General features: G+C 71.1%; 55 protein-coding genes, 3 tRNA genes and 1 pseudogene (2 of these 59 running past the window's edge). 25 read left to right on the top strand and 34 right to left on the bottom strand.

Annotation, left to right across the window (positions count from 1 at the left end):
* Positions 1-546, bottom strand: partial view of an alpha-ketoacid dehydrogenase subunit beta gene (locus tag AMK16_RS18660; RefSeq protein ID WP_443333586.1) — the 5' portion only. It extends 423 nt beyond the left edge of the window; the window shows 546 of its 969 coding nt (coding positions 1-546); it begins with the start codon at positions 544-546; its stop codon lies beyond the left edge, outside the window.
* A gap of 44 nt (positions 547-590) precedes the next feature.
* The gene (gene pdhA, locus AMK16_RS18655; RefSeq protein WP_073917752.1) at positions 591-1,727 is read right to left on the bottom strand and encodes a pyruvate dehydrogenase (acetyl-transferring) E1 component subunit alpha; all 1,137 of its coding nucleotides are present in this window, start codon (positions 1,725-1,727) and stop codon (positions 591-593) included.
* Positions 1,728-1,905: 178 nt separating this feature from the next.
* Here pdhA and AMK16_RS18650 point away from each other — a divergent pair, with 178 nt between their 5' ends.
* The gene (locus AMK16_RS18650) at positions 1,906-2,466 is read left to right on the top strand and encodes an Lrp/AsnC family transcriptional regulator (RefSeq protein WP_443333578.1); all 561 of its coding nucleotides are present in this window, start codon (positions 1,906-1,908) and stop codon (positions 2,464-2,466) included.
* Between the two features lie 30 nt (positions 2,467-2,496).
* On the opposite strand, the gene AMK16_RS18645 is transcribed toward AMK16_RS18650, so the two are convergent.
* Positions 2,497-3,087, bottom strand: a complete 591-nt coding sequence (locus AMK16_RS18645) for a TetR/AcrR family transcriptional regulator (protein ID WP_073917025.1) — start codon at positions 3,085-3,087, stop codon at positions 2,497-2,499.
* Positions 3,084-4,661: a 3-hydroxyacyl-CoA dehydrogenase gene (locus tag AMK16_RS18640; RefSeq protein ID WP_073917022.1), complete on the bottom strand. Its 1,578-nt coding sequence runs from the start codon at positions 4,659-4,661 to the stop codon at positions 3,084-3,086. Before AMK16_RS18640 ends, AMK16_RS18645 begins: the two co-directional genes overlap by 4 nt.
* A 124-nt stretch (positions 4,662-4,785) precedes the next feature.
* Between AMK16_RS18640 and paaN the strand changes: the two genes are divergently transcribed.
* Positions 4,786-6,468 carry a phenylacetic acid degradation protein PaaN gene (gene paaN, locus AMK16_RS18635; RefSeq protein ID WP_073917020.1) on the top strand — a complete coding sequence of 561 codons (1,683 nt, stop codon included), beginning with the start codon at positions 4,786-4,788 and terminating at the stop codon, positions 6,466-6,468.
* On the opposite strand, the gene AMK16_RS18630 is transcribed toward paaN, so the two are convergent.
* The 3 genes from AMK16_RS18630 to AMK16_RS18620 form a co-directional block, all read right to left on the bottom strand.
* On the bottom strand, positions 6,469-7,224 hold the full coding sequence (locus tag AMK16_RS18630) for a TrmH family RNA methyltransferase (RefSeq protein ID WP_073917017.1): 756 nt from the start codon (positions 7,222-7,224) through the stop codon (positions 6,469-6,471).
* Between the two features lie 145 nt (positions 7,225-7,369).
* Positions 7,370-8,521: an HTTM domain-containing protein gene (locus tag AMK16_RS18625; protein ID WP_242438812.1), complete on the bottom strand. Its 1,152-nt coding sequence runs from the start codon at positions 8,519-8,521 to the stop codon at positions 7,370-7,372.
* 50 nt (positions 8,522-8,571) lie between these two features.
* Positions 8,572-9,234, bottom strand: a complete 663-nt coding sequence (locus AMK16_RS18620) for a DUF5819 family protein (protein ID WP_242438787.1) — start codon at positions 9,232-9,234, stop codon at positions 8,572-8,574.
* Between the two features lie 135 nt (positions 9,235-9,369).
* Here AMK16_RS18620 and paaA point away from each other — a divergent pair, with 135 nt between their 5' ends.
* The 6 genes from paaA (at position 9,370) to AMK16_RS18590 (ending at position 14,375) form a co-directional block, all read left to right on the top strand.
* On the top strand, positions 9,370-10,440 hold the full coding sequence (gene paaA / locus AMK16_RS18615; protein ID WP_073917014.1) for a 1,2-phenylacetyl-CoA epoxidase subunit PaaA: 1,071 nt from the start codon (positions 9,370-9,372) through the stop codon (positions 10,438-10,440).
* On the top strand, positions 10,437-10,721 hold the full coding sequence (paaB, locus tag AMK16_RS18610; RefSeq protein ID WP_030707584.1) for a 1,2-phenylacetyl-CoA epoxidase subunit PaaB: 285 nt from the start codon (positions 10,437-10,439) through the stop codon (positions 10,719-10,721). Before paaA ends, paaB begins: the two co-directional genes overlap by 4 nt.
* Positions 10,718-11,476 (top strand): 1,2-phenylacetyl-CoA epoxidase subunit PaaC, encoded by a 759-nt coding sequence (gene paaC, locus AMK16_RS18605; protein WP_073917011.1) that lies wholly within the window; start codon positions 10,718-10,720, stop codon positions 11,474-11,476. Before paaB ends, paaC begins: the two co-directional genes overlap by 4 nt.
* Positions 11,470-11,976, top strand: a complete 507-nt coding sequence (gene paaD, locus AMK16_RS18600) for a 1,2-phenylacetyl-CoA epoxidase subunit PaaD (RefSeq protein WP_079191573.1) — start codon at positions 11,470-11,472, stop codon at positions 11,974-11,976. The genes paaC and paaD overlap by 7 nt, the downstream gene beginning before the upstream one ends.
* Positions 11,977-13,074 (top strand): 1,2-phenylacetyl-CoA epoxidase subunit PaaE, encoded by a 1,098-nt coding sequence (gene paaE, locus AMK16_RS18595; protein WP_073917009.1) that lies wholly within the window; start codon positions 11,977-11,979, stop codon positions 13,072-13,074.
* A 152-nt stretch (positions 13,075-13,226) separates the two neighbouring features.
* On the top strand, positions 13,227-14,375 hold the full coding sequence (locus tag AMK16_RS18590) for an acyl-CoA dehydrogenase family protein (RefSeq protein ID WP_073917006.1): 1,149 nt from the start codon (positions 13,227-13,229) through the stop codon (positions 14,373-14,375).
* A gap of 4 nt (positions 14,376-14,379) precedes the next feature.
* Here AMK16_RS18590 and AMK16_RS18585 read toward each other — a convergent pair whose 3' ends face one another.
* From AMK16_RS18585 to AMK16_RS18560, 6 genes are all read right to left on the bottom strand, one after another.
* A complete protein-coding gene (locus AMK16_RS18585) occupies positions 14,380-14,724 on the bottom strand; it encodes a rhodanese-like domain-containing protein (RefSeq protein ID WP_073917003.1) in 345 nt (114 codons plus the stop codon).
* 53 nt (positions 14,725-14,777) lie between these two features.
* Positions 14,778-15,653, bottom strand: a complete 876-nt coding sequence (locus AMK16_RS18580; protein WP_073916999.1) for a J domain-containing protein — start codon at positions 15,651-15,653, stop codon at positions 14,778-14,780.
* Positions 15,654-15,811: 158 nt separating this feature from the next.
* Positions 15,812-17,239, bottom strand: coding sequence for a DUF2252 domain-containing protein (locus AMK16_RS18575; RefSeq protein ID WP_073916997.1), 1,428 nt, complete (start codon positions 17,237-17,239; stop codon positions 15,812-15,814).
* A gap of 24 nt (positions 17,240-17,263) precedes the next feature.
* Entirely contained in the window at positions 17,264-17,911 is a 648-nt protein-coding gene (locus AMK16_RS18570; protein WP_073917746.1) for a response regulator transcription factor, read from the bottom strand.
* Positions 17,912-17,931: 20 nt separating this feature from the next.
* Entirely contained in the window at positions 17,932-19,602 is a 1,671-nt protein-coding gene (locus AMK16_RS18565; RefSeq protein WP_073917744.1) for a sensor histidine kinase, read from the bottom strand.
* Between the two features lie 228 nt (positions 19,603-19,830).
* Positions 19,831-19,913, bottom strand: a tRNA-Leu gene (locus AMK16_RS18560).
* Between the two features lie 295 nt (positions 19,914-20,208).
* Here AMK16_RS18560 and AMK16_RS18555 point away from each other — a divergent pair.
* The 6 genes from AMK16_RS18555 (at position 20,209) to pknB (ending at position 28,304) form a co-directional block, all read left to right on the top strand.
* Positions 20,209-21,045, top strand: a complete 837-nt coding sequence (locus AMK16_RS18555) for an FhaA domain-containing protein (RefSeq protein ID WP_073916994.1) — start codon at positions 20,209-20,211, stop codon at positions 21,043-21,045.
* A gap of 10 nt (positions 21,046-21,055) precedes the next feature.
* Positions 21,056-21,556 (top strand): FHA domain-containing protein FhaB/FipA, encoded by a 501-nt coding sequence (locus AMK16_RS18550; RefSeq protein ID WP_073916990.1) that lies wholly within the window; start codon positions 21,056-21,058, stop codon positions 21,554-21,556.
* Between the two features lie 144 nt (positions 21,557-21,700).
* Positions 21,701-23,158, top strand: a complete 1,458-nt coding sequence (locus AMK16_RS18545) for a PP2C family protein-serine/threonine phosphatase (protein WP_199885472.1) — start codon at positions 21,701-21,703, stop codon at positions 23,156-23,158.
* A gap of 31 nt (positions 23,159-23,189) precedes the next feature.
* Positions 23,190-24,614, top strand: coding sequence for an FtsW/RodA/SpoVE family cell cycle protein (locus tag AMK16_RS18540; protein WP_073916984.1), 1,425 nt, complete (start codon positions 23,190-23,192; stop codon positions 24,612-24,614).
* On the top strand, positions 24,611-26,074 hold the full coding sequence (locus tag AMK16_RS18535) for a peptidoglycan D,D-transpeptidase FtsI family protein (protein WP_073916981.1): 1,464 nt from the start codon (positions 24,611-24,613) through the stop codon (positions 26,072-26,074). Before AMK16_RS18540 ends, AMK16_RS18535 begins: the two co-directional genes overlap by 4 nt.
* A 196-nt stretch (positions 26,075-26,270) precedes the next feature.
* The gene (gene pknB / locus AMK16_RS18525; protein WP_073916978.1) at positions 26,271-28,304 is read left to right on the top strand and encodes a Stk1 family PASTA domain-containing Ser/Thr kinase; all 2,034 of its coding nucleotides are present in this window, start codon (positions 26,271-26,273) and stop codon (positions 28,302-28,304) included.
* Positions 28,305-28,514: 210 nt separating this feature from the next.
* Here the strand turns inward: pknB and AMK16_RS18520 are convergent, their stop codons facing one another.
* The 6 genes and pseudogenes from AMK16_RS18520 to AMK16_RS18500 form a co-directional block, all read right to left on the bottom strand.
* Positions 28,515-29,246, bottom strand: a complete 732-nt coding sequence (locus AMK16_RS18520) for a class E sortase (protein ID WP_073916975.1) — start codon at positions 29,244-29,246, stop codon at positions 28,515-28,517.
* Between the two features lie 23 nt (positions 29,247-29,269).
* Positions 29,270-29,953 (bottom strand): annotated as a pseudogene (locus AMK16_RS18515) (class E sortase); the annotation flags it as partial.
* Between the two features lie 140 nt (positions 29,954-30,093).
* Entirely contained in the window at positions 30,094-30,732 is a 639-nt protein-coding gene (locus AMK16_RS18510; RefSeq protein WP_073916972.1) for an aminodeoxychorismate/anthranilate synthase component II, read from the bottom strand.
* Entirely contained in the window at positions 30,729-30,944 is a 216-nt protein-coding gene (locus AMK16_RS35820) for a hypothetical protein (protein ID WP_143196830.1), read from the bottom strand. Before AMK16_RS35820 ends, AMK16_RS18510 begins: the two co-directional genes overlap by 4 nt.
* Before the next feature lie 50 nt (positions 30,945-30,994).
* Positions 30,995-31,792 (bottom strand): class E sortase, encoded by a 798-nt coding sequence (locus tag AMK16_RS18505; protein ID WP_079191571.1) that lies wholly within the window; start codon positions 31,790-31,792, stop codon positions 30,995-30,997.
* Complete coding sequence (locus AMK16_RS18500; RefSeq protein WP_073916969.1) at positions 31,764-32,537, bottom strand: DUF881 domain-containing protein; 774 nt, start codon at positions 32,535-32,537, stop codon at positions 31,764-31,766. Before AMK16_RS18500 ends, AMK16_RS18505 begins: the two co-directional genes overlap by 29 nt.
* 91 nt (positions 32,538-32,628) lie before the next feature.
* Here AMK16_RS18500 and crgA point away from each other — a divergent pair, with 91 nt between their 5' ends.
* Complete coding sequence (gene crgA, locus AMK16_RS18495) at positions 32,629-32,883, top strand: cell division protein CrgA (RefSeq protein ID WP_069921049.1); 255 nt, start codon at positions 32,629-32,631, stop codon at positions 32,881-32,883.
* A gap of 116 nt (positions 32,884-32,999) precedes the next feature.
* Here the strand turns inward: crgA and AMK16_RS18490 are convergent, their stop codons facing one another.
* Both AMK16_RS18490 and AMK16_RS18485 read right to left on the bottom strand, forming a co-directional pair.
* The gene (locus AMK16_RS18490; protein WP_073916966.1) at positions 33,000-33,875 is read right to left on the bottom strand and encodes a rhomboid family intramembrane serine protease; all 876 of its coding nucleotides are present in this window, start codon (positions 33,873-33,875) and stop codon (positions 33,000-33,002) included.
* Between the two features lie 106 nt (positions 33,876-33,981).
* Positions 33,982-34,509 (bottom strand): peptidylprolyl isomerase, encoded by a 528-nt coding sequence (locus tag AMK16_RS18485; RefSeq protein ID WP_073916963.1) that lies wholly within the window; start codon positions 34,507-34,509, stop codon positions 33,982-33,984.
* 173 nt (positions 34,510-34,682) lie between these two features.
* Here AMK16_RS18485 and AMK16_RS18480 point away from each other — a divergent pair, with 173 nt between their 5' ends.
* On the top strand, positions 34,683-35,384 hold the full coding sequence (locus AMK16_RS18480; RefSeq protein ID WP_079191599.1) for a DUF5324 family protein: 702 nt from the start codon (positions 34,683-34,685) through the stop codon (positions 35,382-35,384).
* A 138-nt stretch (positions 35,385-35,522) separates the two neighbouring features.
* On the opposite strand, the gene AMK16_RS36660 is transcribed toward AMK16_RS18480, so the two are convergent.
* The gene (locus AMK16_RS36660) at positions 35,523-36,011 is read right to left on the bottom strand and encodes a LysM peptidoglycan-binding domain-containing protein (RefSeq protein WP_073916957.1); all 489 of its coding nucleotides are present in this window, start codon (positions 36,009-36,011) and stop codon (positions 35,523-35,525) included.
* Positions 36,012-36,224: 213 nt separating this feature from the next.
* Here AMK16_RS36660 and AMK16_RS18470 point away from each other — a divergent pair, with 213 nt between their 5' ends.
* Positions 36,225-36,749 (top strand): GNAT family N-acetyltransferase, encoded by a 525-nt coding sequence (locus AMK16_RS18470; RefSeq protein ID WP_073916954.1) that lies wholly within the window; start codon positions 36,225-36,227, stop codon positions 36,747-36,749.
* Positions 36,750-36,872: 123 nt separating this feature from the next.
* Here the strand turns inward: AMK16_RS18470 and AMK16_RS18465 are convergent.
* Positions 36,873-36,945 (bottom strand) — tRNA-Ala (locus tag AMK16_RS18465).
* 162 nt (positions 36,946-37,107) lie between these two features.
* Between AMK16_RS18465 and AMK16_RS18460 the strand changes: the two genes are divergently transcribed.
* Positions 37,108-37,656 carry a helix-turn-helix domain-containing protein gene (locus AMK16_RS18460; RefSeq protein WP_073916951.1) on the top strand — a complete coding sequence of 183 codons (549 nt, stop codon included), beginning with the start codon at positions 37,108-37,110 and terminating at the stop codon, positions 37,654-37,656.
* Between the two features lie 67 nt (positions 37,657-37,723).
* Complete coding sequence (locus tag AMK16_RS18455) at positions 37,724-39,097, top strand: serine/threonine-protein kinase (protein WP_073916948.1); 1,374 nt, start codon at positions 37,724-37,726, stop codon at positions 39,095-39,097.
* Here AMK16_RS18455 and AMK16_RS18450 read toward each other — a convergent pair.
* The 11 genes from AMK16_RS18450 to dnaA all read right to left on the bottom strand — a co-directional run bounded on the left by AMK16_RS18450 (position 39,084) and on the right by dnaA (position 53,129).
* Positions 39,084-40,418, bottom strand: coding sequence for a hypothetical protein (locus AMK16_RS18450; RefSeq protein WP_242438785.1), 1,335 nt, complete (start codon positions 40,416-40,418; stop codon positions 39,084-39,086). The two genes, AMK16_RS18455 and AMK16_RS18450, sit on opposite strands and share 14 nt — an antisense overlap.
* Positions 40,419-40,538: 120 nt before the next feature.
* Positions 40,539-40,673 (bottom strand): DLW-39 family protein, encoded by a 135-nt coding sequence (locus tag AMK16_RS37280; RefSeq protein ID WP_208809277.1) that lies wholly within the window; start codon positions 40,671-40,673, stop codon positions 40,539-40,541.
* Between the two features lie 145 nt (positions 40,674-40,818).
* Positions 40,819-40,892 (bottom strand) — tRNA-Ile (locus AMK16_RS18440).
* An 83-nt stretch (positions 40,893-40,975) separates the two neighbouring features.
* Entirely contained in the window at positions 40,976-41,614 is a 639-nt protein-coding gene (locus tag AMK16_RS18435; protein WP_073916942.1) for a DUF3566 domain-containing protein, read from the bottom strand.
* Positions 41,615-41,617: 3 nt separating this feature from the next.
* A complete protein-coding gene (gene gyrA, locus AMK16_RS18430; protein WP_073916939.1) occupies positions 41,618-44,248 on the bottom strand; it encodes a DNA gyrase subunit A in 2,631 nt (876 codons plus the stop codon).
* Positions 44,249-44,289: 41 nt separating this feature from the next.
* Complete coding sequence (gene gyrB / locus AMK16_RS18425; protein WP_073917736.1) at positions 44,290-46,311, bottom strand: DNA topoisomerase (ATP-hydrolyzing) subunit B; 2,022 nt, start codon at positions 46,309-46,311, stop codon at positions 44,290-44,292.
* 468 nt (positions 46,312-46,779) lie between these two features.
* A complete protein-coding gene (locus AMK16_RS18420; RefSeq protein ID WP_073916937.1) occupies positions 46,780-47,307 on the bottom strand; it encodes a DUF721 domain-containing protein in 528 nt (175 codons plus the stop codon).
* The gene (gene recF / locus AMK16_RS18415) at positions 47,304-48,440 is read right to left on the bottom strand and encodes a DNA replication/repair protein RecF (RefSeq protein ID WP_073916934.1); all 1,137 of its coding nucleotides are present in this window, start codon (positions 48,438-48,440) and stop codon (positions 47,304-47,306) included. Before recF ends, AMK16_RS18420 begins: the two co-directional genes overlap by 4 nt.
* A 76-nt stretch (positions 48,441-48,516) precedes the next feature.
* Positions 48,517-49,392 carry a phosphogluconate dehydrogenase (NAD(+)-dependent, decarboxylating) gene (gene gnd, locus AMK16_RS18410; protein WP_073916931.1) on the bottom strand — a complete coding sequence of 292 codons (876 nt, stop codon included), beginning with the start codon at positions 49,390-49,392 and terminating at the stop codon, positions 48,517-48,519.
* Positions 49,393-49,580: 188 nt separating this feature from the next.
* Complete coding sequence (gene dnaN / locus AMK16_RS18405) at positions 49,581-50,711, bottom strand: DNA polymerase III subunit beta (protein ID WP_030153167.1); 1,131 nt, start codon at positions 50,709-50,711, stop codon at positions 49,581-49,583.
* 876 nt (positions 50,712-51,587) lie between these two features.
* Positions 51,588-53,129, bottom strand: coding sequence for a chromosomal replication initiator protein DnaA (gene dnaA / locus AMK16_RS18395; RefSeq protein ID WP_443333585.1), 1,542 nt, complete (start codon positions 53,127-53,129; stop codon positions 51,588-51,590).
* Positions 53,130-53,744: 615 nt separating this feature from the next.
* On the opposite strand from dnaA, the gene rpmH reads away from it, so the two are divergent.
* The 6 genes from rpmH to rsmG form a co-directional block, all read left to right on the top strand.
* Positions 53,745-53,882: a 50S ribosomal protein L34 gene (rpmH, locus tag AMK16_RS18390; RefSeq protein WP_008741645.1), complete on the top strand. Its 138-nt coding sequence runs from the start codon at positions 53,745-53,747 to the stop codon at positions 53,880-53,882.
* A gap of 21 nt (positions 53,883-53,903) precedes the next feature.
* Positions 53,904-54,278, top strand: coding sequence for a ribonuclease P protein component (gene rnpA / locus AMK16_RS18385; RefSeq protein ID WP_073916925.1), 375 nt, complete (start codon positions 53,904-53,906; stop codon positions 54,276-54,278).
* Complete coding sequence (gene yidD, locus AMK16_RS18380; RefSeq protein ID WP_073916922.1) at positions 54,275-54,556, top strand: membrane protein insertion efficiency factor YidD; 282 nt, start codon at positions 54,275-54,277, stop codon at positions 54,554-54,556. Before rnpA ends, yidD begins: the two co-directional genes overlap by 4 nt.
* Before the next feature lie 3 nt (positions 54,557-54,559).
* Entirely contained in the window at positions 54,560-55,666 is a 1,107-nt protein-coding gene (yidC, locus tag AMK16_RS18375) for a membrane protein insertase YidC (RefSeq protein WP_073916919.1), read from the top strand.
* Between the two features lie 15 nt (positions 55,667-55,681).
* A complete protein-coding gene (locus AMK16_RS18370) occupies positions 55,682-56,194 on the top strand; it encodes a Jag family protein (protein WP_073916916.1) in 513 nt (170 codons plus the stop codon).
* 176 nt (positions 56,195-56,370) lie between these two features.
* A protein-coding gene (gene rsmG, locus AMK16_RS18365) for a 16S rRNA (guanine(527)-N(7))-methyltransferase RsmG (protein ID WP_073916913.1) crosses the window boundary here: on the top strand, positions 56,371-56,447 show its 5' end (the start). It continues 640 nt past the right edge of the window; 77 of the gene's 717 nt are visible here — the first part of the coding sequence; the start codon lies at positions 56,371-56,373; its stop codon lies off the right edge, out of view.

Here is a 56,447-nt window from a genome sequence, read left to right as displayed (position 1 = left end):
AGCCTGCGGCGACCAGTCGGACTTCGACCAGTAGAGCCGCTTGGGCTCCAGGAAGACCACCGGGTCGTCACTGGCGATCGAGGCGCGCAGCAGACCGTACGCGTCCTCGACCGTCGCCGGGGTGACGACCGTGAGGCCCGGAGTGGCCACGTAGTACGCCTCCGAGGAGTCGCAGTGGTGCTCCACCCCGCCGATCCCGCCGCCGTACGGCACCCGGATGGTGATCGGCAGCGGCATCGCGCCCCGCGTGCGGTTGCGCATCTTCGCCACGTGCGAGATCAGCTGCTCGAAGGCCGGGTACGCGAACGCGTCGAACTGCATCTCCACCACCGGCCGAAGCCCGTACATGGCCATGCCGACCGCCGCGCCCAGGATCCCCGCCTCCGCGAGGGGAGTGTCCGTGCACCGGTCCTCGCCGAACTCCTTCGCGAGCCCGTCCGTGATCCGGAAGACGCCGCCCAGCGTGCCGACGTCCTCGCCCATGACGTGGACCGTCGGGTCCTCGGCCATCGCGTCGCGCATGGCCCGGGTCAGGGCCTGGGCCATCGTCGCGGGCTTGACACCCGCCGCCGACTTCGCCGCCACCGTGGTCACGCGTCTTCCTCCGCTTCCAGCTCTGCGCGCAGCAGGGCCGCCTGCTCGCGCAGTCGTCCCGTCTGCTCCGCGTACACGTGCGCGAAGAGGTCCATCGGGTCCAGGACCGGCTCCGCGTTCATCCCCTCGCGCAGCGCCGCCGCCATCTCCTCGGCCGCGTCGCGCGCCTCCTGGATGCCCGCCTCGTCGAGGATCCCGCGCGCCGTCAGCTCGCGCTCCAGCAGCTCGACCGGGTCGTGCGCCTTCCAGGCCTCGACCTCCGCGTCGCCGCGGTAGCGGGTGGCGTCGTCCGCGTTCGTGTGGGCCTCCATGCGGTAGGTGACGGCCTCGATGAGGGTCGGGCCGCCTCCGGCCCGGGCCCGCCGGACCGCCTCGGACAGCACCTCGTGCACCGCGGCGATGTCGTTGCCGTCGACCAGCCGGCCGGGCATGCCGTACCCCACGGCCTTGTGGGCCAGGGTCGGCGCCGCGGTCTGTTTGGCGAGCGGGACGGATATCGCGAAGCCGTTGTTCTGCACGAGGAAGACCACCGGCGCCTGCCAGACGGCGGCGAAGTTCAGGGCCTCGTGGAAGTCGCCCTCGCTGGTGCCGCCGTCGCCGACCATGGCCAGGGCCACGACGTCGTCGCCGCGCAGCCGGGCGGCGTGCGCCAGGCCCACCGCGTGCGGGAGCTGGGTGGCGAGCGGGGTGCACAGCGGGGCTATGCGGTGCTCGCGCGGGTCGTACCCGGTGTGCCAGTCGCCGCGCAGCAGGGTCAGGGCCTGTACGGGATCCAGCCCGCGGGCCACGGCCGCCAGGGTGTCGCGATAGCTCGGGAAGAGCCAGTCCTGCTCCTCCAGGACCAGGGCGGCCGCGATCTCGCAGGCTTCCTGGCCGACGGTGGACGGGTAGACGGCGAGCCGCCCCTGCCGGGTGAGGGCGGTGGCCTGGGCGTTGTAGCGGCGGCCGCGCACCAGCTCGGCGTAGAAGCGGCGCATCAGCGCCGGGTCGAGCCGGTCGGCGCCCGGCGTGCCCAGCACCCGGTGGGGCTCGGGGTCCGGGAGCAGCGGGGCGGCGTCCGTACGGGGCCTCCAGGCGGGCGGCGGGGTGGGTCGGTGGGACGCACCGGCACCGGGCAGCTCTTGGACCGTCATGGCGGCGTACACCTCCTCGTGGGAAGCGGGCGGGAAGGACCCCGGGTGTGAGGCGCCTCACCTACCGATTGTTCGGTTGTCCGCGCAATTTGGCTACAGGCGGCTCAAGGCTGTGGACAAACTGGCGCCGGGGCCCTGGGATGGATGCAGGACGTCCAGGAGAGGGAGGCATCGGGCAATGCCGGATGAACAAATGGCCGGAGCGGGCTCCGCGCCGGCCCCGCCGGGTGGCACCCCGGGAGTCCCACCGGTCCCGCCCCGTCCCCTGGACCCGATCGACCGGTCGATCATGCGGCTGCTGCAGGCGGACGGCCGCGCGTCGATACGGTCGGTGGCGGAACAGGTGCACGTCTCCCGGGCCAACGCCTACGCCCGCATCAACCGGCTCATCGACGACGGGGTGATCCGCGGCTTCACCGCCCGGGTGAACCACGAGCGCGCGGGGCAGGGAGCCTCCGCCTACATCACCCTCAAGATCGTCCAGAATTCCTGGCGCACGGTCCGCGAGCAGCTCCGCGAACTCCCGGGAGCGGCGCACATCGCGCTGGTCAGCGGCGACTTCGACGTTCTGCTGCTGGTCCACACCCCGGACAACCGCACCCTGCGCGAGCTGGTCCTGACCCGCCTGCAGGCCATCCCGGAGGTCCTCTCGACGCGCACCCTGCTGGTCTTCGAGGAAACGGATCTGCTGGCCCCCGGCCCGGGCCCGGCCGCGCCCCCGGCGATCACGGAGGACTAGGCCGTCCGGGGGCGGGGTGGACGCGGCCGGTCAGTCGCGGACGGTCCGCAGCCCGCCGAAGGCCATGTGGACCACCGCGTCCGCAAGCTGGTCGTGGCCCGTGCCCGGATGCGGGCGATACCACTCGACCAGCGAGTTCACCATGCCGAAGAGCAGGCGGGTGGCGAGCCGGATGTCGACGTCCGCGCGGAGGTCGCCGTCGTCGGCGGCGGCCTTGAGGAGGTCCGCGACCTGGTGGTCGAACTCGCGGCGGCGCTCCAGGGCCCACCGCTCGGTCCGCGTGTTGCCGCGCACGCGCAGCAGCAGCGTCACGTAAGGGAGTTCGCAGACGAGCACCTCGACCGTGCGGCGCGTGACGTACTCGACGCGCTCGACCGGCCGGCCCCGTACCGCGCCCGGCTCCTCCAGGACGGCGAAGAGGCCGTCGAGGGCGCGGCTCACGGCCCGGCGCAGCAGCTCCTCCTTGCCCGCGACATGGTGGTAGATCGAGGACTTCGAGATGCCCGCGGCCTTGGAGAGGTGCTCCATCGAGGTGCCGTCGTAGCCGCGCTCGTTGAAGACCTGGACGGCCACGGACAGCAGCGTCTCCGGGGTGTAGGTGTCCCGTCTGGCCGTCGTCATGCGGTCTCCTCCGACCCGTCCGGCGTCCCGTCCGCCGCGTCGTCCGCCGTCCCGTCCGCCGCGTCGTCCTCGTCACCCGCCGCGTAGCCCAGCTTGAACAGTGCCAGCGACGGCGCGTACCGCCCGCCGGGACAGCGCTCGTCGAGGTGGTGCAGCAGGTCGTAGGCCCAGTCCCGGCCGAGCCGGTCGTGCCATTCGGCGGGCCCCAGCGGGTAGTTGACGCCGAGCCGCATGGCCGTGTCGATGTCCTCCGCGCAGGCCACGCCGCGTGCGACCGCGTCGGCCGTGAGGTCGATCAGCATCGCGACGGTGCGGGCGACGATCATGCCCGGGACGTCCCCGATGACCGAGACGCGCTTGCCGAGCTTCTGGAACAGCCCGACGGCCTCGGCCAGGGTCCGCTCACTGGTGTCCTCGCTGGCGGAGAGCGCGATCCGGGTGGCGCCCCGGTAGTCGAGCGCGAGGTCGAAGTAGACGACGTCCGAGAACTCGACGGAGGTCTTCCCGTCGGCGAGGACCAGCTGGCCCTCGCCGGGCAGCTGGATGTACGGCCCTCCGTGACCGGTCGCGGTGACGGCGATCCCGGCCTCTTCCATCAGGTCGGCCAGCTCTGCCGCCGGCCCGAGGTCGCCGACGACGGTGACCTTGTCCGGGGCCTCCTCGGGAGCGGCGGTGTGCGGCTCCGGCACGGCCGTGTCCTGCGCGGACGGACCGTACGGGTACCAGCCGTGCCCCGACTTGCGGCCGAGACGGCCCGACTGGACCAGCCGGCGCTGCGCGAGCGAGGGGGTGAACTTGGGGCTGCGGTAGAAGGACTCCCACACCGAGCGGGAGACGGCCTCGTTGACGTCCTGGCCGATCAGGTCGGTCAGCGCGAAGGGGCCCATCTTGAAGCCGCCGCTCTCGCGGAGCACGGCGTCGATGGTGGCCGGATCGGCGCCGCGCTCCTCGTAGACCGCGAAGGCTTCGGCGTAGAAGGGCCGCGCGATCCGGTTGACGATGAATCCGGGGGTGTCGGCGCAGCGGACCGGGGTCTTGCCCCAGCCGAGGACGGTGCCGTAGGCGCGCTCGGCGGCGGCCGGGTCGGTCGCGTGGCCGCTGACGACCTCGACCAGGGGCAACAGCGGGGCGGGGTTGAAGAAGTGCAGGCCGAGGAAGCGGCCGGGGTGCGCGAGCCCGGCGGCGAGCTCGGTGACGGAGAGGGAGGAGGTGTTCGTGGCCAGCAGCGCGTCCGGCGCGACGACCCCCTCCAGCGCGGTGAAGAGCGTGCGCTTGACGGTGACGTCCTCGATGACGGCCTCGATGACGAGCGCCGCGTCGGCGAGGTCCCCGAGGGACTGCGCCGCACGGATCCGGCCGAGCGCGTCCCCGGCCCCGGCCCGGTCCAGCCGGCCCTTGGCGGCTATCCGCTCGATCCGGTCCTGCACGAAGCCGACGCCGTCGGCGGCGAGGGCCGGGTTGATGTCGTAGATCAGCACGCGGTGACCTGCGAGGAGGGCGACCTGGGCGATGCCCTGACCCATGGTGCCGGCGCCGACGACCGCCACAGTGCGGGACCGCTCGATTGCTGTCATGACCCGATCCTCCCGCACCGACTTGTCCACAGGTCCGCCGGGCCCTCTTGTCCCGACCGATCGTTCGGTTACTCTAACTCCAGTCTGCTCTCCTTCGCCCGGCTCAACGAGGAGTTGGTCCCTGATGGCCGCCGAGCTCACCGTCCCCCAGCTGTCCGCCAAGCACCGGCCCACCCTGGACCAGGCCCTGTCGGCGATCCGCAGCCGTGCCTACTGGTCCCCGCACCCCGAGCACCCGAAGGCGTACGGCGAGAGCGCCCCCGCCGACGGGCTCGCCGCCTTCGAGGCCCTCCGCGGCACGCGGCTGGACCTCGGACAGCCCGGCACGGACGGCTGGACCGGCGGCGAGGTCTCGCCGTACGGCCCGGAGCTGGGCGTCGAGTACCCGCATGCCGATCCGGACGTCCTGCTGCCCGCGATGCGGGCCGGCATGGGCGCCTGGCGGGATGCCGGCCCCGAGGCGCGCGCCCTGGTCTGCATCGAGATCCTGGCCCGCATCAGCGCGCGGACGCACGAGTTCGCGCACGCCGTCATGCACACCAGCGGCCAGGCCTTCATGATGGCGTTCCAGGCGGGCGGACCGCACGCGCAGGACCGCGGCCTGGAGGCCGTGGCGTACGCCTACGAAGAGCAGACGCGGGTCCCGGGCCGCGCCGACTGGTCGAAGCCGCAGGGCAAGCGGGATCCGCTGGCCCTCGGCAAGACGTTCACGGCCGTTCCGCGCGGCATCTCCCTGATGATCGGCTGCAACACCTTCCCCACCTGGAACGGCTACCCGGGCCTCTTCGCGTCGCTGGCCACCGGAAACGCGGTGCTGGTGAAGCCGCACCCGCGCGCCGTACTGCCGCTGGCGCTGACGGTCCAGGTGGCTCGCGCGGTCCTCGCCGAGGCCGGTTTCGACCCGAACCTGGTGGCGCTGGCGGTGGAGCGGCCGGGCGAGGGCATCGCCAAGTCCCTGGCGGTCCGCCCCGAGATCAAGCTGATCGACTACACCGGGTCCACCAAGTTCGGCGACTGGCTGGAGGCCAACGCCCGCCAGGCGCAGGTCTACACGGAGAAGGCGGGCGTCAACACCGTCGTCCTCGACTCCACGGACGACTACAAGGGGATGCTGTCCAACCTCGCCTTCTCCCTCTCGCTCTACAGCGGCCAGATGTGTACCACCCCGCAGAACCTGCTGATCCCGCGTGACGGCATCGCCACGGACGCCGGCCACAAGTCGTACGACGAGGTCGTCGCCGACCTCGCGGCCTCGGTCGACGGCCTGCTGGGCGACGACGCCCGGGCCAACGCCCTGCTGGGCGCGCTGGTCAATGGGGACGTCAAGACCCGTCTGGAAGCGGCGGCCGCCCTGGGCGAGGTCGCGCTGGCCTCCCGGGAAGTCGTCAACCCCGAATTCCCGGGGGCGGTGGTCCGCACCCCGGTCATGGTCAAGCTGGACGCGGCCAAGCCCGACCCGGAGGCGGCCTACTTCTCGGAGTGCTTCGGTCCGGTCTCCTTCGCGGTCGCGGTGGATTCCACCGCGGACGCCCTCGACCTGCTGCGGCGCACGGTCCGCGAGAAGGGCGCGATGACGGTCGGCGCGTACACGACCTCCGAGGACACCGAGCGGGCGATCGAAGAGGTCTGCCTGGAGGAGTCCGCGCAGCTCTCCCTGAACCTGACCGGCGGGGTGTACGTCAACCAGACCGCGGCGTTCTCGGACTTCCACGGCTCGGGCGGCAACCCGGCGGCCAATGCGGCGCTGTGCGACGGCGCCTTCGTCGCGAACCGCTTCCGCGTGGTGGAGGTCCGCCGCCAGGCCTAGCTAGGCAGTCTTCGGTCCGCCCCAGTGGAAGAGGGCCATGGCCACGCTGGTTGCCAGGTTGTAGCTGGAGACCTGCGGACGCATAGGCAGGGACACCAGGTGGTCGGCCCGGGCGCGCAGCTCGGGGGAGATGCCGTGGCGTTCCGAGCCGAAGGCGAGCAGGGCGTCGTCCGGGAGGGTGAGGGCACGGATGTCCTCGCCCTCCGGATCGAGCGCGTAGAGCGGCCCGGGCGGGAGTTCCTCCAGCTCCAGCCGCTCGACGGTGGTGGCGTAGTGCAGCCCGGCCCCGGCCCGGACGACGTTCGGGTGCCACGGGTCGAGATCGCCGCGGGTCACCACCCCGGTGGCGCCGAAGCCGGCCGCGAGACGGACGACGGCCCCGACGTTGCCGAGGTTGCGGGGGTTGTCGAGGACGACCACGGGCGCGGGCCGCGGCAGCCGTCCCAGCGCCGCGAGGCCGTCGGCCCGGTCGGGGCGCACGGCCAGGGCCGCCACCCCGGTGGGGTGCACGCGGGGCAGCAGCTCCTTGAGCGGCGCCGCCCGCACCAGGCGGCCCACGGCGTCCCCGACGTCCGGAGCCAGCTCCGCGGCCAGAGCCCGCACGGCGACGGGATCGTCGGCGACGGCCATCCGCACCTCGGCCCCGAAGCGCAGGGCGTGCTTCAGGGCATGGAACCCGTCCAGCAACACGAGGTCCCCCCGCCCCACGCCCTCCCGCCACTCCCGCGCGATCTCTCCACTCAGCTCCACACTCATACCCGGACCCTACAAACCCCCGCCCCGACCCCCGCCCATCCGGCCCCGCCGGACCCCGGACAGCCCCGCCGAAGGCCGGACGGCGCCGGCGTTCGAGGCGCGGGTCCGGGCCGGAGCCCCGGGAGGCGGCGGCGCGCGCGGCCGGTCAGCGCGGCACGGACCCGGCGCCCGCAGGATCCGACTCCGCCTCCGAGGCCGGGCCCGGCACCACCGCCCCGCCCGCCGGTACCCCGTCGGCGCCTGCCACCCCCCGCCGAGGCCGCAACGCAGCGCCCCGGCTGCCGAGCCACACCAAGAACCCCGTCGGCAGGAACACCGCATCGGCGGCGATCATCGCCAGCGAAAAGAACGGCAGCCCCAACAGCACCGCGATCCCCGCGTGCTCCAGCATCATCACCGCCAGCAACACGTTCTTGATCCGCCGGTTGAACAGCGTGAACGGGAACGCCACCTGCACCGCCACCGTCCCGTACGACAGCAGCATCACCAGCGTCCCGCTGCCCGCCACCAGCTCCGACAGCGCCGGCCACGGCGTGAAGTAGTCCAGCCCCAGCGGGTAGTACAGCGCCGTCCCGTCCTGCCACCGCGATCCCTGGATCTTGTACCAGCCCGCCGTCGCGTAGATCAGGCAGACCTCCGCCATGATCACCACCATCGCCGCGTTGTGCAGCACATCGGCCAGCACGTCCAGCGTCGCCCGCCCCGGCCCCCGCGGCGCGTAGCGGTCGGTCACCCACCACAGCCCGCAGCCCACCCACACCACCGCGAAGGCCGCCAGCCAGCCGTGGCTGAACCGCTCGGTCGCCGCGCCGTAGGCGAAGACCGCGCCCAGCACGGCCCACAGCACCGGCCCGGCCGCCCCGGCCGTCGCCGACCCCCGCAGCCGGGCCCTGCGCGCGTCCAGCGACCACACCTGTGCACACCGGGTCAGCACCAGGTACAGCGCCATCAGGTGGATGACGTTGTCCCCGCCGTCCCCCATGAAGACGCTGCGGTTCTGCAGCGACAGCACGCCGACCGTGAACAGCACCGAGCTCGCCCGCGTCCGCCAGCCCAGCAGCATGCCCACGCTCGCGAGGACGGCCACCGCGTAGACGATCTCGAACCACACGGCCGAGCCGGACCACATCAGCACCGTGAACGCCCCGTTGGAGGCGGTGAGCCGCTCTGCCAGCGCCCAGCTCCACGGCCCGTCCGGTCCGTACAGCTCGCCCCGGTGGGGGAATTCGCGCAGCAGGAAGAAGAGCCAGGTCCCGGCGAAACCGATGCGGATCACGGCGCTCTGGCAGGGGCCCATGGCCTGCCCGGTGATCTTCGCGAGCGCCCGCCCCGCCGGGGCCCTGAGCCTCACACCGTCCACCACGGCAGCTCCCGGTAGTACGTCTGGGTGTCGGTCGTCTCGCCGCTCCACCGGGGCGCGGCCACCGCCGTCGTCGCCGAGCGCAGCTGGATCCGCAGGAGGCGCCCGCCCCGGGCGGCCGGAGCCAGCCGGTCCACCGCGATCCGCCGCAGGTACTGCTCGGACAGCTCGCCGCGCTCGCCGTTCGGCTTGTCCGCCTCGTCGTGGGAGCCGGTGTAGAAGTCCCAGGCCCGGCGGAGCTCGTTCTGCTCCGTGTGGCTCGGCAGCAGGCTGTGCCGGATGGCCGCGCCGTCCTCGGCGCTCAGGTCCCGCCATCCGGTCGTGGTCAGCTCGCCGCCCGCGGTCCGGACCTGGGCGCGCACCTCCACCGCGATGTTCTGCTGGAGCGGGTTGGGCGCGAAGAGCTTCCAGTTCTGCTCGAACTCGGGGTAGACCCAGTCGTCGATCGTCTTCGCGTGCTGCCGGCTGACCGTGTTGGACGGGGCGACGTGCAGGAACACCAGGCCCAGGTGGCCGCAGACCGCCGCGGCCGCGACCCCGAGGACGAGCGCCGTGAGGACCCGGTACGGGGTGGGCAGACCGGCGATCCCGGGCGGCCGTGGGGGTGGAGGACCGGCCCCGTCGGCGGGCTCGTGCTCGTTCGAATCCATCCCGCCCCGATCGTCCGGCGTTCACAGGGTTGCCCACAGAGGTTGACACCCTACGGGCCGCCGTCTCACCATTGAAGCGGATGAACCGAACGATCGGTCGGTCGGGCGGCGGGCAGACTCTGAGAGGGGGCCGGGATGGTGGCAGTGACCCCGGAAACGGGGCCGGGAACGGCCCTCGGGACGGACGGACCGGACGGGACGGCGACGCCCGCCGACCTAGGCGGACAGCTGGCGGCGGCCTTCGATGCGGCCGTCGCCGCGGAGGAGCGCGTGGAGCCGCGCGACTGGATGCCGGAGGAATACCGCGCCTCCCTCGTCCGCCAGATGGCCCAGCACGCCCACTCCGAGATCATCGGCATGCAGCCCGAGGCGAACTGGATCACCCGCGCGCCCTCGCTGCGCCGCAAGGCGATCCTGATGGCCAAGGTGCAGGACGAGGCCGGGCACGGGCTCTACCTCTACAGCGCCGCAGAGACCTTGGGCACCAGCCGCGACGAGCTGCTCGACAAGCTGCACGCGGGCAGGCAGAAGTACTCCTCGATCTTCAACTACCCCACTCTGACCTGGGCGGACGTCGGCGCCATCGGCTGGCTCGTGGACGGCGCGGCGATCACCAACCAGGTGCCGCTCTGCCGCTGCTCCTACGGCCCGTACGCGCGCGCCATGGTCCGGATCTGCAAGGAGGAGTCCTTCCACCAGCGCCAGGGGTACGAGCTGCTCCTGGCCCTGTCCCAGGGCACCGAGGCACAGCACGCCATGGCCCAGGACGCGGTGGACCGCTGGTGGTGGCCCTCGCTGATGATGTTCGGCCCGCCCGACGACGAGTCGGCGCACTCGGCGCAGTCCATGGCCTGGCGGATCAAGCGCCACTCGAACGACGAGCTGCGCCAGCGGTTCGTCGACATCGCCGTCCCGCAGGCAAAGGCGCTGGGCCTGACCCTGCCCGACCCGGACCTGAAGTGGAACGAGGAGCGGGGCCACCACGACTTCGGCGCCATCGACTGGACCGAATTCTGGAACGTGCTCAAGGGCAACGGCCCCTGCAACGAAGAGCGCATCGGACGGCGGCGCAGGGCGCACGAGGAAGGCGCCTGGGTGCGCGACGCGGCCGCGGCGTATGCGGAGAAGCACACGGTGACGCACGCGGAGAACGCGGGCGCGCAGGCCGGCGAAAGCGCCGGAAAGATCGAGGAGGCACGGGTATGACGCAGAACTGGCCCCTGTGGGAGGTGTTCGTGCGTTCGCGGCGCGGCCTCTCGCACACGCATGCGGGGAGTCTGCACGCCCCCGACGCGGAGATGGCCCTGCGCAACGCCCGGGACCTCTACACCCGGCGCGGCGAGGGCATCTCGATCTGGGTGGTGCCCTCCACCGGGATCACCGCCTCCTCGCCGGACGAGCGCGACCCCTTCTTCGCCCCGTCGGCCGACAAGCCCTACCGGCACCCGACCTTCTACGACATCCCGGAGGGGGTGAGCCACCTGTGACCGACACCGGCACCCGCCCCGCCACCGCCCTCGGCAAGGACACCGGCGCCACCGCGGCCGCCCTCGCCCTCGGCGACGACGCCCTGATCCTCTCCCACCGCCTCGGCGAGTGGGCCGGCAACGCCCCCGTGCTGGAGGAGGAGGTCGCGCTCGCCAACATCGCCCTCGACCTGCTCGGCCAGGCCCGCGTCCTGCTCTCCCTGGCGGGCGATGAGGACGAGCTGGCGTTCCTCCGCGACGAGCGCGCCTTCCGCAACCTCCAGCTGGTCGAGCAGCCCAATGGCGACTTCGCCCACACCATCGTCCGGCAGCTCTTCTTCTCCTTCTACCAGCACGAGCTCTACGGGGAACTGGCCCGCGCCGAGGGCCCCTTCGCTCCGCTGGCGGCCAAGGCCGTCAAGGAGACCGCCTACCACCGCGACCACGCCGAGCAGTGGACGCTGCGGCTGGGCGACGGCACCCAGGAGAGCCGGGCCCGCATCCGCACCGCCCTGGACGCCCTGTGGAAGTACACCGGCGAGATGTTCGAGCCGGTGGAGGGCCTCGAAGACCTCGACTGGGCGGCCCTCCAGGGGCGCTGGCTCGCCGCGGTGGGCGGCGTACTGGAGCGGGCCGGGCTGACGGCGCCCGAGGGGCCGCGCTCCGGCGCCTGGGCCGCCGGCGCCGGGCGGCAGGGCCTGCACACCGAGCCCTTCGGCCGGCTGCTCGCCGAGATGCAGCACCTGCACCGCAGCCATCCGGGGGCGTCGTGGTGAGCGCCGATGCCGCAACGACGCGCCTGGAGGCGGAGCTGGCCCGGCTGGCCGGCTCCGTCCCGGACCCCGAGCTGCCCGTGCTCACCCTCGGGGAGCTGGGTGTGGTGCGCGGGGTGCGGGTGCACGAGGACGGCCGCGCCGAGGTCACCCTGACCCCCACCTACACCGGTTGCCCGGCCATCGAGGCCATGTCCGCCGACATAGAGCGGGTCCTCACCGGTCACGGCATCCCCCGGGTGCGGGTGACCACCGTGCTGGCTCCCGCCTGGTCGACCGACGACATCAGCGCCGAAGGCCGCCGCAAGCTGGCCGAGGCCGGCATCGCCCCACCGCGCCCGCACGCGGCCGGCGGCCCGGTCCCGCTCGCCCTGTCGGTGCGCTGCCCGCAGTGCGGGTCGACCGACACCGAGCTGCTCAGCCGGTTCTCCTCCACCGCGTGCAAGGCGCTGCGCCGCTGTACCGCCTGCCGCGAACCGTTCGACCACTTCAAGGAGCTGTAGATGGCCGCCCCCCGCCACGGCGCGTTCCACCCGCTGACGGTGGCGGAAGTCGACCGGCTCACCGACGACTCGGTCGCCCTGACCCTGCGGGTCCCCCAGGAGCTGCGCGAGGTGTACCGGCACGCCCCCGGCCAGCACCTGACCCTGCGCCGGGCCGCCGCAGGGGGCGAGGTGCGGCGCACGTACTCGATCTGCTCCGCCGCCCCGGCGGCGGACGGCCCGGGACCCGCGGCGCTGCGTGTCGGCGTGCGGCTGGTGGAGGGCGGGGAGTTCTCCACTTTCGCCCACAAGGAGATCGCCGCCGGGGACGTGCTGGAGGTGATGGTCCCGGCCGGCCGGTTCGTACTGGATCCGGCCACCGCCCCCGCCGGCGCCCACTACGCGGCGGTCGTCGGCGGCAGCGGGATCACCCCCGTGCTGTCCATCGCCGCGAGCCTGCTGGCCGCCCGGCCCGACGCCCGGTTCTGCCTGGTACGCAGCGACCGGACGGCGGAGTCGACGATGTTCCTGGAAGAGGTCGCCGACCTCAAGGACAGGTATCCGGCGCGGTTCCAGCTGGTGACCGTCCTCTCCCGGGAGGAGCAGGAGGCGGGACTGCCCTCCGGCCGCCTGGACGAGGAGCGGCTCGCCGCACTGCTGCCCGCGCTGCTGCCGGTGGCGGAGGTGACGGGCTGGTTCCTGTGCGGGCCGTACGGCCTCGTGCAGGGCGCGGAGCGTGCACTCGGGGCGCTCGGCGTCGCCCGCAGCCGGGTACACGAGGAGATCTTCCACGTCGAGGACGCCGCGGCGCCGGTCCGCGCGGCGACCGCCACGGCACCGTCCCACGGGCGGGTCACCGCCCGGCTCGACGGCCGGTCCGGCACCTGGCCGGTGCGGGACGGCGAGTCCCTGCTGGACGCGGTGCTGCGCAACCGCGCGGACGCGCCGTACGCCTGCAAGGGCGGAGTGTGCGGCACCTGCCGGGCGTTCCTGGTCACCGGCGAGGTCCGGATGGAGCGGAACTTCGCGCTCGAAACGGAGGAGACGGAGGCCGGATTCGTCCTGGCCTGCCAGTCCCACCCGGTCACGGAGGAAGTGGAGATCGACTTCGACCGGTGAACCCGCCCCGCCGGTTCCAGGCTGAGCTTTCAGGCTGTGCTCTCAGGCTGTGCTCTCAGGCTGTGCATTTTCAGGAACGTGTCCTATCTTGACGCTCCGTCAGGACTGGCCAGACCTGGACAGGATCCGGTGCACGCGCGGGAGGACAGGCAGTGGACTTCACCTTCACCGAGGAGCAGCAGGCGGCCGTCGAGGCGGCGCGGGCCGTGTTCGCGGATGTCGCCCCCGATGGCGTGCCCAGCCCCGCGCTCACCCCCGGGGCCGTCGCCGAAGACTTCGACCGTCCGCTGTGGGCCGGGCTCGCCGGCTGCGACCTGCTGGGCCTGGTCCTCGCGGAGGAGCACGGCGGGTCGGGCCTGGACGCCATCGCCCTGTGCCTGGTGCTGCGCGAGGCCGCCAAGGTGCTGGCACGGGTGCCGCTGCTGGAGCACTGCGCCACCGCCATGACCGTGCAGGCCCACGGCAGCCCCGAACTGGCCGCGGCCCTGCTGCCCGGCGCCGGCAGCGGAAGCCTCGTCCTCACCGCGGCCGCCCACGGCCGCACCGGCCATGACCCGGCCGAACTCGCCGTCACCGCCCGCCGCGAAAGCGGCGACGGCGACTGGATCCTGGACGGCACGCAGACCACCGTCCCGTGGGCACACGGCGCCGACTGGATCGCCGTTCCCGCCCACACCGGCGAAGGCGACGCCGTCCTGGCCCTCCTGCCGCGCGCGAGTGAAGGGCTCTCGCTCGCCGACCAGTTCTCCACCAGCGGCGAGCGGCTCGCCGAACTGACCCTGGACGGGGTACGGGTGGCTCCCGCGCACCTCATGGACGCCCCCGGCGCATGGGAGCGGCTGCACCAGCTCCTCGCCACCGGGACCTGCGCCCTCGCGCTCGGCCTCGGCGAGGGCGTGCTCACCATGACGAGCCGCTACACCAGCCGCCGCGAGCAGTTCGGCTTCCCGGTGGCCACCTTCCAGGCCGTCGCCGTCCAGGCCGCCGACCGCTACATCGACCTGCGGGCCATGGAGGCCACCCTGTGGCAGGCCGCCTGGCGGCTCGACGCCGCGACCGGCGGAGCCGGCGGACCGCTGCCCGCCGCCGGTGACGTCGCGGTCGCCAAGATCTGGGCGTCCGAGGGCGTGCGCAGGGTCGTACAGACCGCCCAGCACCTGCACGGCGGCTTCGGCGCGGACACCGACTACCCGCTGCACCGGTACCACGCGTGGGCCAAGCAGCTGGAACTCCAGCTCGGGCCGGCCGCCGCGCACGAGGAGGCGCTGGGCGACCTCCTGGCCGCCCACCCCCTCGCCTGACGCACTACAGCACGAAGGCCGGGTTCCCGGTGTCGGTCACCATCGGGCGCCCGGCACCGTCCCACGCCTGCATGCCGCCGTCGATGTTCACGGCATCGATGCCCTGCCGCACCAGGTACTGGGTGACCTGCGCGGAGCGACCGCCCACGCGGCACATCACGTGCACCCGGCCGCCGTCCGGGACGGCCTCCGTCAGCTCACCGACGCGGGAGACGAATTCGCTCATCGGGATGTGCAGCGCGCCCTCGACGTGGCCGGCCGCCCATTCGTCGTCCTCACGGACATCGAGCACAAAGCCTTCGGAGGGCACCGCGGCGGCGTCCACCGAGGGAAGCGGGCCGAAGTTCATCACTGTCGCCTTCTCTCGTCGCAGATCTACCGCCAACCTATCCGACCGCTGCCTCACTCAGCAGCGAGCGCCTGCGCCTCGGCCAGTTCCGCCTCGCGCTCCGAGACCTGCGCCAGCAGCTGCTCCGCGATCTCCTCCAGCAGCCGGTCCGGATCCTCCGGCGCCATCCTCAGCATCGACCCGATCGCGCTGTCCTCCAGCTCCTTGGCCACGAGCGACAGCAGCTCCTTGCGGCGGGTCAGGAACTCGAGGCGCGCGTACAGCTCCTCGCTCTCGCCCGGCGCCGCCCGTTCGGGCGCCGGACCGGCCGCCCACTCCTCGGCCAGCTCGCGCAGCAGCCGCTCCTCACCCCGCCCGTACGCGGCGTTGACCCGCGCGATGAAGGCGTCCCGCCGCTCCCGCTCCGCCTCGTCCTGGGCGAGGTCCGGGTGGGCCCGGCGGACCAGCTCGCGGTAGAGGCGGCGCACCTCCTCCGAGGGGCGCACCCGCTCCGGCGGCTGCACCGGCCGCTCGGTGAGCATCGCGGAGGCGTCGTCGGACATTCCGTCCGAGTCCAGCCAGCCGTGGAAGAGCTCGTCCACGCCGGGCATCGGCATGACCAGCGAGCGGGCGTCCCGAGCACGCCGCAGGTCCTCGGCGTCCCCGGTACGGGCCGCCTTCGCCTCCGCGATCAGCGCGTCCAGTTCGTCGAGCCGCGAATACATCGGGCCCAGCTTCTGGTGGTGCAGGCGGGAGAAGTTCTCCACCTCGACCCGGAAGGTCTCCACCGCGATCTCGAACTCGATCAGCGCCTGTTCGGCGACTCGCACCGCCCGCTCCAGGCGCGCTTCGGCGCGCTCCTCGCCGGGGGCTCCGGAATCACCGGAGGCTCCCGCATCGCCGGAAACTGTCTGTTCGGGCTGTTCGGGCCCCTCGGTCTGCTCGCTCACCCGGCCAGCCTACGGCCCGCCCGGCCGGGCGAGGTTTCACGTGAAACACCGACCCGTGTTTCACGTGAAACACCGACCCGCGCCGGTCTCGGCCCCGGCGGCCGCGGGAGGGTCGGACCCCGTGCACACGCAGGCTCAGACCCCTTGCACACCAAGGCTCAGACCCCGTGCTCCGCCGCGATCCGCCCGGACCGCACCGCCGCCACCAGATCGGCATGGTCGGCCTCCGTCCGGTCCGCGTAGGCCACGGCGAAGGCAGCCATCGCCTCGTCCAGCTCCTCGTTCTTCCCGCAGTAGCCGGACAGCAGCCGCGGATCCACGCTGTGCGCGTGCGCCCGGGCCAGCAGGGCCCCCGTCATCCGCCCGTAGTCGTCGATCTGGTCGGCGGACAGCGCCGCCGGATCCACGCTGCCCTTGCGGTTGCGGAACTGCCGCACCTGGAAGGGCCGCCCCTCCACCGTGGTCCAGCCCAGCATGATGTCCGAGACCACCTGCATCCGCTTCTGGCCCGCCACCACCCGGCGCCCCTCGTGCTCCTGCGGCGGCGGGGCGAACCCCAGCGCGGGCAGGTACGGCAGCAGTACCGAGGGCCGCGCCTCCTTCACCTGGAGCACCAGCGGCTCGCCCCGGTGGTCCAGCAGCAGCACCACGTACGAACGGGTGCCCACGCTCCCGGTGCCCACCACGCGGAAGGCCACGTCGTGGATCGCATGCCGGGCCAGCAGCGGCAGCCGGTCACCCGCGACGGTCTCGAGGTACGGCCCCAGCGAGGCCGCGACGGCCGCCGCCTCCGCGTTCCCGACCCGGCGCAGCACCGGCAGCGCGTCCACGAAGCGGCGCCCGCCGTCCGGTGTGACCTCGGTCGACTTGGCCGCGAACCGGGCGGAGGTGTTGTTGCGGGCCTTCTGCGAGACCCGCTCCAGAGTGCCCAGCAGATCCCGGGCGTCGGTGTGCGAGACCAGCTCCTCGTCCGCGATGGCGTTCCAGGCGTCGAGTGCGGGCAGCCTGGCCAGCAGCCGCACGGTCCGCCGGTAGGCACCCACCGCGTCCAACGCCGCCGCCCGGCACGTGTACTCGTCCGCCCCCGCCACCCGGCCCGCCAGCACCAGCGAGGTGGCCAGCCGCTTCACGTCCCACTCCCACGGGCCGAACACGGTCTCGTCGAAGTCGTTCAGGTCGATGACCAGACTGCCGCGCACGTCGCCGTACAGACCGAAGTTCCCCGCGTGCGCGTCACCGCAGATCTGCGCGCCGACCCCGGTCACCGGCCCCGCGGACAGGTCGTGCGCCATCAGCCCGGCGGAGCCGCGCAGGAAGGCGAAGGGGTTCGCGGCCATCCGGCCGACCCGTATCGGCGTCAGCTCGGGAACCCGGCCGACATTGGACTCCTCCACCGCGCGCACCGCGTCCGGCCGCCCGGCCGGTGGGTCCAAGGCGGCGTGCGCCGACCGCGGCACCCGGCCGCGCAGCGCCCTGCCCTCCTCCTTCGGCGACCCGGCCGCCTCCCGCGGTGCGAAACCCGCCACCTCCGGAATCCGCTGCCCCGCAACCGCCGCCATCCGCGCCGCCCCCGCCCGTCCATCCATCGTCTTCGAACGGGCTGACCGTATCTACAGCCCGGCGTCCCTGGCCAGCAACGCCGCCTGCACCCTGTTCTCGCACTCCAGCTTCGCCAGGATCCGGCTCACGTACGTCTTCACCGTCGCCTCGCTCATGTGCAGCCGCCGTCCCGCGTCCGCATTCGACAAGCCCTCGCCGAGCAGGGCCAGCACCCCGCGCTCACGCTCGCTCAGCTCCGCGATCCGGCGCCGGGCCTGCTCTCCCCGCGCGACGGCCTTCCCGGAGGCGAGCTGGTCCACCACGTGGCGGGTCGCCGACGGCGAGAGGTACGCGTGGCCGGCCGCGGCCGCCCGGACCGCCCCGATCAGCTCGCCCGGCGCGGAATCCTTCAGCAGGAAACCGGCGCCGCCCTCCCCGAGCGCCCGCAGCACGTTCTCCCTCTCCCCGAAGGTGGTCAGGATCAGCGCCCGCACCTCCGGGGCCGCCCGGCCCAGCTCCCCGAGGGCGGTCAGCCCGTCCATCACCGGCATCTGTATGTCCAGCAGCACCACGTGCGGCCCGTGCGCGCGGGCGAGCTCCACCGCCTCCCGCCCGTTAGCCGCCTCCGCGACGACCTCGATGTCCGGCGCCGAGGTCAGGATCATCCTGATCCCGGCCCGGATCAGCGGCTCGTCGTCGGCGATCACCACTCTGATCACTTCGGCTGTCACCCGTGCTCCTACTGCTTGACCTCGTACGTCTGCTTCTCGACGAGCTTGCCGCCCTCGAAGCAGAACCGGAAAACCCTGTCGGTGGACAGTTCCGCCGAATCCTCCGACGACAGCAGCGCCAGGCAGGTCGTGCCCTGCGGCCGCGGCGGTCCCTTCCGGTCCAGGCCCGACGTCAGCATGCTCTCCCCGTCGGGCAGCCGGTCACGGACCGCCTTCTCGGACTCTCCCACCCGCACGGCGTCGAAGTCGGCCCGGTCGATCATCGCCTTGTTCACCGAACCCAGCAGCAGTACCGCGAAGGCCGCGACCACGATCACCAGGAGCACCACGGCCGCCACCGCGATCCCGCAGCCCAGCGCGACGCCTCCGGTCCGGCTGCGCTCCCGCACCGCCAGCTCCCGGTCCACCGCCGCCCAGTCCATCGGCGGAGCCCCCCGCAGCGCCTGGGCCTGCGCCTGCTGGCCGAAGTCGTCGGCCACCTCGGCCACCCCGGCCGGCTCCGTGCCGTAGGGCAGGACCCCGGCCACCCGGAAGCCGCCGCCCTCGCTCTCGCCGGCGTGCACCATCCCGCCGACCAGCCGGGCCCGTTCGCGCAACCCCGTCAGCCCCTGCCCGCCCGAGACCACCTCACCGGCCCCCGGCCCTGCCGCCGGCCCGTTGGCGATCTCCACCACCAGCGAGTCGTCCTCGTAGCGCAGTTCCACCGAGATCGCCGAACCCGGCGCGTGCTTGTACGCATTGGTCAGGGCCTCCTGCACGATCCGGTACGCCGCGTGGTCGCAGGCCGCCACCAGAGGCCGCGGCCGCCCGGCGGTGGTCAGCCGTACGTCGGTGCCCGCGCCCCGCGCCGCGGCCACCACGCCCGGTATGCCGGCGACTCCCCGCGCGGCGGGCTGCGCCGCCTCCTCCACGGGGACCGGCGCCTCGACCCCGTCCCGCAGGATGCCGACGACCTCCCGCAGTTCGTGCATGGCCGCCACCGAGGCCTGTCGCAGCACGCCCACCGCCCCGCGCTGCCGGCCGGTGAGCTCCGGGTCCACCTCCAGCGCCCCGGTGTGCACGGAGATCAGGGCCAGTTGGTGGCCCAGGCTGTCGTGCATGTCCTGGGCGATCCGCTGCCGCTCCCGCAGCCGCGCCTGGCCCGCGACCATCGCCCGTTCCCGCATCAGCTGCGCGTTGCGTTCCTGCAGTGCGCGCAGCAGCGTGCGGCGCTGGTGCCAGTACCGGCTGGCCAGACCGGGCATGACCGTCGTCGCCAGGAACATCAGGGTGGAGAACACGATCACCAGCAGCGGCCGCATCTGCGACCACTCGTGCAGCACGTTGAAGCCGACCGAGGCCGCGAAGGCGACCGTGAAGGCCGCCAGCGCCCGGCCCACCCCCACGATCCGGCGCCCCGCCGACCAGCCCAGCAGGCTGGTGACCAGGAAGATGCCGGGCAGGAACGCACCCGCCCCGGATCCCGCGATCAGGGCCGTCGCCGGCCACCGCCGCCGCAGCAGGGTCAGCGCCAGCACGGCGACCGCGCTCGCGGCCATCCGCCGGCCCGAACCGCCGTCGAGTTCCTCTACACCCGTGCCCAGCAGGGCCAGTACCGCGGCGAGCGCCACGTCCCCCGCCAGCATCCGCCGGGTCCAGGGCTCCGGCCCGCTCAGCCGGTCCCACCCCGCCCGCGTCATCGCCTTCACGTCCACCCGACGACCCTAGACAGCCCGCCGCCGGCCCGGCCGTCCTCTTTCGTCGCGCTGCCCACGACGAAAGTCGCCGCGGTACGTGTCCTGGATCACTCTGCGGCTCCGCCGCCGCCCGCTCCCCCGCCGACCTCCACCGCCGGCCCCGTCACCAGCCCGCCGGGGAAACACGAAACGGCCGCCACCGCTTACGCGATGACGACCGTTTCGTCGATGTGGGCGAGGGGGGATTTGAACCCCCACGTCCCGAAGGACACTGGCACCTGAAGCCAGCGCGTCTGCCGTTCCGCCACTCGCCCGAGCAGCACCCCAGTGGATCTTCCCTTTCGGGCCGTTCCCCTGGCGACGTCGAAAGATTAGCACGTCGGACGGGGTGGAATCACATCCCTTTCCCGGCACCCCCGCACCCCCTCCGGGGACCGGCCCCTCCCGCTCTGCGCCCCCGGTGCGGGACACTGTCCCTGAGGCCCCCCTACGATCGCTTGTGAGGACCAACACTCGTCCGCACAGGACCGATGGGGAACCACCCGAATCCGCCACGCGTGGATACGATCAGTAAGCAGTACAGGGCGACAACGACGGAGGAGGTGCCCCATGGGAGTTCTGAAGCGGTTCGAGCAGCGACTCGAAGGTCTGGTGAACGGCACCTTCGCCAAGGTGTTCAAGTCCGAGGTCCAGCCGGTGGAGATCGCCGGAGCCCTCCAGCGGGAGTGCGACAACAACGCCACCATCTGGAACCGCGAGCGGACCGTCGTCCCCAATGACTTCATCGTCGAACTCAGCGCCGGCGACTACGACCGCCTGAGCCCCTACTCCGGGCAGCTCGGCGACGAGCTCGCGGGCCTGGTCCGCGACTACGCCAAGCAGCAGCGCTACAGCTTCATGGGCCCCATCAAGGTCCAGCTGGAGAAGGCCGACGACCTGGACACCGGGCTCTACCGGGTCCGCAGCCGTACCCTCGCCTCCAGCACCTCCCAGCCGCAGGCCCCCCAGGGCCGGCAGCCGGGCGGTGCCGCGGAAGGCGGGTACGGCTACCCGCCGGTCGCCGCCCCGCCCATGCCGAGCGCACCGCCCCCCGGCGGACCAGGCGCCCGGCGGCCCGCCACCGGCGCACCGGGCGCGGGCGCACCCGCTCCGTCCTCGGGCGCACCCAGGCGCCACTGGATCGAGATCAACGGCACCCGCCACCAGATCTCGCGCCCCACGCTCGTACTCGGCCGAAGCACGGAAGCCGACGTGCGGATCGACGACCCCGGCGTCTCGCGCCGGCACTGTGAGATCCGGACCGGAACGCCCTCGACGATCCAGGATCTCGGGTCCACCAACGGCATCGTGGTGGACGGGCAGCACACCACCCGCGCTACGCTCCGCGACGGCTCGCGGATCGTCGTGGGCAGTACCACCATCATTTACCGGCAAGCCGAAGGGTGAAGCGGGGGCAATGTCAGAGCTGACCCTGACGGTCATGCGGTTGGGTTTCCTAGCCGTCCTGTGGCTGTTCGTCATCGTGGCCGTACAGGTCATCCGCAGCGATCTCTTCGGAACGAGAGTGACGCAGCGCGGTTCGCGCCGCGGCGGCGCCGCCGCCGGCGCTCAGCAGCAGGCCGGCCGGCAGGCCGCGCCTCCGCAGCAGCGCCAGCGCCGCGGTGCGCCCACCAAGCTCGTCGTGTCCGAGGGCACCCTCACGGGAACCACGGTGGCCCTCGCCGGCCAGACGATCACGCTGGGCCGCGCGCACGACTCCACCATCGTGCTGGACGACGACTACGCGTCCAGCCGCCATGCCAGGATCTACCCAGACCGTGACGGTCAGTGGATCGTCGAGGATCTCGGGTCCACCAACGGCACGTATCTCGACCGGACCCGGCTGACCACCCCGACGCCCATTCCGCCGGGCGCCCCGATCCGCATCGGCAAGACCGTCATCGAGCTGCGGAAGTAGTACGAGAATGAGCGAGCGGAGCGAGCGCGCGGCGGCGATCCGTCCCACCGAGGGCACGGACCCGCGCGCGTTCCCGACCGGAGGGTGGGCAGTGTGGCTCGAGACCGGTTGTACCCGGAGGAAGCCTCGACAGGGCAGGTGCGCATGAGTCTGTCCCTGCGGTTCGCAGCCGGATCGCACAAGGGCATGATCCGCGAGGGCAACGAGGACTCCGGCTACGCCGGGCCCCGTCTCCTCGCGATCGCCGACGGCATGGGCGGCCAGGCCGCCGGCGAGGTCGCGAGCTCCGAGGTGATCTCCACCCTCGTGCAGCTCGACGACGACGTCCCGGGCTCCGACCTCCTCACCTCCCTCGCGACGGCCGTGCAGCGCGCCAATGACCAGCTGCGCGTCATGGTCGAGGAGGACCCGCAGCTCGAAGGCATGGGCACCACCCTGACCGCACTGCTGTGGACCGGTCAGCGGCTGGGCCTCGTGCACGTCGGCGACTCCCGGGCCTACCTGCTCCGCGACGGCGTCCTCACCCAGATCACCCAGGACCACACCTGGGTCCAGCGCCTCGTCGACGAGGGGCGGATCACGGAAGAGGAGGCCACCACCCATCCGCAGCGCTCGCTGCTGATGCGGGCGCTGGGCAGCGGCGACATCGTCGAACCCGACCTCTCCATCCGCGAGGTCCGGGCCGGCGACCGCTACCTCATCTGCTCCGACGGGCTCTCCGGAGTGGTCTCCCACCAGACCCTCGAAGAAACCCTCGCCGACTACCACGGCCCCCGCGAGACCGTGCAGTCGCTCATCCAGCTCGCCCTGCGCGGCGGCGGGCCGGACAACATCACCTGCATCGTCGCGGACGTCCTCGACACCGACAGCGGGGACACCCTGGCCGCCCAGGTCAGCGACACCCCGGTCGTCGTCGGTGCGGTCGCCGAGAACCAGCACCAGCTCTTCGACGGCGGCAACGCCATGCAGACCCCGGCCGGCCGCGCCTCGGGCCTCGGCCGCCAGGCCGGTCCGCCCGCCGGCGCCTTCGGGCCCCCCGGCAGCGGTGAGGCCCCGGGCTACGGGCACGCCGAGCAGAGCCAGGGCGGCGCCTACGGCAGCTTCGGCGAAGCCGAGGGCTACGACGAGGACTCGCGCTACGAGGACACGTACGACCGCCCCCGCAGGCGTCGCGGCAAAGGGCGCAAGTGGACCACCCGTACGCTGACCCTGCTCCTCGTCGCCGGTGTGGTCGGCGGCGGCCTGTACGCGGGCTGGCGCTGGACCCAGACCCAGTTCTACATCGGCGTCAAGGACGACCACGTCGCGCTGTTCCGCGGCATCAGCCCGAAGCTCGGCCCGCTGGAGCTCTCCAAGGTGGAGACGAACCGCCCCGACATCGAACTGAAGTACCTGCCGCCCTTCAAGCTCAAGCAGGTGAAGGCCACCATCAGCGAAACCGGCCTCGACGGCGCCCGCACGAAGATCGACGAACTCGGCGTCCAGGTCTCGGCCTGCAAGAAGGACGAGGAACGCCGCAACGCCGAGGCCCAGAACCAGACACCCGGCTCCACTCTGACTCCTGCGGAGCAGCAAGTGGTCAGCCTGTGCGGCAAGCAGTAGACACCCGCGGGCACAGGGGGCCTGCCACACCATGAGCGTTGTCACCAACACGACCACCATCGGCGCGATCGAGCTGCCGAGCCGGCGGAACACCGAGCTCCTGCTGCTCGCTTTCGCCGTGGTCATCCCGATCTTCGCCTACGCCAACGTGGGCCTGTCGATCCACGGGAAGCTGCCCCCCGGCATGTTCGCCTACGGACTCGGCTTCGCCGCCCTGGCCGGCATCGCGCACGTGGTCGTGCGCCGCTACGCCAAGTACGCCGACCCGCTGCTGCTGCCGCTCGCCACGCTCCTCAACGGGCTCGGCGTCGTGCTCATCTGGCGGCTCGACCAGTCCGAGCGGCTGCAGAACCTCGCCAAGCGCTCCTTCGGCGAATTCTCCCCCTCGGCGCCGCGCCAGATGATGTACACCGCGCTGGCCATCGCCCTGTTCGCGGGCGTCCTGCTGGTACTGAAGGACCACCGCGTCCTGCAGCGCTTCACGTACATCTCCATGGCGGGAGCCCTGGTCCTGCTGATCCTGCCGGTCATTCCCGGCCTGGGCGCCGACGTCTTCGGCGCCAAGATCTGGATCAGCGTCGGCGGCTTCTCCATCCAGCCCGGCGAGTTCGCGAAGATCGTCATCGCCATCTTCTTCGCCGGCTACCTCATGGTGAAGCGCGACGCGCTCGCGCTGGCCAGCCGCCGCTTCATGGGCCTGTACCTGCCGCGCGGGCGCGACCTCGGCCCGATCCTGATGATCTGGGCGATGAGCCTGCTCGTCCTCGTCTTCGAGAACGACCTCGGCACCTCGCTGCTCTTCTTCGGCATGTTCGTGATCATGCTGTACGTCGCCACGGAGCGGACCAGCTGGATCGTCATCGGCCTGCTGATGTCGGTCGGGGGCGCCACCGTCGTCGGGGCCACCGCCAGCCACGTCAAGGCCCGCGTCACCGCCTGGCTCGACCCCTTCGCCTGCTACACCAAGTCCGGAGCCTGCGAGCAGGTCGGCCAGTCGATCATGAGCTTCGGTTCCGGCGGTGTCCTCGGCACCGGATGGGGCCAGGGCAACTCGGACCTCATCGGCTTCGCCGCCAACTCCGACTTCATCTTCTCCACCGTCGGCGAAGAGCTCGGCCTCGCCGGCGTGATGGCCTTCCTCCTGCTCTACGGCCTCATCATCGAGCGGGGCGTCCGCACCGCCCTCGCCGCCCGCGACCCCTTCGGCAAGCTGTTCGCCATCGGCCTCTCCGGCGCCTTCGCGCTGCAGATCTTCGTCGTCGCCGGCGGAGTCATGGGCCTCATCCCCCTCACCGGCATGACGATGCCCTTCCTCGCCTCCGGCGGCTCCTCCGTCCTCGCGAACTGGATCCTCATCGCCATCCTCATCCGGATCAGCGACACCGCACGCCGACCTGCCCCGGCCCCCGCCCCGTCCCCCGACTCCGAGATGACCCAGGTGGTCCGCCCGTCATGAACAAGCCCCTGCGCCGCATCTCGCTGTTCTGCGGGCTGCTCGTCCTCGCGCTGCTGATCCGGACCAACTGGCTGCAGTACGTCCAGGCCGAGGAACTCAGCACCCGCAAGGAGAACCGCCGGGTCCAGATCGCCCAGTACGCCACCGAGCGCGGCAACATCATCGTCGGCGGCCAGCCCATCACCGGCTCCGCGGTCACCGACGGCAGCGACTTCAAGTACAAGCGGACCTACCTCGACGGCCCGCTGTGGGCCCCCGTCACCGGCTACGCCTCGCAGGCCTTCGGCTCCACCCAGCTGGAGAACATCGAAGACGGCATCCTGACCGGCAACGACGACCGGCTGTTCTTCGACCGCACGATCGGCATGTTCACCGGCGAGAAGAAGCAGGGCGGCAATGTCGTCACCACCCTGAACGCCGCCGCCCAGAAGGCCGCCTTCAAGGAGCTGGGCGACAAGAAGGGCGCCGTCGCGGCCATCGACCCGCGCACCGGCGCCATCCTGGCCCTGGTCAGCACCCCCTCGTACAACCCCTCCAGCTTCGCGGGCTTCTCGAAGGACGACGGCAAGGCCTGGCGCGACCTGAACGACAGCGAGGACAAGAACCTCGTCAACCGCGCCCTGCGCGAGACCTACCCGCCGGGCTCCACCTTCAAGGTCGTCACGGCCGCGGCCGCGCTGGAGCACGGTGTCGTGAACGACATCAACGCGCCCACGGACACCCCCGACCCCTACTTCCTGCCCGGCACCAAGACCGAGATGGTCAACCACGCCTCGGGCTGCGAGAAGGCCAGTCTCAACAAGGCCCTCGAAGTCTCCTGCAACTCCGTCTTCGCGAACATGGGCGACAAGGTCACCCGCGACAAGATGGTGGAGACCGCGGAGAAGTTCGGTTTCAACAGCACCATCGACACTCCCGTCCGCGCCTTCGCCAGCGTCTACGACAAGAAGATGGGCAAGGACGGCAACGCCCAGAGCTCCATCGGCCAGTTCAACACCGCCGCCACCCCGCTCCAGATGGCCATGGTCACCGCGGCCATCGCCAACGACGGCAAGCTGATGAAGCCGTACATGGTCGACCAGCTCACCGCGCCCAACCTCGACGTCATCGAGAAGCACTCGCCCGAGGAAATGAGCCGGCCCCTCTCCGCCGCCAACGCGCAGAAGGTCCAGCAGATGATGGTCAACGTCGTCGAGAACGGCACCGGCACCCCCGCCAAGATCAAGGGTGTGAAGGTCGGCGGCAAGACCGGTACCGCCCAGCACGGCGAGAAGAACGCCAAGCGCCCCTACGCCTGGTTCATCTCCTACGCCGAGAACCCGGACGGCACCTCGCCCGTCGCCGTCGCCGTCGTCGTCGAGGACAGCCAGGGGACCGACCGCGAGGACATCACCGGTGGCGGTCTGGCGGCTCCGGTCGCCAAGGCCGTGATGGAAGCCGTCCTCGGCAGCAAGGGCTGAGCAGGGATGACGGAGCGACGGAAAAGAGTGACCCCCGTCACTGATCCAGTCCGGATCCGAGCGTACGGTACCGGTCCAGTATCAGCCTGTGCCCGCGAACCGATCACAGACGATCGGCCGGTAGCCTTTGCGCGAACAGCACACCGCCGGACCACACACAGGTGCGGTCGGGACTGACGGAGAGGGCTGCAACGTTATGGAAGAGCCGCGTCGCCTCGGCGGCCGGTACGAGCTGAGCCACGTGCTCGGCCGCGGTGGCATGGCCGAGGTCTACCTCGCCCACGACACCCGGCTCGGCCGTACCGTCGCCGTCAAGACCCTGCGTGCCGACCTCGCCCGAGACCCGTCCTTCCAGGCCCGGTTCCGTCGCGAGGCGCAGTCGGCCGCGTCGCTGAACCACCCCGCGATCGTCGCCGTCTACGACACCGGCGAGGACTACGTCGACAACATCTCCATCCCGTACATCGTGATGGAGTACGTCGACGGCTCCACCCTGCGCGAGCTGCTGCACTCCGGACGCAAGCTGCTGCCCGAGCGGACGCTGGAGATGTGCATCGGCATCCTCCAGGCCCTGGAGTACTCGCACCGCGCCGGCATCGTGCACCGCGACATCAAGCCCGCCAACGTGATGCTGACCCGCACCGGCCAGGTCAAGGTCATGGACTTCGGCATCGCGCGCGCCATGGGCGACTCCGGCATGACCATGACGCAGACGGCCGCCGTCATCGGCACCGCCCAGTACCTCTCCCCGGAGCAGGCCAAGGGCGAGCAGGTCGACGCCCGCTCCGACCTCTACTCCGCCGGGTGCCTGCTGTACGAACTGCTGTGCGTGCGGCCCCCCTTCATCGGCGACTCCCCCGTGGCGGTCGCCTACCAGCACGTGCGGGAAGAGCCGCAGCCGCCGTCGAACTTCGACCCCGAGATCACGCCCGAGATGGACGCCATCGTCCTCAAGGCCCTGGTCAAGGACCCGGACTACCGCTACCAGTCCGCCGATGAGATGCGCGCCGACATCGAGGCCTGCCTCGACGGGCAGCCCGTCGCCGCCACCGCCTCCATGGGCGCGGCCGGCTACGGCTACCCCGACCAGGGCCACGGCTACGGCCACCCGGGCTACGACCAGCCCACCACCGCCCTGCGCCCCGCGGACTCGGGCGGGCAGACCTCGATGATGCCGCCCATGCCCCCGGGCGACGGCGGATACGGGTACGGCGACCAGGGCTACGACCAGGGACCGCACCGCCGCCAGCAGAAGAAGAGCAAGGCGTCCATGATCCTGCTCGTGGCGGCGGGCGTCCTCGTCCTGGTCGGCGCGATCCTCATCGGCAGCTCCCTGTCCAAGGGCCGCGCCGACAACCGGCCCCTCGTACCGAAGCTCATCGGCACGACGCTGGAGCAGGCGCAGCAGAGCGTGAACAACGTCGGCCTCAAGGTCGTGAAGGAAGCCGACGCGGCTTGCGAGGACCAGCCCAAGGGCAACATCTGCAAGCAGGACCCGGCGGCCGACTCCAAGGCCGAGAAGGGCTCCACGGTCAAGGTGACCGTCTCCACCGGCGCCCCCTCGATCCCCGTACCGGACGTGCTGAGCGCCCAGTACGACGAGGCGGAGAAGACCCTCAAGGCCAAGGGCTTCCAGGTGGAGCGCAAGAACCAGGAGTCCGACCGCACCCCGGGCGTCGTCCTGGACCAGAACCCCAAGGCCGGCGCCGACGCGAAGAAGAACGACGTCATCACCCTGACCGTCGCCAAGGAGCTGTCCAAGGCCGTCGTCCCCGACCTCAAGGGCAAGACCCGCGAGGAGGCGGCCAAGCTCCTGTCGGACGTCAAGCTCAAGCTGGGCAGCACCACGGAGGTCGAGTCCCCCGGGGCCGAGCCGAAGAAGATCATCCAGCAGCAGTACCAGCCGGGTGAGCAGATCGAGGTGGGCAAGACGGTCAACATCACCGTCACCAAGGCCGCCCAGCAGACCCAGGTACCGAACCTCGCCCAGAAGACGGTGGCGCAGGCCAAGCAGGAGCTGGCGGCCAAGAACCTGACCTTCGGCAGGGTCATGTCCGGCCCGACGGACGACAACGCGATCGTGGTGCTGTCCGACCCGGCCGCCGGCACGACGCTCAACTCCGGTACTCCGGTGAACGTGTTCACCATCCAGGGCCAGCAGGACGGCGGCAACAACAACGGCGGAGGCGGCCTCTTCGGCGGCCTGACCGGCGGCGGCGGGCGCCGCTAGGCGACGCACGGCACACATGTACGAAGGTCCGGCCCCCGGGGGTCGGGCCTTCGCACGTATCGGCGGCGCACTCCGCGCGGCCTGCTGGGCGGCCCGTGGGGCGTCCGGCGGCCCCCGGGACGGGCCGCGGGGGCTCCGCCTCCGGGCGGCGCCTTCCACAGGGCTCCGAGGGGCCTGTGGGGCGTCCGGGCGCGGTGTCCGGCGGCGGCCTCAGCGCAGCTCGGCCGGCGGCGTCCGCTTCGCGTCGGCCTTCTCGGTGCGGACCAGCTCGCCCCACACGACGTACCGGTACTTCGAGGTGTACACCGGCGTGCACGTCGTCAGCGTGATGTAGCGCCCCGGGGCCGTCCTGCCCGACTCCTTCGGGACCGGACTGATCACGTCGACGTCGTACTTCGACGTCTGGCGCAGTTGTGCGAAGACCTTGTACACGTACCAGGTGTCCTTGGTCTCGAAGACGATCGCGTCGCCGTTGTCGAGCTTGTCGATGTCGTGGAACTTCGCGCCGTGGCCGTCCCGGTGCGCGGCGAGGGCGAAGTTTCCCTCCCCGTCCCCCGGCAGCGCCGACTTCACCGGCTGCGTGTAGTAGCCCGCCACGCCGTCGTCGAGGACGTCCGGGTCCGTGCCCCGCTTGACCAGTACCTCGCCGTTCTCCATCGCCGGCACGTGCAGGAAGCCGACGCCGTCCTGCGTGTCCAGGGCCCCCGGCTCCCCGTTCTTCGACGGGGCGGGCGTCTGCCACTGGCGGCGGACCTCGTCGCCCCGCGCCGACGCCTGCCGGTCCGCGAGCACGTTCGTCCACCACAGCGAGTAGGCCACGAACAGGCCCAGCACCAGGCCCAGCGTGATCAGGAGCTCGCCCAGCAGGCTCAGGAAACCGGCGAGCACGCTGCGGCGCGGGGGCCGCTCGGCGGCGGCGGGGCGGCGGTGGGCGCGAGACACTGCTGATTCGTCCTTCGGGCGGTCTACGAGCGGGTCAGCGCGGGCGGCGGGCCCTGGCTGCGGGGGCGTTCGTCGGTCATCCTGCCCCATACGATCATCCGGTAGGTGCTGGTGAACTCCGGGGTGCAGGTGGTCAGGGTGAGGTACCGGCCCGGTGAGGTGAAGCCGGAGCCCTCCGGCACCGGCCGCAGCACCGACACGTTCGTCGGCGGCGTCTGCGCCAGGGACGAGGTCGTCTCGTACGTGTAGTAGGCGTCCCGCGTCTCGACGACGACGGGGTCGCCCGGCACCAGCCGGTTGATGTAGCGGAACGGCTCGCCGTGGGTGTTGCGGTGGCCGGCCACCGCGAAGTTCCCCTGCTTGTCCGCCGGCATCGCCGTCTTGAGCGGTCCCTCCCCGTAGTGCCCGACCATCCCCCGGTCGAGCACCTTCGGTTTGCTGACCCCCTCCGCCACCGGCACCTTCAGATCCAGCTTCGGGATGTACATGATCGCGAAGCCCTGGCCGGGCTCGAAGGCCGCCACCGGCGGTGCGGCGGCCGTGCCGGTGCCCGGATCGCGCTGCCAGGTCTGCCGGAGCGAGCCCGCGGCGCCGTCCGCCTCCCGCCCCGCCACGATGTTCGTGTACCAGAGCTGATAGGCGACGAACAGCAGCATCACCAGGCCCACTGTGATGAACAGTTCCCCGCCCAGCCGGCTCGCGACGACCACCGGACCGCCCGAGGCGGGCCGCCTGCGGCGCCGTCCTCCCCGCCTGCGGCTGTGCCGGGCGGCCCGCTTCGCGGCCTCCTGAGCTGCCCTGCGTCGCGCGGCCCGGCCCTCCGTGGGGGCGGACGGCGCGAGCACGGTCACGCGACGGCCTTGCCCACCACCGGGGCCAGCCCCACCGAGCGCTCCACCGCGCCCGCGTCACCGCAGCGGACCAGCCAGTTCGCGAGCATCCGGTGGCCCCACTCGGTCAGCACCGACTCGGGGTGGAACTGCACGCCCTCGACGTCGTGCTCCCGGTGGCGCAGACCCATGATGATCCCGTCCTCGGTCCGCGCCGTGACCTCCAGCGCGTCGGGCAGGGTCAGGGGCTCGGCGGCCAGGGAGTGGTACCGGGTCGCGGTGAACGGCGACGGGAGCCCCTCGAAGACCCCCAGCCCCCCGTGGGTGACGGGCGAGGTCTTGCCGTGCAGCAGCTCGGGGGCCCGGCCCACGACCCCTCCGTAGGCGACCGCCATCGACTGCATGCCCAGACACACGCCGAAGACGGGGACGCCCGTCCGCGCGCAGTGGCGGACCATGTCGACGCAGACCCCCGCCTCCTCCGGCGTCCCGGGGCCGGGGGAGAGCAGCACGCCGTCGAAGCCGTCCTGCGCGTGCGAGAGCTCGACCTGGTCGTTGCGCAGCACCTCGCACTCGGCGCCGAGCTGGTAGAGGTACTGGACCAGGTTGAAGACAAAGCTGTCGTAGTTGTCCACGACCAGAATGCGCGCGCTCACGGAGTGGCTCCCGATCCCTCGTCCACCGTCACATCGTTGAACGGAAGGAGGGGCTCGGCCCACGGGAAGACGTACTGGAACAGCACGAAGACCACCGCGAGGACCAGTACGAGCGAGATCAGCGCGCGTACCCACGCGTTGCCCGGCAGATGCCGCCAGATCCAGCCGTACATGCCGTCCGTTTCCTTCTCGTCCACGATCGTTGCCCGCACCGCGGGGGCGGTACGCGAACAGACTAAAGGCAGCGGCCCGGCCGGGAGGGTCACCTCGGCAATCCCTCCGGTCCGCCCCGGCCCACGGGGCGCGTGCCGGTCAGCTCCGCCCAGACGACCAGCCGGTGGCTGTGGCCCCACTCGGGATCACAGGTCGTGAGCGTGAGGTAGCGGCCGGGCGCCGTGAAGGGCGACTTCCGGGGGACGGGGTCGACCACGCCGACGTCCGTGGGCAGGGTGCGCAGCGGGCCGCCGCGGACCGTGTAGGTGTACCAGGTCGTGGCGTCCTTGAGGATGACGGCGTCGCCGGGGCGCAGCAGCGGGAAGTCCTTGAAGGGGTCTCCGTAGGTGCGCCGGTGGCCCGCGACCGAGAAGTTGCCGGTGGCGCCGAGGGGGGCGGTTGCGGCGTAGTGCCCCAGGCCCTTCTTCAGCAGGCCGGGGTCCGTGCCCTCCAGCACGGGCTTGTTCCAGTCCGGGCCGAAGCGCGGGATGTACATCTCGGCGAAGGCCCGGCCGGCCGGATATCCGGTGGACCGGGCGGGGGCGGGATCGGGGGACGGCGCGGGGCCGGGGGCCCGCGCGGGCGCGGGGGAAGCCGTCGGTGTCGCCGCCGGCGCCGGTGCGGCGCCGCCGGCCGCGCCGGCCGCCGACCAGTCGTCGCGCAGCCGGATCATCTCGCCGTCCATGGCCCGGTCCGCCTTGACGCCCGTCCACAGCAGTACGTAGACCACGAACAGCACGATCAGGGTGCCGGCCGTCAGGCACACCTCGCTGAACGTCCGCACCGCCAGGCGCAGGACGACGTCGGGCCGTATCCCCTCAGGACGAGGGCTCCACCGGCTTCGCATAGTGGAGGTCCACTGTGCCGGAGTAGCCGGGAAGTGTCAGCGCCCTGTGCTCGTCCACTTTCCAGCCGAGCCCGTAGGCGTTGACGTACATCTGGTAGTTCTGCAGGGCCGGGGAGGCGCCAAGGGCCTTGCGCAGCGCGCCTGGGTCCCCGACGGCGGAGACCTTGTAGGGCGGCGAGTACACCCGGCCCTGGAGGATCAGGGTGTTGCCGACGCAGCGGACCGCACTGGTGGCGATGAGCCGCTGGTCCATGACCTGGACGCCCTGTGCGCCGCCCTGCCACAGGGCGTTCACCACGGCCTGGAGGTCCTGCTGGTGGATCACCAGGTCGTTGGGCTGGGGCTCGGGCACGTTGGGGATGCGGGCGGTGGCGCCCGGCGGGGCGTCGTTGAGGGTGACCGTCAGGCCCTTGCCGGAGAGCTCCTCGGTGCCGGACGCTTTGCGCAGGGCCGCCAGCTTGGCGTCCTCGGCCTTGGTGCTGCCGTCGTCGCGCTCGGCGAGCGCGTCCACCCGCCGGCGTGCCGCCGCGGCGTCCGTCTCCAGCGCCGCGTTGTTCTGGCTGCGCTCCTCGATGAGGTCCGACAGCTTCAGCAGCGAGGCGTCGGTCCGGATGTTCGTACCCTTGGAGGTGTTGAAACTGGTGACGAAGAGCAGCCCGGCCAGGGCGAAGACGGCGGCCGTCAGCAGCCGGACCGGTCTGGCCCGGCGACGGGGACCCGCGGAGGAGTCGTCTGAATTGCTCAACGTACCCTTCTCCTTCAACGCCACAGGTCCACTACGCTAACGGACGCCCGGGGCAGGCAAGGTCCCCAGCGCATCGACAGGAGAGCCCCTCGTGCCGAAGTCACGTATCCGCAAGAAGGACGACTACACGCCGCCGCCCACGCGGCAGCCGCAGAGCATCAGGCTGACGAACCGCAGCTGGGTCGCCCCGGTCATGCTGGCCCTCTTCCTGATCGGACTCGCGTGGATCGTCGTCTTCTACGTGACCGAGACCCAGCTGCCGATCGAGGCGCTGGGCAATTGGAACATCGTGGTCGGTTTCGGCTTCATCGCGGCGGGCTTCGGCGTCTCCACGCAGTGGAAGTAGCAGCAGACCACCCCTGAGGGGAAGCTCTCCCCATGAGTTATCCACAGCGTCATCCACACCTGAGGAAAAGACAGAAGATCTGTGGATAACTCTGTGGAGAGTTGACGCCGGTGTGATCAGGTGAGTTCCGCCGTGCGGGCCCAGATCACCGCTGCGGCCAGCAGGAACACCGCCGCACAGGTCCCCCACTGGATCAGTGCGCGGTTCCTGCCGGCGGCCGGCCGGAGCATGCCCACACCCACCAGCGCCCCGGTCACCAGGCCGCCCACGTGCGCCTGCCAGGACACGCTGAGGCTGCCGCCGAGGGGTACGAAGGTCAATACCAGCATCAGGACGACCATGGTGATCACCGGGCGCATCTCGTAGCGCAGCCGGCGGGCCAGGACGACGGTGGCTCCGAGCAGGCCGAACACGGCACCGGACGCACCGAGCGTCGGGGTGTTCGGGGCGGTGAGCAGATAGACCAGGGCGCTGCCCCCGAGCCCCGACAGCAGGTAGACGGCGAGGTAGCGGGACCGGCCGAGGGCCGCCTCCAGCGGACCGCCGATCACCCACAGCCCGATCATGTTGCCGATCAGGTGCCACCATTCGACGTGCAGGAACACCGAGCTCAGCAGGCGGTAGTACTGGCCGGTCGAGATCCCTTCCACCGGGGCGTCGAAGAACTCGACGTACCGGCCGAGCAGCTCCAGCCGGACCACGAGGGACGGGGCGGCCAGACCGGCGAGGAACACGGCGGCGTTGAGCCCGATCAGGACCTTGGTGACCAGCTGCGGATCGGCGGCGACCGTCCCGCCCGCGAGGGTGCGCGGCGCGTTGGCGGCGGGCCGGTGGCCGGTGCCGGAGCCGCCGCGGACGCAGTCGGGGCACTGGAAGCCGACCGAAGCGCTGGTCATGCACTCGGGGCAGATGGGGCGGCCGCAGCGGGTACAGCTGATGCCCGTGGAGCGGTCCGGGTGGCGGTAGCAGCCCGGCAGACGGTCGGTGTCCATCGGTCCCCTCGATCAGCGGCGGAGCGGGAGGACACCCCGCCGGTCCGGTATGTATCCAGGACGGACGGGCGGGGCGCAAAGGTTCCCGGCCGCGCGACGGCCGCCGTCAGCGCCGCTCGATCACGACCGACTGGATGATCACGTCGTCCAGGGGGCGTTCGGTGCGCGGGTTGGTGGCGCTGCCCGCGATGGCGTCCACGACCTTGCGGCCGGCCGGGCCGGTGACCTCGCCGAAGATGGTGTGCTTGCGGGTCAGCCAGGCGGTGGGGGCGACGGTGATGAAGAACTGCGAGCCGTTGGTGCCCGGACCGGCATTGGCCATGGCGAGCAGGTACGGCTTGGTGAAGGCCAGGTCGGGGTGGAACTCGTCGGCGAACTGGTAGCCGGGGCCGCCGGTGCCGTTGCCGAGCGGGTCGCCGCCCTGGATCATGAAACCGCCGATGACGCGGTGGAAGACGGTGCCGTCGTAGAGCGGCTCCGTGGTCTTCTGCCCGTCGGTGGGACGGGTCCACTCGCGGGCACCGGTGGCGAGCTCCACGAAGTTGCGGACGGTCTTCGGAGCGAAGTTCTCCAGCAGCTCGATCTCGATGTCACCGAGACTCGTCTTCAGGGTGGCGTAGAGCTTCTCGGCCACGGGTCTGCCTTCCATAGTCATCACTGTCGGTCCAGATAGTGCCACGGAGCGCTCCGCGGCAGAGAAATCGTCCACCCGTATGCCCTGTCGCGCATGCCGCTCGGCGGGGTGACAGGCATGATCCGACAAAGGGTGGAAAGGTGAGCTGTGTCGCCACCGAGGAGGAGGATCCCGTGACCCGCAAGGACAGCGTGCGCCTGGCCGCCGAGAGCGCCAGGGAGACTGTGCGGCACGCGTCGGAAGTGGTGGCGCCGTACGCAGAATCCGCCAAGGATGCCGCGGTGCATTACGCGCATGAGGCGAATGAGCGGCTGGCGCCGAAGGTGTCGTACGCGGCCAACGAGGCCGCACGGCAAGCCCGTACGACCTACGACAGCCACGTGCACCCCCGGCTGAAGGCCGCACGCACCCACGTACCGCCCAATGTCGACCGGGCGGCGACGAAGGCGGTGGAACAGACACGCCGGGCCGCCCGCCAGGCCGCCGACTACACGCAGCCGCGCCTGGAGAGCGCCCTCGCGGCCGCCACCCCGGTCGCCGGGGAGGCCGCCGCGCGGTCGACGGCCGCGCTGGCGGCACTGCGCGGCCAGGTGACGCCGCAGGAGATCCAGCGGCTGGTGCGGCGCCACGAGCGGCGTGCCCGCAGGGGCCGGCTGTTCAAGGGCGTCGCCCTGGTCGGCCTGCTGGCCGGCGGTGCCTACGCGGCGTGGAAGTGGTGGGACCAGCAGTCGAACCCGGACTGGCTCGTCGAGCCGCCCGCGGCGACGGAGGTGCCGGCGGGGGACACCGCGGCGACGAGCTTCGACGACGAGCTGGCGGAGAAGGAGCGCGAAGCGGGCTCGGGGCCGGCTGCCGGAGACAATAGGCAGCTCTGACCCCGGCGTCCGCCGGACGAAGGGCCCGGATCCACCAGGATCCGGGCCCTTCGGCTGTCCACCCGGTGTCCGCTCCGGCTGTCCCACCCGGCCGGCTGTCGCCGTCGTTTCGGGGCCGGCGCCCTCCCGTGGCGGCCGTCAGCTGGGAAGCGTGAGGATCATGCCCGGAAGGATGAGGTCGGGGTTGTCACCGACGATGCCCTTGTTCATGGCGTAGAGCTCGCGCCAGCGCGCCTCGTTGCCGAGCTCGCGGCGGGCGATCGCGGAGAGCGAGTCGCCTGACCTGACCGTGTACGTGCGCTTCTTCGCCGTGGGCGCCGGCTTGGGGGCCGCGGGAACCGCTTTGTGCGCGGCGGACGCCGGGGTCGGTGTGTGGGTGACCCGGTGCGGCGCGGTTGCGGCGGGCTTCGGCGCGGTGGGAGCGGGCCCGGGCGCCGTGGCGGGCTTCGGCGGGGCGGGAGCGGCCATGCGCTCGGCGGCCGCCCGGGTGACCGAGGCGGCGTCGGCGGCCTGGCTGGTGGCAGGGGGCGCTGCCCCGGACGGCTGTTGCTCCACCTGCTCCTTCGCCTTCTCGCCGGCCTCGTGTTCCTTCTTCTTGTCGGACTTCAGAAAGTCGAAGAGTCCCATGTGTGTACGCCTCCGGCGTGGTGTCGCCCCCCGGGCACGGTGCCTTCCCCCACTCTCTGACAGCCGGGGCCGGGCGGCCCCGTGACGGGGCCATCCGGGGGACCGGACAGAGGCGGTGGTCGTGCGCCTCCCCACGGGCCCATGTTTCACGTGAAACAGCGGCGGGGGCCGGGCGGCCCGGTCGACTCGGAACCGGCTGTTATCGTCCGGAACATGCCCGAGCTGATACCGCCCACCCCCCGGCTGCACTCCTCCTGGCTCGCCGCCCGCGAGGAATGGGGCCCCGACGGCCATATGGACGGCGCCGGCCTGGGCTCCGAGGACGACGTGGACAGTCCTGCGGGATTCGCCGCGTGGGTGGAGCGCCTGCACGGGTACGCGGACCGCAGACGGCCGGTCGAGCAGGGCCGGGTCCACGCGACGTACTGGTGGATCACCGAAGGTGACACCTACCTGGGCGCCATAGACCTGCGCCACTACCTGAACGCGTTCCTGGTCGACGCGGGCGGCCACATCGGCTACAGCGTCCGGCCCTCCGCCCGGGGGCGCGGGGTGGCCGGCCGCGCGCTGCAATCGGTGCTGCACGAGGCACGCGTGATGGGGATGGACCGGGTCCTGCTGACCTGCGACCCGGACAACGCGGCCTCGGTGCGCACGATCGAGCGGTCCGGCGGCGTCCTGGAGGACGTACGCGAAACCCTGATCGGCCCCAAGCGCCGCTACTGGATCGACCTCTGAGCCGGCCCACACCCGGCCACGACCCGGCCACTACCCGCCGCGGCGGCCTGCCCGACGCACCGGCCGCGTGGACACAAAAAGACCCCCCTGACCGCGTTTTCGCAGGTCAAGGGGGTCTTGCCGTGGAGCCTAGGAGATTCGAACTCCTGACATCTGCCTTGCAAAGGCAGCGCTCTACCAACTGAGCTAAGGCCCCATGGATCCGGGCACGCCGGTCCCCCGTACGGGGAGCGTCCGTTCCGCAGGACAGAGTACCGGGTGTACCCCCTCATCCCGCAAAATGATAGGGACTCCCGCGCCGCGACCACTCTCCGTAAGATGCTCGCGAGGTTCGCACCAGCGAAGGGGAGTAGTGAGAGTGGACGCAGTACAGCAAGAGGCCACGGCCAGAGCCAGAGAGCTCCAGCGCAGTTGGTACGGGGAGCCCCTGGGAGCGCTCTTCCGCCGGCTCATAGATGACCTCGGCTTGAACCAGGCCCGCCTCGCTGCCGTACTCGGGCTGTCGGCGCCCATGCTGTCCCAGCTGATGAGCGGCCAGCGCGCCAAGATCGGCAATCCGGCCGTGGTGCAGCGCGTCCAGGCCCTCCAGGACCTCGCCGGCCAGGTGGCCGACGGAAGCGTCAGCGCGGCGGAGGCCACCGACCGGATGGACGAGATCAAGAAGACCCAGGGAGGCTCCGTCCTCAGCAACAGCGGTCAGACCACCAACGGTTCGGGCGCGCCCACCGTCAAGCGCGTCGTCCGCGAGATCCAGTCGCTGCTGCGCTCGGTCTCCGCGGCCGGCGACATCATCGACGCGGCGGCCACCCTCGCCCCCAGCCATCCGGAACTGGCAGAGTTCCTCCGGGTGTACGGCGCGGGCCGCACGGCGGATGCGGTCGCCCACTACGAGGCCCACCAGAACTGACACGCACGACGACGGATCACACAACGACGGATCAGCGGCCGACACGTGACGGGGGACGGGCACAGCGATGGGTGAGGTCTTCGCCGGTCGGTACGAGCTGGTCGACCCGGTCGGGCGCGGCGGAGCGGGCGCGGTGTGGCGCGCCTGGGACCACCGCCGCCGCCGGTACGTCGCCGCGAAGGTCCTCCTGCAGAGCGACGCCCACACCCTCTTGAGGTTCGTCCGGGAACAGGCGCTGCGGATCGATCACCCGCACGTCCTGGCCCCCGCCAGCTGGGCGGCCGACGACGACAAGGTCCTGTTCACCATGGACCTGGTCGGCGGCGGCTCCCTCGGCCACGTCATCGGGGACTACGGCCCCCTTCCTCCCCGGTTCGTGTGCGCCCTGCTCGACCAGCTCCTGTCGGGGCTGGCGGCGGTGCACGCGGAAGGCGTCGTCCACCGGGACATCAAGCCGGCCAACATCCTGATGGAGGCCACCGGTACCGGACGGCCGCACCTGAGGCTGTCCGACTTCGGCATCTCCATGCGCAAGGGCGAGCCCCGGCTGACCGAGACCGACTACGTCGTCGGCACCCCGGGGTATTTCGCCCCCGAGCAACTGATGGGCGCCGAACCCGACTTCCCCGCCGACCTCTTCGCCGTCGGGCTGGTCGCCCTCTACCTGCTCCAGGGGCGCAAGCCCGACTCCCGGGCCCTGGTGGAGCACTTCCTCGCCCACGGCACTCCCGGCGCCCCGGAGGGCGTTCCGGCGCCGCTCTGGGACGTCATCGCCGGTCTGCTGCAGCCGGACCCCGACAGCCGGTTCCGGACGGCCACAGGGGCACGCAAGGCCCTCGCCGGGGCCGTGGAGCTGCTCGGGCCGCCCGCGCCGGAGGAGGGCCCGGTGGAGGTGTTCGACCAACTCGGCCCGCTGCCCGCAGGTTTCGGCCCTCAGGGGCCGCTGAGCACCGCCGCGGTCACCCCTCAGGCACCCACGGCCGCCGTGCCGTCGCAGACCCAGGCCCAGGCCCAGCCACAGGTCCCGGCCCAGCCACAGGTCCAGCCGCGGGCCCCGTATCCGTCCGCCCACCAGCCGCTTCGTCCGGCGCCGCTCGCCGCCGCGGATCCGGTCCCGCAGTCCGCCGCCACACCGACGCCGCCGCCGGCGCCGTACGCGCACCCGCCCGCCGTTCCCGCTCCCGCTTCCCTCCCCCCTGCGTACGGGGCCCCCACCCCGGTGCCGACAGCTGCCGGCGATCCCCGCGGCTCCGCCGTGACCGTGGCCTCGTACCAGCCCTCGGAGACGGGAAGTTTCCACCTCTCGCCGCCCGCCCCCGGGACGGCCCCGTCCGCCCGGGCCGGCCGGATCGCCCCGCCCCCCACCGGGGTGAAGGCCGGGATCCTCGTCGCGGCCCTGCTCTGCTTCGCCGTCGGCGTGTGGGCCCTCACCCGGCTGTAGCGCCGCGCCCCCGTCGGGCCAGCAGGATCCAGCCGCCCAGGACGACCAGCAGCAGCGCCCCGGTGCCGAAGCCCGCGCCCGCCACGACCCGCATCAGCGCGTGCTCCCCGATGGCCGCGGCGGCCTCCGGGGCGGTGAGCCCCTCCTCGGCCGCGGCCAGGTCCTGCGCTCCCACTCCGAAACCGCCGGCGGCGAGGCCCTCGGTGTAGGCGGGCGCCTTCGCCGGGGCGCCGCCGATCTCCGTGCGCAGGGTCAGCGGCACGGGTACCGCGTCCTCGGTGAACTCGGCGGCCTTCCCGCCCATGGTCACCGCGATGTAGTACCAGCCCGCGATCCCCACGGCCCGTACGTCCCGATCGCTTGCGAAGCGGTTCTCGTAGGCGACGGGCGGTGTCTCCTTCAGGGTGACCGCCGCCTGCTTGCCGTCGTACGGGGCGTCGTCGTCGGCGACCAGTCCCCGGTAGGGGTTGTAGAGCGAGACGCTGAGCCCGTCGGAGGCGGAGCCGTACGGCCGGGTCATCTTGGCGGCGGCGAGTTCGGCGCCGATCCCCAGCCGTCGGCCCCAGTCCAGCGGCACCCGGTAGTAGAGGGTCTGGCCCGGCCGCAGTTCGTCGCGCCACACCCCGGCGCCCAGCGCGCGGGCGTCGTTGAAGCCGGTCCCGCCGGTACGGCCCACCGCCTCGCTCCCCGGCAGCGCCGGCGCCCCGGAAGGCAGGCTGCCGGGCGCCGTCGTGGGCCCGCCGGCGGCCCGGCCCGGCTCGCGCTGCACCATCAGCTCCAACGGCCAGGGACGTTGGTCCGCCCCCTTGGCCGCGATGCGGGTGACCTTCACGTAGTAGACGCCGGCGGGCGCGCAGTCGGCGTCCTCGGCGCCCCACCGGACCCCGACCGCACTGACGGGGACGGGGTCGGAGCCGAGGCTCGTCCTGCCGGTGCCGCCCGGGCAGGGCCGCCCGGCTGTGGTCATCACCTCCACCTCGATGCCATCGGTGTACGACACCTCGGCGCCCGCCGGGGGCCGGACCACGGCCGACACGTACACGTTGGACCGGTCCTTCTCCAGGACGAGGCGGTAGACGCGCTCCCCGGGGGCGATCTCGTCCGCGTAGACGCCGCCCGGCTCCAGGCGCGGGGCGTCGGCCGTGGAAGGCGTGCCCTCGATCTGCTTCGCGTCCTGCGCGGCGCGGTACGCGGGCACCGGCCGGGGCGCCGTTTCCCCGGCCGGTGCCGCGTGGGCGGTCCAGGAGAGGCCCGCCAGGACCAGGGCCGCCGCCCCCACCGCGGATCCCGTCCGCACCGCCGCCCCCGTCAGAACCCTCACGCCCACCCCGAGTTTCGCTCGCGCACGCCACGTCTTTGCGCAATGCAACTTTTTGTCACAGAACAGCACAAAGCCCCGGCAGCAGCGGCAGCCGGGGCTTCATGCGATCAGCCTTGGGTCTCACACACCGGAACCAGAAGGCACGGAGTCGGTTGCCTCCGTCCACAGGTCCTGCTCGGCGCGGTCCGCCTGGATCTGGCGGTACACGAGGAGCCCGCCGATGGCGGCCAGTGCGACCAGGAGCAGCTTCTTCACCGCGCGACCTCGTCTTTCGTTGACGTAGGGGACTTCTGGCGCCCAACAATACACACCGACCGATACCGATCGGTGACCTGGGAGGCCGCCAACTGCCCGGACGACAAAGACCCCCAGGCCTTGGGCCTGGGGGTCTTCGACACTGTGGGGCTAACAGGATTTGAACCTGTGGCCTCATCCTTATCAGGGATGCGCTCTAACCAACTGAGCTATAGCCCCATCCGCGCTGCGCGCTGACTCCTGAAGGTTAGCGCACAGACCCGGGAGGTCCAAAATCGGTTCCTGACGAGCGTCTGCGCAGGTCACTCGTCCTCGGCGAGCGTCAGCTCCACACCGCCGACGAAGCCCGCCGACAAGTTGTAGATGAACGCGCCGAGGGTCGCCAGGGCCGTCGCCAGCACCACGTCGATGACCGCGATCACCGACGTGAAGATCAGTACGCGGGGCAGCGACAGGAACGACTGGAGGTCGAAGCCGTTGCTCTCGTTCGAGCCGGTCGCCTCGCTGATCGTGCCGCCGACGGTCGAGAAGACGCCCATCGCGTCCATGACCATCCACAGCACCACCGCCGCCACGATCGTGCAGACGCCCAGCGCGATCGACAGAAGGAAGCTGACCTTCATCACCGACCAGGGGTCGGCCTTGGCCACCCGCAGCCGCGCCTTGCGCGTCCTGGGCGCCGTACGGGCCCCCACGCGCGGCTTGCGCTGCGCACCGCCGGCCGGGCCGCCCCGCGGCGCCCCGGCGCCCTGGGGTGTCGCGTACGCCTGCGGCGGCTGGTACGCCTGTGCGGCCTGGTCCTGACCGGTCCCCGCAGCTGCCGCCTGCTGCGGCTGCGGTCCTCGGGTATCCGTCACGGTTCCCCCCTGGGAGTCCGCGGCGGGGCCACGGGCACCATTCGCTCCAGTCTTGGCCGGTCCGGCGCCCGTGGCTCCACTCACGACTTACTCCTCGTGCTCCCCGGCCGAGGGCTGCGTGCCCTCGGCGGCCTCGGCGGCCTGTCCGTCGGCCGCCTCGGTCCCGCTGTCGGTCCCGGTTTCCGTCCCGGGCTCGATCTCGTCGACCTCGTCAGCTTCCTGACCGGCCTCGGCGTTACGTGCGATGCCGACCACGGCATCGCGCTTGCCCAGGTTGATCAGCTGGACGCCCATGGTGTCACGGCCGGTCTCCCTGACTTCGTTGACGCGCGTACGAATCACACCACCGCTGAGCGTGATGGCGAGAATCTCGTCCGTTTCGTCCACCACGAGTGCCCCGACGAGGGACCCGCGGTCCTCCACGATCTTGGCGGCCTTGATGCCCAGACCGCCACGGCCCTGGACGCGGTACTCGTCGACCGGCGTCCGCTTGGCGTAGCCGCCGTCGGTCGCGGTGAAGACGAACGTACCGGGCCGGACCACGCTCATGGAGAGCAGTTCGTCACCCTCCCGGAAGCTCATGCCCTTCACGCCCGAGGTCGCGCGGCCCATCGGGCGCAGCGCGTCGTCGGTCGCCGTGAAGCGGATCGACTGCGCCTTCTTGCTGATCAGCAGCAGGTCGTCCTCGGCGGACACCAGCTCGGCGCCGATCAGCTCGTCGTCGCCGCCGCTCTCCGTCTCGCGGAGATTGATGGCGATGACACCACCCGAACGGGGCGAGTCGTAGTCCTTCAGCGCCGTCTTCTTCACCAGGCCGCCCTTGGTGGCCAGGATCAGGTAGGGCGCCGCCTCGTAGTCGCGGATCGCGAGGATCTGGGCGATCTTCTCGTCCGGCTGGAAGGCCAGCAGGTTCGCCACGTGCTGCCCGCGGGCGTCGCGGCCGGCGTCCGGGAGCTCGTACGCCTTCGACCGGTAGACGCGGCCCTTGTTCGTGAAGAACAGCAGCCAGTGGTGCGTGGTGGAGACGAAGAAGTGGTCGACCAGGTCGTCCTGCTTCAGCTTCGTGCCGCGCACGCCCTTGCCGCCGCGCTTCTGCGAGCGGTAGTCCTCGGTCTTGGTCCGCTTGACGTAGCCGCCGTGCGTGATCGTGACGACGATGTCCTCTTCGGCGATCAAGTCCTCCATGGACATGTCGCCGTCGAAGGGCACGAGCTTGGAACGCCGGTCGTCGCCGAACTTCTCGACGATCGCGGCCAGTTCCTCGCTGACGATGGTGCGCTGGCGCTCTTCCGAGGCCAGGATCGCGTTGTACTCGTTGATCTTGGCCTGGAGCTCGTCGTGCTCGGCGACGATCTTCTGCCGCTCCAGGGCCGCCAGGCGCCGCAGCTGCATCTCGAGGATCGCGTTCGCCTGGATCTCGTCGATCTCCAGCAGGCCCATCAGGCCCTCGCGCGCGATCTCGACGGTGTTGCTGCGCCGGATCAGCGCGATGACCTCGTCGATCGCGTCCAGCGCCTTGAGCAGACCGCGCAGGATGTGCGCGCGCTCCTCCGCCTTGCGCAGGCGGAACTTCGTGCGCCGGACGATGACCTCGATCTGGTGCTGCACCCAGTGGCGGATGAAGGCGTCGATCGACAGCGTGCGCGGCACGCCGTCCACCAGTGCCAGCATGTTCGCGCCGAAGTTGGTCTGCAGATCGGTGTGCTTGTAGAGGTTGTTCAGCACGACCTTGGCGACGGCGTCGCGCTTGAGCACGATCACCAGGCGCTGGCCGGTCCGCGACGAGGTCTCGTCACGGACGTCGGCGATACCGCCGACCTTGCCGTCCTTGACCAGGTCCGCGATCTTCTGCGCGAGGTTGTCGGGGTTGGTCTGGTACGGGAGCTCCGTGACCACCAGGCACTGGCGGTTCTGGATCTCCTCGACCGCGACGACCGCGCGCATCGTGATGGAGCCGCGACCGGTCCGGTACGCCTCCTCGATGCCCTTGCGGCCCACGACCAGGGCGCCCGACGGGAAGTCAGGACCCTTGATCCGCTCGATGAGCGCGTCCTGGAGCTCCTCGTGCGTGGCCTGCGGGTGCTCCAGCGCCCACTGCGCGCCGGCGGCGACCTCGCGCAGGTTGTGCGGCGGGATGTTGGTGGCCATGCCGACCGCGATGCCCGCGCTGCCGTTGACCAGCAGGTTCGGGAAACGCGCCGGCAGGACGGTCGGCTCCTGGTTGCGGCCGTCGTAGTTGTCCGTGAAGTCGACGGTCTCCTCGTCGATGTCCCGGAGCATCTCCATGGCCAGCGGCATCAGCTTGCACTCGGTGTAGCGCATCGCCGCCGCCGGGTCGTTGCCCGGGGAGCCGAAGTTGCCGTTGGAGTCCACGAGCGGCATCCGCAGCGACCACGGCTGGGCCAGGCGCACCAGGGCGTCGTAGATCGAGGAGTCACCGTGCGGGTGGTAGGTGCCCATGACGTCGCCGACGACGCGGGCGCACTTGTAGAAGCCCTTCTCGGGCCGGTAGCCGCCGTCGTACATCGCGTACAGCACCCGGCGGTGGACCGGCTTGAGGCCGTCCCGTACGTCGGGCAGTGCGCGGGAGACGATGACGGACATCGCATAGTCGAGGTAGGAGCGCTGCATCTCCGTCTCGAGCCCGACGGGCTCGATCCGCAGCACCGGCTGCTCTTCCGCGGGAGTCTGCGTGATGGGGGTGGTTTCGTCGGCCATTGCTGGTCAGAAGTCCTTTCAGGGCGGTCAGCTGAGCCGACTCAGATGTCGAGGAACCGAACGTCCTTGGCGTTGCGCTGGATGAAGGAGCGCCGGGCCTCGACGTCCTCTCCCATCAGCACCGAGAACAGGTCGTCGGCCTGCGCGGCGTCGTCCAGGGTGACCTGGCCGAGCACACGGTGGTCGACGTCCATGGTGGTGATGCGCAGCTCCTCGGCGTTCATCTCGCCCAGACCCTTGAAGCGCTGGATCGAGTCTTCCCTGATCCGCTTGCCGTTCTGCTTGCCGAGCTCCACCAGGGCGTCGCGCTCGCGGTCGGAATAGGCGTACTCGAAGTCGTCCCGACCCCACTTGATCTTGTAGAGCGGCGGGCGGGAGAGGTAGACGTGCCCGGCCTCGACCAGGGGCCGCATGAAGCGGAAGAGGAAGGTCAGCAGCAGGGTGTTGATGTGCTGGCCGTCGACGTCGGCGTCCGCCATCAGGATGATCTTGTGATAGCGGAGCTTCTCGATGTCGAAGTCCTCGTGCACACCCGTGCCGAAGGCGCTGATCAGCGCCTGGACCTCGGTGTTCTGGAGGATCTTGTCGATGCGGGCCTTCTCGACGTTCAGGATCTTGCCGCGGATGGGCAGGATGGCCTGGTACATCGGGTTGCGGCCGGACTTCGCCGAGCCGCCGGCCGAGTCGCCCTCGACGATGAAGATCTCGCACTTCGTCGGGTCGTTGGACTGGCAGTCCGACAGCTTGCCCGGCAGCGACGCCGACTCCAGCAGGCCCTTGCGGCGCGTCAGGTCCCGGGCCTTGCGGGCCGCGACGCGCGCCGTGGCCGCCTGGATCGACTTGCGGATGATGTCCGCGGCCTCGACCGGATTGCGGTCGAACCAGTCGTTGAGGTGCTCGTGGACGACCTTCTGCACGAAGGTCTTGGCCTCGGTGTTGCCCAGCTTGGTCTTCGTCTGGCCCTCGAACTGGGGCTCGCCCAGCTTGATCGAGATGATCGCCGTCAGACCCTCGCGGATGTCCTCGCCGGCGAGGTTGTCGTCCTTCTCGCGGAGCAGCTTCTTCTCGCGCGCGTAACGGTTCACCAGACCCGTCAGCGCCGCACGGAAGCCCTCCTCGTGCGTACCGCCCTCATGGGTGTGGATCGTGTTCGCGAAGGAGTAGACCCCCTCCGTGTACTGCGAGTTCCACTGCATCGCGATCTCGACCGAGAGCATCCGCTCCTTGTCCTCGGCCTCGACGTCGATGACGGTCGGGTGGATCATCTCGCCCTTGCGCGAGTTGAGGTACTTCACGAAGTCGACGATGCCGCCCTCGTAGAAGTACTTCACCGTGCGCGCGGTGGGCTCGGCCGCGTCGGCTTCGGGGTCGTCGGCGCCGACGGTGGCCTTCGCGGACTCGCGCTCGTCCGTCAGCGTCAGGGTCAGGCCCTTGTTCAGGAAGGCCATCTCCTGGAAGCGCCGCGAGAGCGTCTCGAAGGAGTACTCGGTGGTCTCGAAGACGTCCGGGTCGGCCCAGAACGTGACCGTCGTACCGGACTCGTCGGTCTCCTCGTTCCGCTGCAGGGCGGCGGTCGGGACACCCAGCTTGTAGTCCTGGGTCCAGCGGTAGCCGTCACGCCGGACCTCGACCGCGACCCTGGTGGACAAGGCGTTCACGACGGAGACACCCACACCGTGCAGACCGCCGGAGACCGCGTAACCGCCGCCGCCGAACTTGCCGCCCGCGTGCAGAACGGTCAGGACGACCTCGACGGCGGGCTTGCCCTCGGACGGCACGATGTCGACGGGGATGCCGCGGCCGTTGTCGACGACGCGGACGCCCCCGTCGGCGAGGATCGTCACGTCGATGGTGTCCGCGTGCCCGGCCATCGCCTCGTCGACCGAGTTGTCGACGACTTCCTGGACGAGGTGGTGCAGACCACGCTCACCCGTCGAGCCGATGTACATGCCCGGCCGCTTGCGCACCGCGTCCAGGCCCTCGAGGACCTGGATCGCACTGGCGTCGTAATTCTTCTCGTTGGAGTCGCCGGAATCGGCCACGAAGCGCCCTCTCTGGCACAGCGCAGCCCGTACCCCGGACCAGCGTGTGCACCGGCGGGAGCGGCCGCGTCGATCTGCGTTGTCTGCCTGGCCGGTGTGGAGCCGACCGGATCCCGCGATTGAGCGGGATTCCCTCCAGTCTACCGGTACCACTGACATGAATGGGGGTTTGCGGGTACCTGAGTCCGCATGTGCCGCCCTGAACCCGCACCTTCCGACTCCCCATATCCGGGACGGGGCTCAAAGAGGCTCACACGGGCACCCAGCGCTTCGGCCTGTCAACCTCCCGCTACCGTGAGGGACGCCACCCGCGGACCGCCGCCGACGGGGGCCCGGAGCCTTCCTCGCCACCGCGTCCGGCGGTGTGGACGGGCACGCGGACGGGCTCGCGGACGGCCCGGCGGATGGGCACGCGGACGGGCACGCGGACCGGCCGGCCGCAGCCCGTGGCAGTGGCCCGCCCCCGTCGTCCCGGCTCCGGAGGCCGGCTCAGCCGTAGGTGTCCCCGGGTCCCGTACTGCCCGGCGCCCGCCACGCCCCGTACCGCTTCGGCCGCCCGCCCGGACCCTGCACCTTGATCATGCGTACGGTGCCCTGCCCCAGGTCCGCGTTGAGCCGCGCCACCAGCTGCGGAGCCAGCAGCTTCAGCTGCGCCGCCCAGGCCGAGGAATCGCACCGCACGACCAGTTCACGGTCCTCGTAGCGTTCCGGTTCACAATGGGCCGCGATCTCCGGGCCGACGATCTCCGGCCAGCGCTCCATCACGCCCGCCACCGCCATCGGCATCTCCCAGCCGCGCTCGGTACGCAGCCGGTCCAGCGCCGCCATCAGCGGCATCGGGTCCCGGCCGTCCGCACGGGCGCCCGAGCGCAGTCCCGGATGCTGCTGGCGCTTCCTGCCGGCCGCCGCGTTGCCACGGGCCCGTGCCTGCTCCCGCGCCGCTGCCAGCGCCTGCCGCGCCAGATCCACCCCCGAGGGCTCCGGGGCCTTGCGCGGTTCGTTGTCCTGATCGCTCACAGCCGGGTCACCTCACCACCGGACACCCCGAACCGCGCCCCCACCAGCACTCCCGGAACGTCATCCTCCACCGCGGCCGTCACCAGGACCTGCTCGCCCGGCGCCACCAGCTCGGCCAGCCGCTCCCGGCGCCGCGCGTCCAGTTCCGCGAAGACGTCGTCCAGGACGAGCACCGGCTCGGCGCCCTCCGAGCGCAGCAGCTCGTACGAGGCCAGCCGCAGGGCCAGCGCGTACGACCAGGACTCGCCGTGGCTCGCGTACCCCTTCGCCGGCATCTCGCCCAGGCGCAGCAGCACGTCGTCGCGGTGCGGGCCGACCAGGGTCACGCCCCGCTCGATCTCCTGCTTGCGCACCTGCGACAGGGCGTCCAGCAGCACCTCGTACACCGCTTCACGGGTGCGCGCCGCTCCGCTGTCCACCGCCTCCCCCGCCGACGACCTGTAGGCGAGGCCCAGCGGGCCGCCGCCGGGCGCGAGCTGCTCGTACGCTTTGTCCGCCAGCGGCAGCAGCGTCGCGATCAGGTCCAGCCGCTGCGCCAGCAGCTCCGCGCCCGCGCGCGCGAGATGCTGGTCCCACACGTCGAGGGTCGACAGGTCCATGGAGCGCCCGCCGTGCCGGCGCGCCATCGCCGCCGACTTCAGCAGGGTGTTGCGCTGCTTCAGCACCCGCTCGTAGTCGGAGCGGACTGCGGCCATCCGCGGGGAGCGCGCGGTGACGAGTTCGTCCAGGAACCGGCGCCGCTCACCGGGGTCGCCCTTCACCAGGGCCAGGTCCTCCGGCGCGAACAGCACCGTCCGTACGATCCCCAGCACGTCGCGCGGCCTGACCTGCGAGGAGCGGTTGATCCGGGCGCGGTTGGCCCGTCCCGGGTTCAGCTCCAGCTCGACCAGCTGACTGCGTTCGCCCTGGGTGACGGCGGCGCGGATGACCGCCCGGTCCGCGCCCATCCGCACGAGGGGGGCGTCGGAGGACACCCGGTGGCTGCCCAGCGTGGCCAGGTAGCCGATCGCCTCGACGAGGTTGGTCTTGCCCTGGCCGTTGGGGCCCACGAAGGCGGTGACGCCCGGGTCGAGGGCGACCTCGGCCCGGGCGTACGAGCGGAAGTCGGCCAGCGAGAGATGCGAAACGTGCATGCGGCGCCGACCTCCCCCGGCTTCCTTGCTGCTCTTCGTGGTGCTCCGCGGCTGCTGCGAGCCGCGGCCGTGACTGCTAGTTCTTCTCGACCGCGTGGCCGCCGAACTGGTTGCGCAGCGCGGCGATCATCTTCATCTGGGGGGAGTCGTCCTGGCGCGAGGCGAAGCGCGCGAACAGCGAGGCGGTGATCGCGGGCAGCGGCACGGCGTTGTCGATCGCCGCCTCCACCGTCCAGCGGCCCTCGCCCGAGTCCTGCGCGAAGCCCTTCAGCTGCTCCAAGTGCTCGTCGCCGTCGAGGGCGTTCACGGCGAGGTCGAGCAGCCAGGAGCGGATGACGGTGCCCTCCTGCCAGGAGCGGAAGACCTCGCGGACGTCGGTGACCGAGTCCACCTTCTCCAGGAGCTCCCAGCCCTCGGCGTAGGCCTGCATCATGGCGTACTCGATGCCGTTGTGGACCATCTTCGCGAAGTGGCCGGCGCCGACCTTGCCCGCGTGTACGGAGCCGAACTCGCCCTCCGGCTTGAGGGCGTCGAAGACGGGCTGGACGCGTGCCACGTGGTCCTTGGCGCCGCCGTACATGAGTGCGTAGCCGTTCTCCAGGCCCCAGACTCCGCCGGAGACCCCGCAGTCGACGAAGCCGATGCCCTTGGCCGCCAGCTCCGCGGCGTGCTTCTCGTCATCGGTCCAGCGGGAGTTGCCGCCGTCGACGACGACGTCGCCGATCGAGAGCAGCTCTCCCAGCTCGTCGATGGTGGACTGGGTCGCCGCCCCGGCCGGGACCATGACCCAGACCACGCGGGGGGCCTGCAGGCTGTCCACAAGTTCCCGCAGGCTGTGGACATCTGCGAGGTCCTTGTTGCGGTCGTATCCGATGACGGTGTGGCCTGCGCGGCGGATGCGCTCGCGCATGTTGCCGCCCATCTTGCCGAGACCGACGAGACCAAGCTCCATCAGGTGGTTCCTTAAGCGTTGTGGCCGTCTTTGACGGGGCCTCCTGCTTCCTGGAGGACGTCCCAGGCCCCGAGCCTACGCCGGGCGGGCCCGCCGGGCGCCACGGGGCACGCGTTGCCCCGACCATCGGCAGAAGACGGTCAGGCCCGGCCCCGCGGGACGGGAAACCGGGCCTGACCTGCGAAGAATCAACCGGAGAGACGCACCGGCATGATCAGGTACTTGTACGCCTCGTCCGCTTCGGCATCGACCGCCGGGCGCCCGCTGAGCAGTGCGGGCTTGGTCGAGGTGGTGAAGCTGAGCTGGGCGGCGGGCGAGTCGATCGCGCTCAGCCCGTCGAGCAGGAAGGTCGGGTTGAAGGCGATCGAGATGTCGTCACCCTCCAGCTTGGCGTCGACCCGCTCCACAGCCTGTGCGTCGTCGCTGGAACCGGCTTCCAGGATGAGCACGCCCTGCTCGAAGCTCAGGCGGACCGGGGTGTTGCGCTCGGCGACCAGGGCCACGCGCTTGACGGCCTCGACGAACGGGGCGGTCTCGATCACGGCGATGGAGTTGAACTCCGTCGGGAAGAGCGTGCGGTACTTCGGCAGGTCGCCTTCGAGGAGGCGGGTGGTGGTGCGGCGGCCGGCGCCCTCGAAGCCGATGAGGCCCTCGCCGGCGCCGGAGCCCGACAGCGCCAGGGTGACGGTGTCACCGCTGGTCAGGGACTTGGCGGTGTCCAGGAGCGTCTTGGCGGGCACCAGGGCCACGGCGGAGGCGTCCGGGTTCTCCGGCTTCCACAGGAACTCTCGGACCGCGAAGCGGTAGCGGTCGGTGGAGGCCAGGGTGACGCGGTCGCCCTCGATCTCGATGCGGACGCCGGTGAGCACGGGCAGCGTGTCGTCGCGGCCGGCGGCGATGGCGACCTGGGCGGCGGCGGAGGCGAAGACCTCACCGGGCACGGTGCCGGTCGCGGTCGGCATCTGCGGCAGCGCCGGGTACTCCTCCACAGGCAGGGTGTGGAGTGTGAACCGCGAGGAGCCGCAGACCACGGTCGCCCGTACACCGTCTGTGGAAATCTCCACCGGGCGGTTGGGGAGCGCGCGGCAGATGTCGGCGAGCAGCCGGCCGGAGACCAGGACGGTGCCGTCCTCCTCGACGTCCGCCTCGACCGAGACGCGGGCCGAGACCTCATAGTCGAAGCCGGAGAGGCTCAGCGTGCCCTCCTCGGCCTTCAGCAGCAGGCCCGCGAGGACGGGCACCGGCGGCCGGGCCGGGAGGCTGCGGGCTGCCCAGGCCACCGCCTCCGCGAGTACGTCGCGCTCCACCCGGATCTTCACCGGAACCGCCTCCTGCTGTTGCTCGCTCGTCTGCCGGCCTTCGTCGTCGGCTCGTCGATGCCTCGACCGATGCCGGGGACCAGTCTGACGTACGGCGCCGACAGTCGCTGCGGTCGGCGGTCAAGTCGGGGGCGAGGCGTCGGTGAGGCTTCCCGCCGAGTTGTGCACAGGGCCTGCTTGAAAACCGAAACCGGCCTCACTCTCTATGGAGGTAGTAGTAGGGCCTGTGGATACAGTGGATAACGTCGTTTGGCCAGGTCAGCCCGCGTTTTTTATCCCCACACCCTGTGGGTGGCACCGGTGGACAACACGGTGACTCTGTGGAGAACGAAAAGTTCTGCACAGGCCGTCCCCAGACGACCCCCACTACTCCACAGGTGTGTCCCCAGCTTTTCCCGGGTTCCCCACAACCCAAACGTCTACATCCGTGTGACCGCTTTCACTCGGGGCGGTGAGAGGGGGTGGCGCGTTGCCGAACAGTGGACAAGGGTGTGGAGAAGACCCCGGATCCTGTGCACAGGAGCGCCGAACCTGTGGGCAGCCCGTGGACAACGTAGGGGACAGCCCTGTGGAGGAAATATTTGTCCACAGCCTGTGGATGACACTTGCGCACAATTCCACAGGGGGCTGACCAGCCCTGATGGAACATCACCCCGCACGCCTGTGGACAGATTGTGGGTGACGCCACCCGTCCCCAGGGTGTGGACGGAAGAAAGTCCCCGAATCTGTGGATGACTTGCTCCTGCGGGGGCGTATTCGAACAGGTCAGGGGCGCGCGAACGAAGAAGGGCGCCCCCGGTGTGCTCCGGGAGCGCCCTCTGATCGCGTTTCAAGGAGCCCCGTCGGGGCCCTTCCCGGTTCTCCCGGGCGGCAGGCTCAGGCGTTCTTGATGCGGTTGGTGAGCTCGGTGACCTGGTTGTAGATGGAGCGCCGCTCGGCCATCAGTGCGCGGATCTTGCGGTCGGCGTGCATCACGGTGGTGTGGTCGCGGCCGCCGAACTGTGCCCCGATCTTGGGGAGGGACAGGTCGGTGAGCTCCCGGCACAGGTACATGGCGATCTGCCGGGCGGTGACCAGGACCCGGCTGCGCGAGGAGCCGCACAGGTCGTCCACGGTGAGCCCGAAGTAGTCGGCGGTGGCCGCCATGATGTCGGAGGCCGTGATCTCCGGGGCGCTGTCCTCGCCGCCCGGGATGAGGTTCTTGAGGACGTCCTCGGTCAGGCCCAGGTCGACCGGCTGCCGGTTGAGGCTCGCGAAGGCCGTGACCCGGATCAGCGCCCCCTCCAGCTCGCGGATGTTGCGCGAGATGCGGGAGGCGATGAACTCCAGCACCTCCGGCGGGGCGTTGAGCTGCTCCTGGACTGCCTTCTTGCGCAGGATCGCGATGCGGGTCTCCAGCTCGGGCGGCTGGACGTCGGTGATCAGGCCCCACTCGAAGCGATTGCGGAGCCGGTCCTCCAGGGTGACGAGCTGCTTGGGCGGCCGGTCGGAGGAGAGCACGATCTGCTTGTTGGCGTTGTGGAGGGTGTTGAAGGTGTGGAAGAACTCCTCCTGCGTCGACTCCTTGCTCGCGAGGAACTGGATGTCGTCGACGAGCAGGATGTCCATCTCGCGGTAGCGCTTGCGGAAGGCGTCGCCCTTGCCGTCGCGGATGGAGTTGATGAACTCGTTGGTGAACTCCTCCGAGCTCACGTACCGCACCCGGGTGCCGGGATAGAGGCTCCGCGCGTAGTGCCCGATGGCGTGCAGCAGGTGCGTCTTGCCGAGCCCCGACTCCCCGTAGATGAAGAGGGGGTTGTAGGCCTTCGCGGGCGCTTCGGCGACGGCCACCGCGGCGGCGTGCGCGAAGCGGTTGGAGGCGCCGATGACGAAGGTGTCGAAGAGGTACTTCGGGTTCAGGCGGGCGGTCGGCTCCAGCGGACCGGAGGTGGAACCGCCGGACGGGGCCGGGGCGGCGGGCCGGCCGGGGGCCTGGCGCGGCGCCTGCTGGTCGTACTGCTGTTGTTCGTACTTCTGCTGCTCGTACTGGTGCGATTGGTGTGACTGGCGGCTCTGGTGGCCCTGGTGCGACTGCTGGGAGTCGTAGGGGGCCTGCTCGTACTTCTGCTGCTCGTAGGAGCCCTGGTCGTAGCCGGAGGGCTCGGACTGCAGGTAGTTCGGCTGCGGGGAGGCGTACGGGTCGCGGTCGGGGAAGCCGCCGAGGCGCGGTTGCTGCCAGCCGTAGTCGTCCTGCTGGCCACCGCGGGGCCAGGCCCCGGGCTCGGAGCGCGGCTGCTGGTAGTCCGGGTAGGCGGGACGGGCGCTCGGCAGCTGGTCGTCGGAGGCGCCGCCGCCCGGGCGCTGGCCCCCGTACGGCTCGTAGCCGCCCTGCTGGACGGGCGGGGCGGGGGGCGCGGGCTCGCCGGCCGAATCGTCCACGGTGATGGCGATCCGGATGGGACGGCCGCATTCCCGGCTGAGCGCGTCGCTGATCAGCGGTGCGAGCCGGCCTTCGAGGACGCGTTTGCCCCACTCGTTGGGGACGGCCAGCAGTGCGGTGTCGGCGACGAGTGCCAGGGGCTGGCACCGCTCGACCCACTGCTTGTCCTTGGGCTCGATGCCCGGCTGTCCCTCCCCGAGGAGCTTTTCGAGCACCCTTGGCCACACTGCGGCAAGATCGGCAGGTACGTCAGCCACAGAGCACGCTCTCTCACAGGGGGTCCCACGAATGTGTGGTTCTTTGGGACGGTCGGGACAAAAAATCCGGGGTCGGACAACGGTAGTCAGGCCAGCGGGTACGGTTCAAGTCGTTGTCCACAGCCTGTGCACAGTGTGGGGCAGCGCCGCCTCGGTTTGACCGGATGGCGTAGCCGCGCGTACCGTAACGAGGTCGAGTTGTCGATGGCTGCTGCCGCCTGCCTACCGATGGGCGAAGGTCACTCTTAGTGATCATTTAGCGGTGTCCACTCGGGCGAACACGCGAGTTTCCTCGTGGGCGCACGGTGACAGCCAGGCGATGTCCCGCCACAACGATTCATTCTCTGGAGCCCCCGAGTGAGCAAGCGCACCTTCCAGCCGAACAACCGCCGTCGTGCCAAGACCCACGGCTTCCGCCTGCGGATGCGTACCCGTGCCGGTCGCGCGATCCTCGCGAACCGTCGTGGCAAGGGCCGCGCCGCCCTTTCCGCGTAACAACACGCAGGTCGTGACGTCGTGCTGTCTCCCGAAAATCGGCTGAGGCGGCGCGAGGACTTCGCGAGCGCGGTACGCCGAGGGCGTCGGGCTGGTCGCCCGCTCCTCGTCGTCCACCTACGTACAAGCGGTGCAACGGACCCGCACGAGCCGGGGGAGATCGATCCCTCGACGCGTGCGGGTTTCGTCGTCAGCAAGGCTGTCGGCGGCGCCGTCGTACGTAACCGGGTCAAGCGCCGACTGCGCCATCTCGTACGGGAGCGGCTCCCCATGCTGCCCGCCGGTAGCCTGGTGGTGGTACGCGCGTTGCCCGGATCGGGCGACGCCGGCCCCGACGAACTGGCCCGGGACCTGGATGCCGCCCTGACGCGGCTCCTGGGAGGCGTCGCTCGATGAAGTACCCGCTGCTCGCTTTGATCAAGCTGTACCAGTGGACGATCAGTCCGCTGCTCGGGCCGGTGTGCCGCTATTACCCGTCGTGCTCGCACTACGGACATACGGCCATCGACCGGCATGGTGCGGTGAAGGGGACGGTTCTGACCGCCTGGCGGATCCTGCGGTGCAATCCGTGGTCCCCGGGCGGTGTGGATCATGTCCCACCCCGGAAACGCCCGCGTTGGCACGAGCAGCTGCGCAGTGCGTTGCGTAGATCTCGCAATGCTCAAGGAGCCTGATTAGTGGACACGATTGCCAGTCTGTTCAGCTTTATCACCACGCCCGTGTCGTGGGTCATCGTCCAGTTCCACAGCCTGTACGGGGCGATCTTCGGCCCGGACAGTGGATGGGCCTGGGGTCTGTCCATCGTGTCCCTGGTGGTCTTGATCCGTATTTGCCTGATCCCGCTCTTCGTGAAGCAGATCAAGGCGACGCGGGGCATGCAGGCGCTCCAGCCGAAGATGAAGGCGATCCAGGAGCGCTACAAGAACGACAAGCAGCGTCAGTCCGAAGAGATGATGAAGCTGTACAAGGAGACGGGTACCAACCCGCTCTCCTCGTGCCTTCCCATCCTCGCGCAGTCCCCGTTCTTCTTCGCGCTCTACCACGTGCTCTCGGCCATCGCCAACGGGCAGACCATCGGCGTGATCAACCAGTCGCTGCTGGAGAGCGCCCGCCAGGCGCACATCTTCGGTGCCCCGCTGGCGGCGAAGTTCACGGACAGCTCCGAGAAGGTCGCCTCTCTGGGCGCCTCGATCACCGACGTGCGCATCGTGACCGCTGTCATGATCATCATGATGTCGCTGTCGCAGTTCTACACCCAGCGCCAGCTGATGCAGAAGAACGTCGACCTCTCGGTCAAGACGCCGTTCATGCAGCAGCAGAAGATGCTGATGTACATCTTCCCGGTGATCTTCGCGGTGATGGGCATCAACTTCCCCGTCGGTGTCCTCGTGTACTGGCTCACCACGAACGTCTGGACCATGGGTCAGCAGATGTACGTGATCAACCAGAACCCGACCCCGGGCAGCAAGGCGCAGGACCAGTACCTGACCCGCCTGCTGAAGCACGTCAGCACCCACGGTGACGTCAAGGGCCGGGGCAAGAAGAAGATCGTCGCGGCGATCGTGGCCAAGGGACCGGACCGCAACGACAACGAGCGCAAGTTCATCACCGCGCTGACGAAGCAGGGCATGGCCGCGCAGGCGGACGGCTCCGTGACGAAGAGTTCCGAGGCGACCGCGGAAGCGGATGCGGCGAGCGGCGGTGTCGCCACGAAGCGGCAGCAGCCGAAGCGGCAGACGAAGGCGAAGCGCCAGACGCCCCCCAGCAAGCCCTCCAAGAAGTAAGAAGGAGTCCCTCCCGTGACGGAAGGCACCACCACCGCCGCTGCCGAGGGCGGCGACACCCTGACCCGCCTCGAGCAGGAGGGTGAGATCGCGGCCGACTACCTCGAGGGTCTGCTGGACATCGCCGACCTGGACGGCGACATCGACATGGACGTCGAGGCCGACCGGGCCTCGGTGTCGATCGTCAGCGACTCCGCGGGCCGCGACCTGCAGAAGCTCGTGGGCCGTGACGGTGAGGTCCTGGAAGCGCTGCAGGAGCTGACCCGCCTCGCCGTGCACCGGGAGACCGGGGACCGCAGCCGGCTGATGCTGGACATCGCCGGCTTCCGCGCCAGGAAGCGCGAGGAGCTGGCGGCGCTCGGCGCCGAGGCCGCGGCGGACGTGAAGGCATCCGGTGAGCCGCTGAAGCTGGCCCCGATGACGCCGTTCGAGCGGAAGGTCGTCCACGACGCCGTGGCGGCCGCCGGTCTGCGGAGCGAGTCCGAGGGCGAGGAGCCGCAGCGCTTCGTCGTTGTGCTCCCGGCCTGACCGGTAGCGCGAGTGTCCGGCCCCGTCTGTGTCGCAGACGGGGCCGATGTTTGTCAGCCTGGCTTGTGAACGGCGCAGCGCCGAGCTGCCATCACCGAGACGGCAGAGACGACGTGCATGTTGAAGACGTGGTTCTTTCGGAACCATGCGGTACGGAAGACGGAAGGACGGTCCCCGTGACGGAGGCAGCGGAGCTCCCCCCGGCGCCCGAAGAGGCGCGCGCGGTGTTCGGTGAGTTTTTCCCGGAGGCTGT

It is taken from the genome of Streptomyces sp. CB00455 (assembly GCF_001905445.1).
Taxonomy (GTDB): Bacteria; Actinomycetota; Actinomycetes; order Streptomycetales; family Streptomycetaceae; genus Streptomyces.
This window is presented reverse-complemented; position numbering and strand designations above follow the sequence as displayed.

Excerpts from the sequence above, each read along its gene's own strand:
- recF (WP_073916934.1), bottom strand. The coding sequence starts at position 48,440 with ATGCACGTTTCGCATCTCTCGCTGGCCGACTTCCGCTCGTACGCCCGG.
- AMK16_RS18550 (WP_073916990.1), top strand. The coding sequence starts at position 21,056 with ATGTCAGAGCTGACCCTGACGGTCATGCGGTTGGGTTTCCTAGCCGTC.
- AMK16_RS18545 (WP_199885472.1), top strand. The coding sequence starts at position 21,701 with ATGAGTCTGTCCCTGCGGTTCGCAGCCGGATCGCACAAGGGCATGATC.
- paaA (WP_073917014.1), top strand. The coding sequence starts at position 9,370 with ATGGTGGCAGTGACCCCGGAAACGGGGCCGGGAACGGCCCTCGGGACG.
- AMK16_RS18470 (WP_073916954.1), top strand. The coding sequence starts at position 36,225 with ATGCCCGAGCTGATACCGCCCACCCCCCGGCTGCACTCCTCCTGGCTC.
- AMK16_RS18565 (WP_073917744.1), bottom strand. The coding sequence starts at position 19,602 with ATGACGCGGGCGGGGTGGGACCGGCTGAGCGGGCCGGAGCCCTGGACC.
- gyrA (WP_073916939.1), bottom strand. The coding sequence starts at position 44,248 with ATGGCCGACGAAACCACCCCCATCACGCAGACTCCCGCGGAAGAGCAG.
- paaN (WP_073917020.1), top strand. The coding sequence starts at position 4,786 with ATGGCCGCCGAGCTCACCGTCCCCCAGCTGTCCGCCAAGCACCGGCCC.
- paaB (WP_030707584.1), top strand. The coding sequence starts at position 10,437 with ATGACGCAGAACTGGCCCCTGTGGGAGGTGTTCGTGCGTTCGCGGCGC.
- pknB (WP_073916978.1), top strand. The coding sequence starts at position 26,271 with ATGGAAGAGCCGCGTCGCCTCGGCGGCCGGTACGAGCTGAGCCACGTG.
- AMK16_RS18630 (WP_073917017.1), bottom strand. The coding sequence starts at position 7,224 with ATGAGTGTGGAGCTGAGTGGAGAGATCGCGCGGGAGTGGCGGGAGGGC.
- AMK16_RS18585 (WP_073917003.1), bottom strand. The coding sequence starts at position 14,724 with ATGAACTTCGGCCCGCTTCCCTCGGTGGACGCCGCCGCGGTGCCCTCC.
- AMK16_RS18540 (WP_073916984.1), top strand. The coding sequence starts at position 23,190 with ATGAGCGTTGTCACCAACACGACCACCATCGGCGCGATCGAGCTGCCG.
- AMK16_RS18490 (WP_073916966.1), bottom strand. The coding sequence starts at position 33,875 with ATGGACACCGACCGTCTGCCGGGCTGCTACCGCCACCCGGACCGCTCC.
- AMK16_RS18505 (WP_079191571.1), bottom strand. The coding sequence starts at position 31,792 with ATGCGAAGCCGGTGGAGCCCTCGTCCTGAGGGGATACGGCCCGACGTC.
- gnd (WP_073916931.1), bottom strand. The coding sequence starts at position 49,392 with ATGGAGCTTGGTCTCGTCGGTCTCGGCAAGATGGGCGGCAACATGCGC.
- AMK16_RS18640 (WP_073917022.1), bottom strand. The coding sequence starts at position 4,661 with ATGACAGCAATCGAGCGGTCCCGCACTGTGGCGGTCGTCGGCGCCGGC.
- AMK16_RS36660 (WP_073916957.1), bottom strand. The coding sequence starts at position 36,011 with ATGGGACTCTTCGACTTTCTGAAGTCCGACAAGAAGAAGGAACACGAG.
- AMK16_RS18620 (WP_242438787.1), bottom strand. The coding sequence starts at position 9,234 with ATGGATTCGAACGAGCACGAGCCCGCCGACGGGGCCGGTCCTCCACCC.
- yidD (WP_073916922.1), top strand. The coding sequence starts at position 54,275 with ATGAAGTACCCGCTGCTCGCTTTGATCAAGCTGTACCAGTGGACGATC.
- AMK16_RS18555 (WP_073916994.1), top strand. The coding sequence starts at position 20,209 with ATGGGAGTTCTGAAGCGGTTCGAGCAGCGACTCGAAGGTCTGGTGAAC.
- AMK16_RS18650 (WP_443333578.1), top strand. The coding sequence starts at position 1,906 with ATGCCGGATGAACAAATGGCCGGAGCGGGCTCCGCGCCGGCCCCGCCG.
- AMK16_RS18535 (WP_073916981.1), top strand. The coding sequence starts at position 24,611 with ATGAACAAGCCCCTGCGCCGCATCTCGCTGTTCTGCGGGCTGCTCGTC.
- AMK16_RS18645 (WP_073917025.1), bottom strand. The coding sequence starts at position 3,087 with ATGACGACGGCCAGACGGGACACCTACACCCCGGAGACGCTGCTGTCC.
- AMK16_RS18455 (WP_073916948.1), top strand. The coding sequence starts at position 37,724 with ATGGGTGAGGTCTTCGCCGGTCGGTACGAGCTGGTCGACCCGGTCGGG.
- AMK16_RS18625 (WP_242438812.1), bottom strand. The coding sequence starts at position 8,521 with ATGGGCCCCTGCCAGAGCGCCGTGATCCGCATCGGTTTCGCCGGGACC.
- AMK16_RS18575 (WP_073916997.1), bottom strand. The coding sequence starts at position 17,239 with ATGGATGGACGGGCGGGGGCGGCGCGGATGGCGGCGGTTGCGGGGCAG.
- paaE (WP_073917009.1), top strand. The coding sequence starts at position 11,977 with ATGGCCGCCCCCCGCCACGGCGCGTTCCACCCGCTGACGGTGGCGGAA.
- pdhA (WP_073917752.1), bottom strand. The coding sequence starts at position 1,727 with ATGACGGTCCAAGAGCTGCCCGGTGCCGGTGCGTCCCACCGACCCACC.